Source organism: Streptomyces sp. NPDC088733 (assembly GCF_044751185.1).
Lineage (GTDB): Bacteria > Actinomycetota > Actinomycetes > Streptomycetales > Streptomycetaceae > Actinacidiphila.
On the sequence record NZ_JBIVLH010000011.1, the window covers coordinates 1 to 55846 of the forward strand.

General features: G+C 73.3%; 52 protein-coding genes (1 of these 52 cut by a window edge). 14 read left to right on the plus strand and 38 right to left on the minus strand.

Annotated features, from left to right (window positions below; genetic code table 11):
• The 9 genes from ACIP64_RS21130 to ACIP64_RS21170 all read right to left on the minus strand — a co-directional run.
• A partial coding sequence (locus ACIP64_RS21130; protein WP_401588880.1) for an NAD(P)-binding domain-containing protein occupies positions 1–537 on the minus strand: 537 nt, incomplete at its 3' end.
• Positions 538–539: 2 nt separating this feature from the next.
• Positions 540–1511 carry a glucose-6-phosphate dehydrogenase assembly protein OpcA gene (opcA, locus tag ACIP64_RS21135; protein WP_401588883.1) on the minus strand — a complete coding sequence of 324 codons (972 nt, stop codon included), beginning with the start codon at positions 1509–1511 and terminating at the stop codon, positions 540–542.
• A complete protein-coding gene (gene zwf / locus ACIP64_RS21140) occupies positions 1508–3058 on the minus strand; it encodes a glucose-6-phosphate dehydrogenase (RefSeq protein WP_401588885.1) in 1551 nt (516 codons plus the stop codon). Before zwf ends, opcA begins: the two co-directional genes overlap by 4 nt.
• Positions 3055–4185 (minus strand): transaldolase, encoded by a 1131-nt coding sequence (tal, locus tag ACIP64_RS21145; RefSeq protein ID WP_401588888.1) that lies wholly within the window; start codon positions 4183–4185, stop codon positions 3055–3057. Before tal ends, zwf begins: the two co-directional genes overlap by 4 nt.
• 100 nt (positions 4186–4285) lie before the next feature.
• Entirely contained in the window at positions 4286–5107 is an 822-nt protein-coding gene (locus ACIP64_RS21150; protein ID WP_401588891.1) for a TrmH family RNA methyltransferase, read from the minus strand.
• The gene (gene cobA / locus ACIP64_RS21155; RefSeq protein WP_401588893.1) at positions 5100–6338 is read right to left on the minus strand and encodes a uroporphyrinogen-III C-methyltransferase; all 1239 of its coding nucleotides are present in this window, start codon (positions 6336–6338) and stop codon (positions 5100–5102) included. The genes ACIP64_RS21150 and cobA overlap by 8 nt, the downstream gene beginning before the upstream one ends.
• Before the next feature lie 571 nt (positions 6339–6909).
• The gene (gene cobT, locus ACIP64_RS21160; RefSeq protein WP_401588896.1) at positions 6910–10188 is read right to left on the minus strand and encodes a nicotinate-nucleotide--dimethylbenzimidazole phosphoribosyltransferase; all 3279 of its coding nucleotides are present in this window, start codon (positions 10186–10188) and stop codon (positions 6910–6912) included.
• Between the two features lie 249 nt (positions 10189–10437).
• Complete coding sequence (cbiE, locus tag ACIP64_RS21165; RefSeq protein WP_401588899.1) at positions 10438–11643, minus strand: precorrin-6y C5,15-methyltransferase (decarboxylating) subunit CbiE; 1206 nt, start codon at positions 11641–11643, stop codon at positions 10438–10440.
• A gap of 101 nt (positions 11644–11744) precedes the next feature.
• Positions 11745–12389: a GNAT family N-acetyltransferase gene (locus tag ACIP64_RS21170; protein WP_401588901.1), complete on the minus strand. Its 645-nt coding sequence runs from the start codon at positions 12387–12389 to the stop codon at positions 11745–11747.
• Between the two features lie 212 nt (positions 12390–12601).
• On the opposite strand from ACIP64_RS21170, the gene ACIP64_RS21175 reads away from it, so the two are divergent.
• Complete coding sequence (locus ACIP64_RS21175; protein WP_360906461.1) at positions 12602–13372, plus strand: class I SAM-dependent methyltransferase; 771 nt, start codon at positions 12602–12604, stop codon at positions 13370–13372.
• A gap of 45 nt (positions 13373–13417) precedes the next feature.
• Positions 13418–13807, plus strand: coding sequence for an MmcQ/YjbR family DNA-binding protein (locus tag ACIP64_RS21180; RefSeq protein WP_401588904.1), 390 nt, complete (start codon positions 13418–13420; stop codon positions 13805–13807).
• A 24-nt stretch (positions 13808–13831) separates the two neighbouring features.
• On the opposite strand, the gene ACIP64_RS21185 is transcribed toward ACIP64_RS21180, so the two are convergent.
• Genes ACIP64_RS21185 through ACIP64_RS21195 form a run of 3 tightly spaced genes read right to left on the minus strand, consistent with a single transcriptional unit; the run spans position 13832 to position 16461 of the window.
• Complete coding sequence (locus ACIP64_RS21185; protein ID WP_401588907.1) at positions 13832–14662, minus strand: MetQ/NlpA family ABC transporter substrate-binding protein; 831 nt, start codon at positions 14660–14662, stop codon at positions 13832–13834.
• Between the two features lie 36 nt (positions 14663–14698).
• Positions 14699–15418, minus strand: a complete 720-nt coding sequence (locus ACIP64_RS21190; protein ID WP_401588910.1) for a methionine ABC transporter permease — start codon at positions 15416–15418, stop codon at positions 14699–14701.
• Complete coding sequence (locus ACIP64_RS21195) at positions 15415–16461, minus strand: methionine ABC transporter ATP-binding protein (RefSeq protein WP_401588913.1); 1047 nt, start codon at positions 16459–16461, stop codon at positions 15415–15417. The genes ACIP64_RS21190 and ACIP64_RS21195 overlap by 4 nt, the downstream gene beginning before the upstream one ends.
• A 468-nt stretch (positions 16462–16929) precedes the next feature.
• Here ACIP64_RS21195 and ACIP64_RS21200 point away from each other — a divergent pair, with 468 nt between their 5' ends.
• Together ACIP64_RS21200 and ACIP64_RS21205 are read left to right on the plus strand one after the other, a co-directional pair.
• Positions 16930–17298 (plus strand): hypothetical protein, encoded by a 369-nt coding sequence (locus tag ACIP64_RS21200; protein ID WP_401588916.1) that lies wholly within the window; start codon positions 16930–16932, stop codon positions 17296–17298.
• Positions 17291–17734, plus strand: coding sequence for a hypothetical protein (locus ACIP64_RS21205; protein WP_401588919.1), 444 nt, complete (start codon positions 17291–17293; stop codon positions 17732–17734). The genes ACIP64_RS21200 and ACIP64_RS21205 overlap by 8 nt, the downstream gene beginning before the upstream one ends.
• 7 nt (positions 17735–17741) lie before the next feature.
• On the opposite strand, the gene ACIP64_RS21210 is transcribed toward ACIP64_RS21205, so the two are convergent.
• The 3 genes from ACIP64_RS21210 to ACIP64_RS21220 all read right to left on the minus strand — a co-directional run bounded on the left by ACIP64_RS21210 (position 17742) and on the right by ACIP64_RS21220 (position 20170).
• Positions 17742–18245, minus strand: coding sequence for a GNAT family N-acetyltransferase (locus tag ACIP64_RS21210; RefSeq protein WP_360906447.1), 504 nt, complete (start codon positions 18243–18245; stop codon positions 17742–17744).
• A gap of 121 nt (positions 18246–18366) precedes the next feature.
• Positions 18367–18897: a sigma-70 family RNA polymerase sigma factor gene (locus ACIP64_RS21215; protein WP_401588922.1), complete on the minus strand. Its 531-nt coding sequence runs from the start codon at positions 18895–18897 to the stop codon at positions 18367–18369.
• 73 nt (positions 18898–18970) lie between these two features.
• Positions 18971–20170 carry a glycerophosphodiester phosphodiesterase gene (locus tag ACIP64_RS21220; RefSeq protein ID WP_401588925.1) on the minus strand — a complete coding sequence of 400 codons (1200 nt, stop codon included), beginning with the start codon at positions 20168–20170 and terminating at the stop codon, positions 18971–18973.
• 263 nt (positions 20171–20433) lie between these two features.
• Between ACIP64_RS21220 and ACIP64_RS21225 the strand changes: the two genes are divergently transcribed.
• On the plus strand, positions 20434–21129 hold the full coding sequence (locus tag ACIP64_RS21225; protein WP_401589472.1) for a lysophospholipid acyltransferase family protein: 696 nt from the start codon (positions 20434–20436) through the stop codon (positions 21127–21129).
• Between the two features lie 194 nt (positions 21130–21323).
• Here the strand turns inward: ACIP64_RS21225 and ACIP64_RS21230 are convergent, their stop codons facing one another.
• From ACIP64_RS21230 to ACIP64_RS21245, 4 genes are all read right to left on the minus strand, one after another.
• Entirely contained in the window at positions 21324–22760 is a 1437-nt protein-coding gene (locus ACIP64_RS21230; RefSeq protein ID WP_401588928.1) for an MFS transporter, read from the minus strand.
• Entirely contained in the window at positions 22757–23338 is a 582-nt protein-coding gene (locus ACIP64_RS21235) for a TetR/AcrR family transcriptional regulator (RefSeq protein ID WP_401588931.1), read from the minus strand. The genes ACIP64_RS21230 and ACIP64_RS21235 overlap by 4 nt, the downstream gene beginning before the upstream one ends.
• Before the next feature lie 106 nt (positions 23339–23444).
• Positions 23445–24872: an argininosuccinate lyase gene (gene argH, locus ACIP64_RS21240; protein WP_401588934.1), complete on the minus strand. Its 1428-nt coding sequence runs from the start codon at positions 24870–24872 to the stop codon at positions 23445–23447.
• 92 nt (positions 24873–24964) lie between these two features.
• The gene (locus ACIP64_RS21245; RefSeq protein WP_401588936.1) at positions 24965–26158 is read right to left on the minus strand and encodes an argininosuccinate synthase; all 1194 of its coding nucleotides are present in this window, start codon (positions 26156–26158) and stop codon (positions 24965–24967) included.
• Positions 26159–26545: 387 nt separating this feature from the next.
• On the opposite strand from ACIP64_RS21245, the gene ACIP64_RS21250 reads away from it, so the two are divergent.
• The 4 genes from ACIP64_RS21250 to ACIP64_RS21265 are packed head-to-tail and all read left to right on the plus strand — an operon-like array spanning position 26546 to position 30058.
• Complete coding sequence (locus tag ACIP64_RS21250) at positions 26546–27922, plus strand: ferric reductase-like transmembrane domain-containing protein (protein WP_401588939.1); 1377 nt, start codon at positions 26546–26548, stop codon at positions 27920–27922.
• 7 nt (positions 27923–27929) lie between these two features.
• Positions 27930–28463 carry an FMN-binding protein gene (locus ACIP64_RS21255; RefSeq protein ID WP_401588941.1) on the plus strand — a complete coding sequence of 178 codons (534 nt, stop codon included), beginning with the start codon at positions 27930–27932 and terminating at the stop codon, positions 28461–28463.
• A gap of 44 nt (positions 28464–28507) precedes the next feature.
• The gene (locus ACIP64_RS21260) at positions 28508–29245 is read left to right on the plus strand and encodes an FAD:protein FMN transferase (protein WP_401588944.1); all 738 of its coding nucleotides are present in this window, start codon (positions 28508–28510) and stop codon (positions 29243–29245) included.
• 33 nt (positions 29246–29278) lie between these two features.
• Positions 29279–30058 (plus strand): SDR family oxidoreductase, encoded by a 780-nt coding sequence (locus ACIP64_RS21265; protein ID WP_401588946.1) that lies wholly within the window; start codon positions 29279–29281, stop codon positions 30056–30058.
• Between the two features lie 282 nt (positions 30059–30340).
• Here ACIP64_RS21265 and ACIP64_RS21270 read toward each other — a convergent pair whose 3' ends face one another.
• From ACIP64_RS21270 to argC, 6 genes are read right to left on the minus strand one after another with little or no spacing between them, the layout of a single operon-like run.
• On the minus strand, positions 30341–30883 hold the full coding sequence (locus tag ACIP64_RS21270; protein ID WP_401588948.1) for an arginine repressor: 543 nt from the start codon (positions 30881–30883) through the stop codon (positions 30341–30343).
• Between the two features lie 7 nt (positions 30884–30890).
• Complete coding sequence (locus tag ACIP64_RS21275) at positions 30891–32129, minus strand: acetylornithine transaminase (RefSeq protein WP_401588951.1); 1239 nt, start codon at positions 32127–32129, stop codon at positions 30891–30893.
• Positions 32126–33067 (minus strand): acetylglutamate kinase, encoded by a 942-nt coding sequence (argB, locus tag ACIP64_RS21280; RefSeq protein ID WP_401588954.1) that lies wholly within the window; start codon positions 33065–33067, stop codon positions 32126–32128. Before argB ends, ACIP64_RS21275 begins: the two co-directional genes overlap by 4 nt.
• The gene (gene argJ, locus ACIP64_RS21285) at positions 33064–34215 is read right to left on the minus strand and encodes a bifunctional glutamate N-acetyltransferase/amino-acid acetyltransferase ArgJ (RefSeq protein ID WP_401588957.1); all 1152 of its coding nucleotides are present in this window, start codon (positions 34213–34215) and stop codon (positions 33064–33066) included. The genes argB and argJ overlap by 4 nt, the downstream gene beginning before the upstream one ends.
• A complete protein-coding gene (locus ACIP64_RS21290) occupies positions 34212–34409 on the minus strand; it encodes a hypothetical protein (protein ID WP_401588960.1) in 198 nt (65 codons plus the stop codon). The genes argJ and ACIP64_RS21290 overlap by 4 nt, the downstream gene beginning before the upstream one ends.
• Positions 34406–35434, minus strand: coding sequence for an N-acetyl-gamma-glutamyl-phosphate reductase (gene argC / locus ACIP64_RS21295; protein WP_401588963.1), 1029 nt, complete (start codon positions 35432–35434; stop codon positions 34406–34408). The genes ACIP64_RS21290 and argC overlap by 4 nt, the downstream gene beginning before the upstream one ends.
• A 300-nt stretch (positions 35435–35734) precedes the next feature.
• Here argC and ACIP64_RS21300 point away from each other — a divergent pair, with 300 nt between their 5' ends.
• Both ACIP64_RS21300 and ACIP64_RS21305 read left to right on the plus strand, forming a co-directional pair.
• Positions 35735–37195, plus strand: coding sequence for an aldehyde dehydrogenase family protein (locus ACIP64_RS21300; RefSeq protein ID WP_401588965.1), 1461 nt, complete (start codon positions 35735–35737; stop codon positions 37193–37195).
• Positions 37196–37296: 101 nt separating this feature from the next.
• Entirely contained in the window at positions 37297–37506 is a 210-nt protein-coding gene (locus ACIP64_RS21305; protein WP_401588968.1) for a DUF1918 domain-containing protein, read from the plus strand.
• Between the two features lie 666 nt (positions 37507–38172).
• On the opposite strand, the gene ACIP64_RS21310 is transcribed toward ACIP64_RS21305, so the two are convergent.
• Positions 38173–39411, minus strand: coding sequence for a glycoside hydrolase family 10 protein (locus ACIP64_RS21310; RefSeq protein WP_401588970.1), 1239 nt, complete (start codon positions 39409–39411; stop codon positions 38173–38175).
• Positions 39412–39661: 250 nt separating this feature from the next.
• On the opposite strand from ACIP64_RS21310, the gene ACIP64_RS21315 reads away from it, so the two are divergent.
• On the plus strand, positions 39662–40525 hold the full coding sequence (locus tag ACIP64_RS21315) for a 3-hydroxybutyryl-CoA dehydrogenase (RefSeq protein ID WP_401588973.1): 864 nt from the start codon (positions 39662–39664) through the stop codon (positions 40523–40525).
• Here ACIP64_RS21315 and ACIP64_RS21320 read toward each other — a convergent pair.
• The 10 genes from ACIP64_RS21320 to infC form a co-directional block, all read right to left on the minus strand.
• Positions 40516–43149 carry an AAA family ATPase gene (locus tag ACIP64_RS21320; RefSeq protein WP_401588976.1) on the minus strand — a complete coding sequence of 878 codons (2634 nt, stop codon included), beginning with the start codon at positions 43147–43149 and terminating at the stop codon, positions 40516–40518. The two genes, ACIP64_RS21315 and ACIP64_RS21320, sit on opposite strands and share 10 nt — an antisense overlap.
• Before the next feature lie 68 nt (positions 43150–43217).
• Positions 43218–43511: a hypothetical protein gene (locus ACIP64_RS21325; protein WP_401588979.1), complete on the minus strand. Its 294-nt coding sequence runs from the start codon at positions 43509–43511 to the stop codon at positions 43218–43220.
• 115 nt (positions 43512–43626) lie between these two features.
• Positions 43627–44799, minus strand: a complete 1173-nt coding sequence (locus ACIP64_RS21330; RefSeq protein WP_401588982.1) for a PP2C family protein-serine/threonine phosphatase — start codon at positions 44797–44799, stop codon at positions 43627–43629.
• Positions 44800–45080: 281 nt separating this feature from the next.
• Complete coding sequence (gene pheT / locus ACIP64_RS21335; protein ID WP_401588985.1) at positions 45081–47585, minus strand: phenylalanine--tRNA ligase subunit beta; 2505 nt, start codon at positions 47583–47585, stop codon at positions 45081–45083.
• On the minus strand, positions 47585–48718 hold the full coding sequence (pheS, locus tag ACIP64_RS21340) for a phenylalanine--tRNA ligase subunit alpha (protein ID WP_401588988.1): 1134 nt from the start codon (positions 48716–48718) through the stop codon (positions 47585–47587). Before pheS ends, pheT begins: the two co-directional genes overlap by 1 nt.
• A gap of 134 nt (positions 48719–48852) precedes the next feature.
• The gene (locus ACIP64_RS21345) at positions 48853–49989 is read right to left on the minus strand and encodes an ATP-binding protein (RefSeq protein WP_401588991.1); all 1137 of its coding nucleotides are present in this window, start codon (positions 49987–49989) and stop codon (positions 48853–48855) included.
• A gap of 44 nt (positions 49990–50033) precedes the next feature.
• Complete coding sequence (locus ACIP64_RS21350) at positions 50034–50867, minus strand: TrmH family RNA methyltransferase (RefSeq protein ID WP_401588994.1); 834 nt, start codon at positions 50865–50867, stop codon at positions 50034–50036.
• A 116-nt stretch (positions 50868–50983) separates the two neighbouring features.
• Positions 50984–51367: a 50S ribosomal protein L20 gene (gene rplT, locus ACIP64_RS21355; protein WP_018564305.1), complete on the minus strand. Its 384-nt coding sequence runs from the start codon at positions 51365–51367 to the stop codon at positions 50984–50986.
• Positions 51368–51467: 100 nt separating this feature from the next.
• Complete coding sequence (gene rpmI / locus ACIP64_RS21360; protein WP_319662038.1) at positions 51468–51662, minus strand: 50S ribosomal protein L35; 195 nt, start codon at positions 51660–51662, stop codon at positions 51468–51470.
• Between the two features lie 130 nt (positions 51663–51792).
• On the minus strand, positions 51793–52452 hold the full coding sequence (infC, locus tag ACIP64_RS21365) for a translation initiation factor IF-3 (RefSeq protein ID WP_360906508.1): 660 nt from the start codon (positions 52450–52452) through the stop codon (positions 51793–51795).
• Between the two features lie 404 nt (positions 52453–52856).
• Between infC and ACIP64_RS21370 the strand changes: the two genes are divergently transcribed.
• Positions 52857–53234, plus strand: a complete 378-nt coding sequence (locus ACIP64_RS21370; protein ID WP_319662037.1) for a DUF1844 domain-containing protein — start codon at positions 52857–52859, stop codon at positions 53232–53234.
• Positions 53235–53250: 16 nt separating this feature from the next.
• Here ACIP64_RS21370 and ACIP64_RS21375 read toward each other — a convergent pair whose 3' ends face one another.
• Positions 53251–53982, minus strand: coding sequence for an SseB family protein (locus tag ACIP64_RS21375; RefSeq protein ID WP_401588998.1), 732 nt, complete (start codon positions 53980–53982; stop codon positions 53251–53253).
• 94 nt (positions 53983–54076) lie between these two features.
• Here ACIP64_RS21375 and ACIP64_RS21380 point away from each other — a divergent pair, with 94 nt between their 5' ends.
• Complete coding sequence (locus ACIP64_RS21380) at positions 54077–55093, plus strand: serine hydrolase (RefSeq protein WP_401589001.1); 1017 nt, start codon at positions 54077–54079, stop codon at positions 55091–55093.
• Here the strand turns inward: ACIP64_RS21380 and mycP are convergent.
• A protein-coding gene (gene mycP / locus ACIP64_RS21385) for a type VII secretion-associated serine protease mycosin (protein WP_401589004.1) crosses the window boundary here: on the minus strand, positions 55059–55846 show its 3' portion. It continues 424 nt past the right edge of the window; 788 of the gene's 1212 nt are visible here — the last part of the coding sequence; its start codon lies beyond the right edge, outside the window — the gene reads right to left on this strand; its stop codon occupies positions 55059–55061. The two genes, ACIP64_RS21380 and mycP, sit on opposite strands and share 35 nt — an antisense overlap.

Sequence of the window (55846 nt, forward strand, 5' to 3'; positions counted from 1 at the left end):
GGCGTAGGCCTGCATCATGGCGTACTCGATGCCGTTGTGGACCATCTTCGCGAAGTGGCCGGCGCCGACCTTGCCCGCGTGCACCGACCCGAAGTCGCCCTCCGGCTTGAGGGCGTTGAAGACCGGCTGGACCTTCTCGACGTGCTCGGCGTCGCCGCCGTACATCAGCGCGTAGCCGTTCTGCAGGCCCCACACGCCGCCGGAGACACCGCAGTCGACGAAGCCGATGCCCTTGGCCGCCAGCTCCTCGGCGTGCTTCTCGTCGTCCGTCCAGCGGGAGTTGCCGCCGTCGACCACCACGTCCCCGGGGGACAGCAGCTCGCCCAGCTCGTCGATGGTGGACTGGGTCGCGGCACCGGCCGGCACCATCACCCACACCACACGCGGCGCCGCCAGCTTGTCCACGAGCTCCCGCAGGCTGTGGACGTCGGCGAGGTCCGGGTTGCGGTCGTAGCCGACGACAGTGTGTCCGGCCTGGCGGATGCGGGTGCGCATGTTCCCGCCCATCTTGCCGAGACCGATCAGACCGAGTTCCATGTTCAGGCGTTCCTTCGCTGTTGGTGGGACGTGCGGCTCTTGCGGGCCCCGGCCGCGGGGGGCGTCGTGACCTCGGCACGCAGCGCGGCGGCGTACGCCTCGTCGGGGTCGAGGCGGCGGAGTTCCTCCGCGATCAGTTCCGCCGTGGTGCGGACCTTCAGGGCGAGCACGCGGGTGGGCTGCCCGGGGATGGACAGGGTGGCGACGGCCCCCTCGGGCCGGTCGACAACGATGTCACCGTGCTCGGTACGCAGCCGGACGGCCGTGACGACGGGCCCGGCGGTGGTGACCCGCTCGACGGGCACGCGCAGACGGTCGGCGAACCAGCCGGCCAGCAGCTCGGCGCTGGGGTTGTCGGCCTCGCTCTCGACGACCGCCGAGGTGACCCGGGTACGGGCCTGGTCGAGCGCGGCGGCCAGCATCGAGCGCCAGGGCGTCAGCCGGGTCCAGGCGAGATCGGTGTCGCCGGGCGCGTACGACCCGGCGCGCGCCGCCAGTTCCTCCAGCGGCCGCTCGACGGCGTACGCGTCGGTGATCCGGCGCTGGGCGAGCGCGCCCAGCGGGTCCCGCGCCGGGGCGGCGGGGGCGTCCACGGGCCACCAGACGACGACGGGGGCGTCCGGCAGCAGCAACGGCAGGACCACCGAGTCGGCGTGCTCGGCCACCTCCCCGAACAGGCGAAGCAGCACCGCCTCGCCGGAGCCGGCGTCCGAGCCGACGCGAACCTCCGCGTCGACGCGGGATGCGGTGCGCCGGTGGGTGCGGTCCGGTCGCCTGACGACGACGAGAACGCGGGAGGGGTGCTCCTGCGAGGCCTGCTCCGCGGCCTTCAGGGCGTCGTGCGCGTTCTCCTCGTCGGTCACGACGACCATGGTCAGGACCACGCCCACGGCAGGGGAGCCGATGGCGCGGCGGGCCCGTACCAGGGCCTTGTTGATACGGCTTGCCGTGGTGTCGGTGAGATCGATCCTCATGGCCTGCGCCAGCTCCGTCCGTCTCGTGCGAGCATCGTGTCGGCTTCCGCGGGGCCCCAGCTGCCCGCGGTGTACTGAGCGGGCCGGCCGTGCCGGTCCCAGTACCGTTCGACCGGGTCGAGGATCTTCCAGGACTCCTCGACCTCCTGGTGGCGCGGGAAGAGGTTCGCGTCGCCCAGCAGCACGTCGAGGATGAGGCGTTCGTAGGCCTCCGGGCTGGACTCGGTGAAGGACTCGCCGTAGGCGAAGTCCATCGTCACGTCGCGGATCTCCATCGAGGTGCCCGGCACCTTCGAGCCGAACCGCACGGTCACGCCCTCGTCCGGCTGGACCCGAATGACGATCGCGTTCTGGCCCAGCTCCTGGGTCGCCTTCGGGTCGAACGGGGAGTGCGGGGCGCGCTGGAAGACCACCGCGATCTCCGTGACCCGGCGCCCGAGCCGCTTGCCGGCCCGGAGGTAGAAGGGGACGCCCGCCCAGCGGCGGTTGTCGACCTCCAGCTTGATCGCGGCGTAGGTGTCGGTCTTGGACGCCGGGTCGATGCCGGTCTCCTCCAGGTAGCCGGGCACCTCCTCGCCGCCCTGCCAGCCGTGCGTGTACTGGCCGCGCACCGTGTGCCTGCCGAGGTCGTCCGGGAGCTTGACCGCCCGCAGGACCTTCAGCTTCTCCGTGAGGAGCGACTCGGCGTCGAAGGAGGCGGGCTCCTCCATGGCGGTCAGCGCCATCAGCTGGAGCAGGTGGTTCTGGATGACGTCGCGTGCGGCGCCGATGCCGTCGTAGTAGCCCGCGCGACCGCCGATGCCGATGTCCTCGGCCATGGTGATCTGCACGTGGTCGACGTAACTGCGGTTCCACACGGGCTCGAACATCGTGTTGGCGAAGCGCAGCGCCAGGATGTTCTGGACCGTCTCCTTGCCCAGGTAGTGGTCGATCCGGAACACCTGCTCCGGCGCGAACACCTCGTGGACCAGCTCGTTGAGCTGCTGTGCGCTCTCCAGGTCGCGGCCGAACGGCTTCTCGATGACCGCCCGCCGCCACGAGCCCTCGGGGGCGTCGGTGAGCCCGTGCTTCTTCAACTGCCGTACGACGGTGGGGAAGAACTTGGGCGGCACGGAGAGGTAGAAGGCGTAGTTGCCGCTCGTCCCGCGCGAGGCGTCCAGTTCGTCGACGGTGGTCCGCAGCTGCTTGAACGCGACGTCGTCGTCGAAGTCGCCCGGGATGAAGCGCATGCCCTCCGCGAGCTGCTGCCACACCTCCTCGCGGAACGGGGTACGGGCGTGCTCGCGCACGGAGTCGTGCACGACCTGGGCGAAGTCCTGGTCCTCCCAGTCGCGGCGGGCGAAGCCGAGGAGCGAGAAGCCCGGCGGCAGCAGGCCGCGGTTGGCGAGGTCGTAGACGGCCGGCATCAGCTTCTTGCGGGACAGGTCACCGGTCACGCCGAAGATCACCAGACCGGACGGTCCCGCGATGCGGGGCAGCCGGCGGTCACCGGGCGCCCGCAGGGGGTTGGACCACGGTATCTCGGGTGCGGTCTCGGCCTTGCTCATTCCGCGTCGGCTCCTTCGTTCAGTGCGGTGGCGATCGCTGCCAGCAGGTCGTCCCAGGCAGCCTCGAACTTGGTGACGCCCTCGTCCTCCAGTTGCCGGACGACCTCGTCGTAGGAGATCCCCAGCCGTCCGACCGCCGCGAGGTCCGCGCGGGCCGCGTCGTAGCGGCCGGTCACGGTGTCGCCCTCGATGCGGCCGTGGTCGGCGACGGCGTCCAGCGTGGCCTCCGGCATGGTGTTGACGACGCCGGGGGCGACCAGCTCGTCGACGTACATGGTGTCCGGGTAGGCCGGATCCTTCACACCGGTGGAGGCCCACAGCGGCCGCTGCTTGTGCGCGCCCGCGGCCGCGAGAGCGGCCCAGCGGTCCCCCGCGAAGACCTCCTCGTAGGCCTCGTACGCCAGGCGGGCGTTGGCGATGGCGGCCTTGCCCTTGAGGGCCTTGGCCTCGTCGGTGCCGATCTTCTCCAGGCGCTTGTCGATCTCGGTGTCCACGCGGGACACGAAGAAGGACGCCACGGAACGGATCAGGGACAGGTCCAGGCCCGCGGCCTTCGCCTTCTCCAGACCGGTCAGGTAGGCGTCCATGACCTCGCGGTAGCGCTCCAGCGAGAAGATCAGCGTGACGTTGACGCTGATGCCCTTGCCGATCACCTCGGCGATGGCCGGCAGGCCCGCCTTGGTCGCCGGGATCTTGATCAGGGTGTTCGGGCGGTCCACCAGCCAGGCCAGCTGCTCGGCCTCGGCGATGGTCGCCGCCGTGTTGTGGGCCAGCCGCGGGTCGACCTCGATCGACACCCGGCCGTCCTGGCCGCCCGTCGCGTCGTACACCGGGCGCAGCACATCGGCGGCGTCCCGGACATCGGCGGCGGTCATCATGCGGACGGCCTCGTCGCGGGTGACCCCGCGCACGGCCAGGTCGGCGAGCTGCTCGCGGTAGTCCGCTCCCGAGCCGATGGCGGCCTGGAAGATGGAGGGGTTGGTGGTGACGCCCACCGCCCGCCCGGAGGCGACGAGTCGGGCGAGACCGCCCGAGGTGAGCCGGCCGCGCGAGAGGTCGTCCAGCCAGATCGAGACGCCCGCGTCGGTCAGGCGCCGCAACGGTTCTGCTTCGTTCACTGTGATCATCTTCTTTCTGCGCTCGCATCAACCGCGGGGGCGAGCGAACGATTCCCGGTCCTCCCGGGGCCTCAGAAGACGTTACACTGGTAGTTGAGACTTAAATCAACTAGGTCCCCGGCCGTGTGGCGTAGAAGGCCACAGCCGAGGCCGCGGCCACGTTGAGTGAGTCCACGCCGGCCTCCATCGGGATGCGCACATGCGCGTCCGCGGCGCGCAGCGCCCCGTCCGACAGCCCCTCGCCCTCCGTGCCCAGCATCAGCGCCAGCCGCTCGTGCCGGCGGCCCGCGAGCTCGTCGAGCGTGATGGAACGGTCCGACAGGCTCAGGGCCGCGAGCACGAAACCCTGCTCGCGGAGCAGACCCGCGTCGTCCGGCCACGCAGCGAACCTGGCGTACGGAACGGCGAGCACGGCCGCCATCGACACCTTCACCGCCCGCCGGTAGAGGGGGTCGGCGCAGCGCGGGGTGAGCAGCACCGCGTCCACGCCGAGGGCGGCGGCGTTGCGGAAGGCCGCGCCCATGTTGGCGTGGTCGACGATGTCCTCGAAGACCGCGACACGGCGGGGGCCCGGACGGTCCCCGGCCAGCAGCTCCCGGGGCTCCGGCAGTTCCTTGCGCCGCATCGACGCGAGGGCACCGCGGTGCACGTGGTAACCGGTCACCCGCTCGGCGACGGCGGGGTCCACCACGTACACCGGCGCCGGAGCCGCGTCGATGACGTCCCGCATGACGTCGACCCACTTGGCGGAGAGCATCATCGAGCGCATGCCGTAACCGGCCTGCCAGGCACGGCGGATGACCTTCTCGCCCTCCGCGATGAACAGGCCCTCCGCGGGCTCGCGGCGGCGGCGCAGCTCGACGTCGGTCAGCGAGGTGTAGTCGTGCAGCCGCGGGTCCTCGGGATCGTCGACGGTGACCAGCTCAGCCACGGGAGGCCACCGCGCCCACGGCCACGACGTCGCCGATCACGATCACCGCGGGCGGCCGCACGCCCTCCTCGGCCACCTTCCGCCCCACCGTCGCGAGCGTCGCGTCCACGCGCCGCTGAGACGCCGTCGTGCCCTCCTGGACGACCGCGACAGGCGTGTCGGCGCCCCGGCCGTGCGCCACGAGCGCGTCCGCGATCGCGGCGATCCGCTCGACCCCCATCAACAGCACCAACGTGCCGCGCAACCGGGCCAGCGCCTCCCAGTCCACCAGGGAACGGGGGTCCTCCGGAGCCACATGGCCGCTCACCACGGTGAACTCGTGCGCCACGCCCCGGTGCGTCACCGGGATGCCCGCGGCGGCCGGCACACTGATCGAACTCGAGATGCCCGGCACCACCGTGCACGGAATCCCGGCCTCCGCCAGCGCCTGCGCCTCCTCCATACCCCGGCCGAACACGAACGGGTCGCCGCCCTTGAGCCGCACAACGGCCTTGCCCGCCTTCGCGTGCTCGATCAGCGCGGCATTGATCGCCTCCTGCGCCATCGCGCGGCCGTACGGGATCTTCGCGGCGTCGATCACCTCGACGTGCGGCGGCAGTTCGTCCAGCAGATCGCGCGGTCCCAGACGGTCCGCGATCACCACGTCAGCCTCCGCGAGCAGCCGGCGGCCGCGCACCGTGATCAGGTCCGGGTCCCCCGGCCCACCGCCCACCAGCGCCACCCCCGGGATCCGGCCCCGACGCTGGGGCGCGGCCAGCGAGCCGTTCCGCAGCCCCTCCACGATCGCGTCCCGCACCGCCGCGGAACGCCGCGGATCACGCCCGGTCAGCACGGCGACGGTCACGCCGTCCGTCCGCCCCGTCGCCGGCGTCCACGCGGTCGCCGCGTCGGCGTCGTCACTGCGCACACACCACACGCGGCGCTCCTCCGCCTCCGCGGACGCCGCCTCGTTCACCTCCGCGTCGTCCGTCGCGATCAGCGCGTACCACGCGTCCGCCAGGTCCCCGGGACGGTAGCGGCGCCGCTCCCAGCGCAGTTCGCCGGCGGCGGCCATCGCGTCCACGGACGGCGTCGCCGACGGCGAGACCAGCACCACGTCCGCCCCCGCGGCCACCAGCGTCGGCAGCCGGCGCTGGGCGACCTGGCCGCCGCCCAGCACGACCACGCGCCGACCCGCCAGCCGCAGTCCGACGGGATATGCGGGCACGGCGTCGCTGCGCTCGGCTGTCATGGTGGTGCGGCTCCTCGTCGTCGGCGTGGCGGTTCCCGCGTCAACCCTACGGTGTGCTTGGGCCCTGGGTTTTTTCCCCGCCCTCCCGCCCGATTGCCCGGCGCGGTAAGTGCGGGCCCCGCACGTGTGCTGTGGGGGGTCGGCGCCGCTCCGGCGCCCGTCCTCGGCGCTCGCGGTTTACCCCCGCAATTCGCGTACCGCAGTCACCGCTCGTCGCCTGCGGGCGGACCCCGGCGCACCCCCTCCCGGGCCGGTTGGGGCGACTTACGGCCGGTGGGGGTTCAGACAGCACTCGCGGCAACCCCGGACCGCCCCTTCGCCCACCCACCGGGGATCAGGCGCATGGCGAAACCTGAGGGGGCGGGGTCGGAGGGGTGGCGTTCTGGACACTGGAGCATATTTGGGTGCACAACCCGGAGCGATCAATCCGAGTACCTGAGGCACCTAAATGTGCTGTCCAGAATGGCAGCCCCGGAGGCCCCGAACCCGGCCCCCCAACAACGCGCGTCGGGGCGCCCAGACCTTGCCGGGCACACGGGCGGGAGGGCGGGGAACCCCACGGGGAAGGGCGTCAGCCCTTTTCCGTCACCCCCGCGGAGTCGAACGTCGCCACCTCATGCATCGCCCGCGCAGCACTCTGCACCAGCGGCAGCGCCAGCAACGCCCCCGTCCCCTCCCCCAGCCGCAGGTCGAGGTCGACCAGCGGCCGCAGCCCCAGCTTCGTGAGGGCCGCGCGGTGACCGGGTTCCGCGCTGCGGTGCCCAGCGATGCAGGCCGCGAGGACCTCGGGCGCGATCGCGCGGGCGACCAGGGCAGCCGCGCCGGCGCTGACGCCGTCCAGGATGACCGGGGTCCGCAGGGACGCCGCGCCGAGCAACAGGCCGACCATGGCCGCGTGTTCGAGGCCGCCGATGGCCGCCAGGACCTCGATCGGGTCGGACGGATCGGGCCGGTGGAGCTCCAGCGCCCGCCGTACGACATCGACCTTGCGCGCGTGCATCTCGTCGTTGATGCCCGTGCCGCGCCCGGTGACCTCCGCCGGGTCGACCCCGGTGTAGACGGAGATCAGGGCCGCGGAGACGGTGGTGTTGGCGACGCCCATCTCGCCGGTCAGCAGCGCCTTGTTGCCCGCGGCGACAAGATCGCGCGCGGTCTCGATGCCGACCTCGATGGCCCGCAGGACCTCCTCGCGGGACATCGCGGGGCCGGCGGTGAAGTCACCGGTGCCGGGGCGCACCTTGCGCGGCAGCAGACCGGGCGTGCTGGGGAGTTCGGAGGCGACGCCGACGTCCACGACGCAGACCTCGGCGCCCACCTGGTTGGCGAAGGCGTTGCACACGGCTCCGCCGCCCAGGAAGTTGGCGACCATCTGGCCGGTGACCTCCTGCGGCCACGCGGTGACGCCCTGGGCGTGCACGCCGTGGTCGCCGGCGAAGATGGCGACGGCGGCGGGCTCGGGGATCGGCGGGGGGCACTGCCGGGACAGGCCGCTGAGCTGCGCGGAGATGATCTCCAGCATGCCGAGCGCGCCGGCCGGCTTGGTCATCCGCTTCTGCCGCTCCCACGCCTCGCCGAGCGCCTTGGCGTCGAGCGGGCGGATGCCGCGCAGCGTCTCCTCCAGGAGGTCGTGCGGCTCCTCGCCGGGCAGGGCGCGGTTGCCGTACTCCTCCTCGTGGACGACCCAGGCCAGCGGGCGCCGCTTGGACCAGCCGGACTGCACGAGCTCCGGGTCCTCGGGGAACTCGTCGACGTAGCCGACGCACAGGTAGGCGACGACCTCCAGGTGCTCGGGGAGGCCGAGTTCGCGGACCATCTCGCGCTCGTCGAAGAAGCTGACCCAGCCGACGCCGAGGCCTTCGGCGCGGGCGGCGAGCCAGAGGTTCTCCACCGCCAGTGCCGACGAGTAGGGCGCCATCTGCGGCTGGGTGTAGCGGCCCAGCGTGTGGCGGCCGCCGCGGGTGGGGTCCGCGGTCACGACGATGTTGACCGGGGTGTCGAGGATCGCCTCGATCTTCAGCTCGCGGAACTGCTTGGCCCGCCCCTTGGGAAGGGACTTGGCGAACGCGTCGCGCTGCTGCATGGCGAGTTCGTGCATGCGCTGCCGGGTCTCGGCGGAGCGGATGACGACGAAGTCCCAGGGCTGGGAGTGGCCGACGCTGGGCGCGGTGTGGGCCGCCTCCAGGACGCGGATCAGCACCTCGTGCGGGATGGGGTCGTTCCGGAAGCCGTTGCGGATGTCGCGGCGTTCGCGGATGACGCGGTGCACGGCGTCCCGCACGGCGGGTTCGTAGCCCTCGGCGGCGGGGAGCAGCAGCTCCGGGACGTCCTCGCCCTCGACGGTCTCCACGTCGGGCCCGGCGGACTCCGCCGCCTCGGGAACGGAGGCCCCGGCGTCCTCGGAAACCGCGACGGGCTCGACGACCTCGGCGACCTCGACAAATTCCGGAACAACGACCTCCGGGGCAGCGATCTCCGGGGCAGCGATCTCGGGGACGACGGCCTCCCGGGCCACGGGCTCGGGCTCGGGCTCCGGCTCCGGCTCCATCCCGAACGGCAGCGGCTCGTCCGGGGAGTCCAGCGGCAGCGGCTCGGCCTCCACCACGGCGGGCTCGGGCAGCGCCTCCGCCACCGGCTCCGGCTCGGGAGCGGGGGCCGCAACCTCCTCCGCCTGCGGTGCGATCGGCAGCTCGGCGAGCTCGGGCACAGGCTCGGGCTCGGGCTCGGCGGCGACCTCGGGCTCCTGCTCCGGCGCCGCCCAGGCGGCGCCCGCGGCGGACGGCTCGTCGCGCGGGATGTCCAGGTACTCCGGACCGGTCGTCGGCGGCCCGGCGTGGCGCAGCGGCGTCTCGACGGACGGCGGCACCGGCACGACGGGGGTCGCCGCGGCAGGCGTCTCCGGCACGGATGGCACGGACGGCTCGGTCGGCACCGTCGACATGGACGGAACGGACGGAACGGACGGAATCGACGACGTCGACGGAACGGGCGGCACGGCCGCCACGGGCGGCGGCGTGACCGGCACGGACTGCGGGACGGACGTCGCCGGGCCGCGGTCGGCCAGGGACCGTACGACACCGCCGCCGTTGGACGGGTCGGGGATGGGCGGGCCCATGTGCAGCGGCCGCCGGACGGGCGCCGGCGTGGCCGGGACCTGCTCCTGGAACGCCTGCGGTGCGGCCGCCACGGCCGCGTCGGTCACCACCGGCTCCGGCGTCAGGGTCTCGAGGGCGGGCGCGGGCGCGGGGGCAGGGACGAGCGGTTCCGCGGGAGCGGCCTGCGGCTGCCCGTCCACCGCGGCACCCGGCACCGGGACGCCGGCGGGCGGCGTCGCCGAGGCGCGCACGGCTGAGTAGTCGAGGGAGCCCGAGTCACGGCCGCCGCTCTCGTGGGCGTCGTGCTCGTGCGGGCCGCCGGGCGGGGCGACCGGGGCGGCGAGGGCGCCGGTCAGCTGCTCGTGCACCTGGACGTGCGTCTCGTGCGCCATCGCGGGCGCCACCGGGGCGGGTTCGCCCACGGGCGCGGCCATGGGTGCCGGCGCGACCGGGGCCACCGGAACGGCGGCGGGTGCGGCGGGCTGCGGCGGCACCGGCTGCGGGTCGGCCCACGACCCCTGCAGTCCGGGCATCAGCAGCATCTCCTCGTCCTCGTCGGCGACCGCGGGGCCGACCGGCTGGTCGAGGTAGGCGTATGCGGCGGGCGGGACCGGTGCGTTCAGCGGGTCGGTCTCCCAGGTGGGGACGACCGGCTGCTGAGCACCACTGCCGGGAAGGTCGGCGTGCGGCTGCAGAACCGCTTCTCCGCCTGCGTTCTCCGGCAGTCCCTCACCCGGGACCTGGCCGGTGTCAGTCATGCGTGCCCCTCGCCCATCGGTTCGCTCCTTCCAACGCTGCGCCGCACACACTGCCCACAGCAAGAACGAGCGTGGGCTGCAAGCGGCACGTCGGCGGGGAGTGACCGATACTGATCGATACTGATCAGCCCTCAGTCGACGTCAACGCACGACGACGGCACAGCGGTCCGCAAGCCTACCGTGCGTGTGCCCGCGCGTGCTCAGGGGGGTTCACCTCAAACCGGTCGCAATACGGGCCAACGCATCGCCTCACCTGCGGTGCCCGAGGAGCGCGAACACCACCGTGCGCTCCCGCTCCGACCAGTCCGAGTCCAGCTCCACAGCCTGCAACAACGCGCATTCCACGGCGTATCCGCCGTCTTCGAGGGCGCTTCTGACGGCTTCCGCCTCGTCCCGGTTCGCGGCACTCGCGGCGATCCGTTCCGGGCGGCGTGCGGCGCACGCCTCGACGACCTCCGCGCCGCCACCGCCTATGCGCACGATGTCCGGTTCCGGAAGGTCCTCGAGAACCTCCGGCGCCTCGCCGTGCACGACGCGCACCTGCACCCCGAAGTCCCGTGCGGTGGCCTCGACACGGTCGCAGGCCGCCGCGTCCCGCTCGACCGCGATGACGGCCGCGCCGAAGCGCGCGGCCTCCACGGCGACGGCCCCGCCGCCGGCCCCGATGTCCCAGAGCAGATCGCCGGTACGCGGTCCGAGCCGGGCCAGTTGCAGGGCGCGCAGCTGCGCGGGCCCGTCCACGGGCGCGTACCGCTCGGTGGGAAGGGCCCAGCCGCGCACCCGGTCCGCGGGGGCGGGGTCGCCCCCGGCGAGCCAGCCCGCCTGCCCGGAGGCGGCCGGCGGCGCGCTGGGCGCGGCACCGACGACCAGAACAACGTTGGGGTCGCGCCAGGTGTGGTCGGGGACCTTGTCGGAGGTGAGGACGGTGACCTGCTCCTGCTCGGTGCCGAGCGCCTCGCAGATCACGAACGTGCGCTGCTCGTCGCCGAGCAGCAGGGCGAGTTCGGCCGGCCCGGCGCCGGGTGCGGTCAGCACCGCGACCTTGGGGTGGGCCCGGCAGACGTTGACGGCGCGGCGCAGGGTGCGCGTGTGCGCGACGACGACGCGGGCGTCGTCCCAGGGCATGCCGGCCCGCGCGAAGGCCTGGGCCACCGAGGTCACGCCGGGGACGACCTCGACCTCCAGGCCGTGGTCGGGGGCGCGCAGGGCCCGTACGACGCCGAAGAACCCGGGGTCGCCGTCGGCCAGGACGACCGCGGTGCCGCGGTGCCGGGCGATGCGGCGGGCGGCGAGGTCGATGCTGCCGAGGACGATCCGCTCGGCCTCCTCCGGCACGAAGGGCAGTGCCAGGTGGTGCCGTGTTCCGGCCACCAGGGTCGCCGCCGCCAGCGCGGAACGCGCGGCCTCGCCGGGTGGTGAGCCGTCCCACCCGATCACGGTGACACGGTCGGCCATCGTCGTCCTGCCTTCTGGGCGCGTCGCGGTGTGGTTCCCCGGGACATGTCTTCCCCGGGGTGTGCACAGTACCCCGCCCAGGATCTTGGGCTACGGGGTGCTCACTGCCAGTCGGCGTAGGCCGCGTAGTCCGAGCCGTCGGAGGCGCGTCCGGTGAGGCCGTCGAGGTCCTCGGGGAGCAGGCTCCAGACGATCAGGTCGGTGCGGACCTGCTCCCAGTGGCCGTCGCTGTCCCCGTCGGGCCGGGCCCGCACCAGGCCCGCGTTGCGCAGCACTCCCTCGCTGACGCAGCCGATCCGCTGGGCGACCTGCTGGGAGGCGGCGTTGTCGGCGGCGGTGCGCAGTTCCAGCCGCTCGAACTTCTGGTCGTCGAAGAGCCACTGGGCGGCCGCGAGCACGGCCTCGGCGGCGTAGCCCTCGCCGCGGGCCCAGGGCGCGATGACGTAGCCCGCCTCGGCGCTGCGGATGCGCCAGTCGGCGCGCTGCAGGTGGACGGTGCCGACCAGCCGCTGGGTGAGGAACTCCGTCACGGCGAGGACGACGCCCCGCCCGGAGGCCCGCTCGGCGGGCGCGGTCTCGGTGAGGAAGGTGCGGGAGTCGGCCTCGCTGTAGGGATGCGGCACGGAGGTCCAGGCCACCACGGACTCGTCGTTCATCATCTCCGTGTGCGCGGGGATGTCCGCCTCCTCGTAGGGGCGCAGCACCAGCCGCTCCGTATTGATGGAGATCTCCGGAAAGCTGGTCATTCGACGCTCCGTAGCAAGGACATGTGTGAAGTGCACAGCATGCAGCATCCAACGGGTCACCCGCAGGACCGGGTCGCCGCGGGGGCCGTGCGGCCGTCGGTCAAGGGTACGGGCAACCACCCCCGCGACGAGCGCAGTTGGCGTGCTGTTCTCCGGCTTTTCCGCAGGTCCGCTCCTCCTGCTGTCATACGGTCCTGCTAGCGTCTGCCCGCGTGACGGTGCACCACGCAGCAGGAGTCGGATATCAGCGGGCGGCGGGTGTCTACGAGCGGTCGCGGCCCTCGTACCCCATGGCTGCCCTGGCCGAGTTGGCGGACGTGCTGGCCCTTGAGGCCGGGCGCACCGTGGTCGACCTCGGCGCCGGCACCGGCAAGTTCACCCGGCTGCTGGCGCTGACCGGGGCCGAGGTGGTCGCGGTGGAGCCGGTGGCGGAGATGCGGGAGCGGCTTGCGGAGCTGCGGCTGCCGAAGGTGCGGGTGACGGCCGGCACCGCGGAGGCGACCGGGCTGCCCGGCGGGTCCGCCGACGTGGTGGTGGCGGCGCAGTCGTGGCACTGGTTCCAGGAGGACGAGGCGCTGGCCGAGGTGGAGCGGCTGCTGCGGCCGGGCGGCTGGCTGGCGCTGGTGTGGAACACCTACGACACCTCCGTGCCGTGGGTGCGGGACTACCAGGACATCGTCTTCCGGCTCGCGCCGCGCGACCTGCCGAGCCCGCTGGACGGCGGCTGGCGCAAGGCCTTCGGCGACCGGGAGGGCTGGTCGCAGGTGTACGAGCGGCACTGGCCGAACCCGTACTCGACGACGGTGTCGGACGTGGTGGAGCGCATGACCTCCTCCAGCCACATCGCGGTGATGGACCCCGCGGAGCAGGAGCGCGTGCGCGCGGAGGTCGAGGCGGTGCTCGCCGGGCACGACGCGACGCGCGGCAGGGGCGCCATCGAGATGCCGTACACCACGGACGTCTACTGGGTGCGCCGGCACTGAGGCGGCGCGGCCCGCACTGTCGGTGCCGCCCGGTTGAATGGGCGGATGGACACGGACCGGCTCAGGGACTTCTGCCTCGGCTTCAATGGGGTCAGCGAGGAGAACCCGTTCCCGCGCAACGCGGAGGTGACGGTCTTCAAGGTGGGCGGGAAGATCTTCGCGATCAGCGCGCTGGCCGGTGAGCCGCTCCAGGTCAGCCTGAAGTGCGATCCCGAACTGGCCGTCCGGTTGCGGGCGGAGCACGCGGCGATCGCCCCCGGTTGGCATCTGAACAAGCGGCACTGGAACACGGTCACCCTGGACGGTTCGCTCACCGACCGCCTGGTGCGGGAGATGATCGAGGACTCGTACGACCTGATCGTGTCCCGGCTGCCGCGGACCGAGCAGCTGCGCCTGGACTGGGCGGGGGTCCACGGCGGGGACGGCACGCAGTGACCGCGCACCGCCCCCACGGGAGCGTCAGAAGGAGGGGATGACGGAGCCGGCGTAGGTGTCCTCGATGAACTTCTTCACCTCGGGCGAGGTGAGCAGCTTCTTGAGCTTGAGCACACGCGGGTCCTTCTCGTTGCCCTCCTTGACAGCGAGGAAGTTGCCGTAGGGGTTGTTCGTCGCGGACTCCAGGACCAGGGCGTCCTGGGCGGGCTTGAGTCCCGCGGCGATGGCGTAGTTGCCGTTGATGACGGCGGCGTCGACGTCGTCCAGGGAACGGGGCAGCTGGGCCGCCTCCAGCTCCTTGAACTTCAGGTTCTTCGGATTGCCGGTGACGTCGGCGGGGGTGGCCTCGTTGCCGACGCCGTCCCTGAGGGTGATCAGGCCGTTGGCGGCGAGCAGTTTCAGCCCCCGGGCCTCGTTCACCGCGTCGTTGGCCAGGGCTATCGTCGCGCCGCTCCTGAGCGCGTCGGCGGACTTCAGCTTGCTGGAGTACAGCCCCAGCGGCTCCAGGTGGACGGTGACGACGGGCACGATGTGGGTGCCCTTCTTCTTGTTGAAGTCGTCCAGGTAGGGCTGGTTCTGGAAGTAGTTGGCGTCGACGTCGCCGTCCTCGGTCGCGGTGTTCGGCGTCACGTAGTCGCTGAACTCCTTGACCTCCAGCTTGAGTCCGGCCTTGGCGGCCAGGTTCTTCTTCACGAAGTCCAGGATCTCCGCGTGCGGGACGGGGCTCGCGGCGACGACGAGCGGGTCGCTCGCGCTGTCCTTGGTGGAGCCGGAGTCCGAGCCGCAGGCGGCCAGGACGAGGGCGAGGCCGGTGGCGGCCAGGACGGCGGTGGTGGTCTTGACAGGGGTACGCACGAAAAGTGCCTTTCTGAACGGTGGGTGGTGCGGGTGTCAGGAGGTCTCGGTGGCGGCGGCCGGACGCAGCAGGCGCAGCCGCGGGGCGACGGAGGCCCGGCCGCGGCGCGAGACGCCGCGGGCGGTGAGGTCGCCGAGGAACTGGACCGCGGTGACGATCACGATGAGGACGGCCAGCGTCACGTTCATCAGCCCGGTCTCGAAGCGCTGGTACCCGTAGCGGACGGCGAGGTCGCCGAGGCCGCCGCCGCCGATGAGCCCGGCCATGGCCGAGTAGCCGATCAGGGCGATGACGGTCGTGGTGGCGGCGGAGATCAACGCGGGCAGCGACTCCGGCAGCAGGGCCTTGCGCACGACGGTCCAGGTGCTGCCGCCCATGGACTGCACGGCCTCGACGAAACCGGAGTCCACTTCGCGGACGGCGATCTCCACCAGCCGGGCGAAGAACGGGATCGCGCCGATCGACAGCGGGACGATCATCGCCTGCGGACCGATCGTGGTGCCGACCAGGGACTTGGTGAACGGCATCAGGTAGATCATGAGGATCACGAAGGGCAGCGACCGGATCACGTTGACCACGGCGCCCAGCGCCTTGGAGAACACGCCGTTGGCGAGCAGTCCGCCGCGGCCGGTGAGGACGAGCAGCACGCCGATCGGCAGGCCGCCCGCGACGGATATCAGCGTGGACCAGCCGACCATGACCAGCGTCTCCCCGCAGGCCTGGGACAGCAGCGGCTGCATCTCGGACCAGGTCACTTCGCGGCCCCCTCGATCCGCTCGGCCCGCTCCGCGCCGGCGGCCGGCGCGATGTCGACCTGGAGGCCCTTCTCGCGCAGGAAGCCGATGGGCACCACGTTGTCCTCGAAGGCGCCGGGCAGTTCGATCCGCATGCGGCCGACCTGGCGTCCCGCGATGGTCTCGAGCGCGGCGCCGAGCACGGAGATGTCGATGTTGTAGGTGCGCGAGAGCTGCGAGATGACCGGTTCGGTCGCGGCCTCCCCGTGGAAGGTGAGGTCGACGACGGTGCGGTCCTCGCCGGACGGCTCGCCGCCGACCGGGAAGAGCTCGTGGGCGAGTTCGGAGCCGGGGGTGGCGAGCAGGTCGGTGACCCTGCCGGATTCCACGATCCGGCCTCCCTTCATCAGTGCGGCGGAGTCGCAGACCGCCTTGACGACCTCCATCTCGTGCGTGATCAGCAGCACGGTGAGGCCGAGTTGCCGGTTGAGGTCGCGCAGGAGCTGGAGGATCGAGCGGGTGGTCTCGGGGTCGAGGGCGGAGGTGGCCTCGTCGGAGAGCAGCACCTTCGGGTCGCCGGCCAGGGCCCGGGCGATGCCGACCCGCTGCTTCTGGCCCCCGGAGAGCTGGGCGGGGTAGGCGCGCGCCTTGTCGGCGAGGCCCACGAGGTCGAGCAGTTCGCGGGCCTTGGCCGTGCGCTGCCGGCCGGAGACGCCGAGGATCTCCAGCGGGAGTTCGACGTTGTCCTGGACGGTGCGCGAGGACAGCAGGTTGAAGTGCTGGAAGACCATGCCGATCCGGCCGCGGGCGGCGCGCAGGGCCGAACCGGCGCGCGGCGAGCGGCCGGCGAGCGCGGTCAGGTCCTGCCCGGCGACCTCGACGGTGCCCGAGGTCGGCCGCTCCAGCAGGTTGACGCAGCGGATGAGGGTGCTCTTGCCTGCGCCGCTGCGGCCGACGACGCCGTACACCTCGCCTTCGCGGACATGCAGGTCGACGCCGTCGAGGGCCACCGTGTCCCGGCCGTGGGAACGGTAGACCTTGGTCAGGCCCGTTGTGGTGATCACTGGGATTTCCGTCACTGTCGAGTGCGCGGCAGACAAAAGCCGCACAGGGGGGTGAATGCACGGTCGGCAGGCATGGCTGCGCCCCGGAAGGGGGTGGGAGGAGTCAGCAGCGGGTGCCGGGCGGCTGGGGGTCGTGCGTCAGCCGGCAGCGGCAGAGGGCGCGCTGCGGTTCCGTGTCCGTGTCCATGTGCATGGGGGGTGGTGTGCGCGATCCGTGGCAGGAGGGGCGGGTCTCACTTCGGGGCGCGAGACTCAGATGGCGTGGGCCCTCAGCGTGCACACATTCGACACATACGACGAACACCGGGCGTCATCGCCTCGGTCGCGCGGCAGCGGCGGTTCGTCGTGGTCATGGGCACCAGTAAAGCAGACACCCCGGCGGCGTACCAATATCCGGTCCCGGCGTCCGCGATGCGGACAGGCCGGGGTGTGGGATCCGGCGATTCCCGCCCGTAATAGAGTCACGCCATGCTCGACGTCCTCACGATCGTGGTCTCCGCCACGGCGCTGCTGCTGGCCGCCTGGTGCGGTTTCGCTGCCTTCCGGGACCAGCCGACCAAGGACTGGCACTTCATCGGCATGGCCGTGGTGGCCGTGCTGGCGCTGGCCCAGCTGGTGATCGGCGTGGTCAGGCTCGGCGCGGGCGACAAGCCGGTCGACGGGACGACGATCTTCGTCGCGTACCTGCTCGGCGCGGCCTGCACGGTCCCGGCCGCGGGCTTCATGTCGCTGACCGAGCGCACCCGCTGGGGCTCGGCGATCGTGGCCGCGGGCGGGGTCATCCTGGCCGTGCTGGAAGTACGGCTGTACGACATCTGGGGAGGCGTCAGTGCCTGAGACCGCCGGCAGGACCACCGGGCAGACCGCGCCGGACAAGGGGATCGGCCGCGGCCCGGGACGGCTGCTGCTCTCGCTGTACGGGGTCTTCACCGTCGCCGCGCTGTCCCGCGCGATCGTGCAGATCGCCCTGCAGTTCGACGAGGCGCCGCTGGCGTACCTGCTGTCGCTGCTCGCCGGAATCGTGTACGCGGTGATCACGGTGGCGCTGTGGCGGGGCGGCGAGAGCGCCCGGAAGGTGGCGCTGGTCAGCTGCACGCTGGAGCTGATCGGCGTACTGACCGTGGGCACGCTGACGCTGGTGGACTCCTCGGCCTTCCCCGACCAGACGGTGTGGTCGGACTACGGCATGGGCTACCTGTTCCTGCCCCTGGTCATCCCCGTCAGCGGACTGCTGTGGCTGCGCCGGGCGGCGCAGCCACAGCGGACGTCCTGATCCGCGCTCAGGCGCTGGCGGCGTAGGACTGCGCCGCCGGCTTCTCCATGTGCACCAGGCTCAGCCGGCCGCTGACCGGCTCGGCCGAACCCACCTGCGCGTAGCCGAGCTTGCGGTACAGCCGCAGGTTGAACTCGCTGCGGTGGCCCGTGAAGAGGCGGTAGCGCTTGGCCTGGAGGTCGGCCGCCAGCCGTTCCTCGATGGCCCGCAGCAGCCGGCCGCCGAGGCCGTGCCGCTGCATGCGGGGGTGGACGATCAGTTTGGCGATGCGGGCGGTGCCGTCGTCGTCGACCGCGCCGCGGACCGAGCCGACCACCTCCTCGCCGAGCCTGGCCACCAGGACCGTGCCCTGCGTGAGCTCCTCGCGCAGCGCGTCGAGGGTCTGCGTCAACGGTTCGATGCCGTAGTCGCCGTAAAGCTCCGCCTCGCTCTGGTAGCACAGGTATTGCAGTTTGAGGATCTTCTCGGCGTCGTCGCCCATCGCGGTAGAGATGGTCACGCTCATGCCCATGTGCGCTGGCCTCCCCTTCGAGTCGCCCGGGCGCCTGAGGGGTGAGGGGGCGCCCAGGACGTTGCCCTGACTGGTACCGGAACACGGCGCGGCCGCGCACAAGCGCCCTGTCGCCGACTGTTTACGGTGCATTACCCCGTCGTACGGGAGATGCAACCCCGGTTGCGAGGATCGTACGCAGACAACTCAGGCAGCGGGAACGCAGCGGGCCCAGACTGCCCTGTGAGATTCCCAACTCCCGGGAGATTTCCCGGTAAGTGAGGTCGGAACGGGAGATCAGGGCCGATACCAGCTCAGGGCAGCGCCCCGGCAGCCGGCCCGCGGCGGCCAGCAGGGCGCGGCGCCGCTCGGCGGCGAGCACCTGCTGTTCCGCGGTGGGCGCCTGCGCGGCCGCGTGCCCGCCCAGTGCGGCGGGAGCCAGCGGGGTCTCGTGGCGGGCGTGCCGCCCGGCGAGCCGCGCCTCGGCGCGCACCGCACGGCGCAGCCACCCCGCGGGGTCGTCGGGCGGTTCCGGCAGCTCCAGCAGCCGCAGCCACACGGACTGTTCGAGGTCGGCGGCCTCGACGGCGCCGGGTACGGACTCCGCCGCCGCCTCGGCGGCGAGCAGTGGCCGGATGCGGGTCAGTTCGTCGTGGCGTGCGGATGCGCTCATGCCCCGCGGGACACCCGTGCCGCGCCGGGCGGTTGCCCCCTGGCGGGGGAACCACCCGTGCGCGGCAGTGGCGTCACGCCTTGTTGACGAAGGCCGCGCGGGCGAGCAGCGCGGTGTCGCAGTTGTCGGAGAAGATGCCGTCGATGCCCTGCTCGAAGTAGAGCTGGAAGGCGCCGAAGGCGTCGCCGTAGGCGTTCGGGTCGGTGCCGACGCGGTAGGCGGCCGGCAGGAAGGCGTTCTCGTTGCGCATCGTGTAGGGGTGCAGGATCAGCCCGGCCTTGTGGGCGTCGCGCACCAGCGTGGTCGGCGTGCCGAGGTTGCCGGCCGCGTCACGCGGGATGATCAGGTTGACGGTGGGGCCGATGCCCTGCGCGAAGCCGGCGATCCACTTGAGGCCGGCCGGGGTGACCAGGTCGGCGACGGTACGCGGGTCGCCCGCCGCCACGAGGTCGTAGGGGCGGGTGGTGGCGGCGTCCAGCAGGAAGACCTTGGGGTTGCGCAGGCCGAGCGCGCCGAGCCGCTGGAGGCTGGTGGGCTCGAAGGACTGCAGGAACAGCGGGGAGTTGCGCTGGTCGCGGCCGTAGCGGCGGAGCAGCTTGGCCACCCGCTCCTCCAGGCCGAGGCCGATGCCGCGGAAGTAGGTGGGGTGCTTGGTCTCGACGTGCAGCCACACCGCCTTGTCGCGCTTGCGGCCCTGGTCGTCGGCCCAGCGCAGCACCTCTTCGAAGGTGGGGATCTCCCAGTGGCCGTCGTAGAGGGTGTTGTGCTGCCGCTGTGCGGGCAGCCGCTCGACGGCGCGCAGCGTCTTCAGCTCGGCGAGGGTGAAGTCCTCGGTGAACCAGCCGGTGGTGGCGACGCCGTCGATGGTCTTGGTGGTCCTGCGGGAGGCGAACTCCGGGTGCTTGGCGACGTCGGTGGTGCCGCCGATCTCCGGCTCGTGACGGCAGACCAGGTGGCCGTCCTTGGTGGGGACGAGGTCCTGCTCGATCACGTCGGCGCCGAGGTCCAGCGCGAGCTGGTACGAGCCGAAGGTGTGCTCGGGGCGGTAGCCGCTGGCGCCGCGGTGACCGACGACGGTCGGCACGGGAAGGGCTCTCACCGGTCCGTGCGCGGAGTCGTGCGACGAACCGTGCGAGGACTCGCGCCCGTTCGCCGCCGCGCCCCCCGCCGTGCCGAGGACGGAGGCGCCGGCCCCGAACGCGGCCGCCGCTCCGATCAGTGCCCGGCGGCCGGGACCCCGGCCCTGGTCCTGGCCCTGCTGCTCGTGCGTCATGTGCGCTCCCTCGAATCGGCCGAACATCTGTCCGGACCCTGTCAAGCGACGCGCGCATCGTAGGCGGCCGGCCGTTTCAGCCGGGCGGCCACCGTCGGAACACGGCGGTAACGCGGATCAACAATGCGTGCCAGTCGTGTGAACCCGGTGTGCGTGTCGTGGCGCCGCGGAAGTATCGTCCTCGACGGGGGAGGCGCACACTGGTGAGCGAGACCCTGCGCAGAGTCCCGCCGGACCTCTGCCGACCACGACCGGAGGACCCGTTGTTCCGCATCATCCTCAAGGCGCTGCTCGGAGTACTGATGCGTGTACTGTTCCGCCCGAGGGTCGAGGGCATGGAGCACATCCCGGGTGAGGGCCCGGTCATCCTCGCCGGCAACCACGTCACCTTCATCGACTCGATGTTCCTGTCCCTGGTCGTCAAGCGGCAGGTCTTCTTCATCGGCAAGGACGAATACGTCACCACCCCCGGCCTCAAGGGCCGCCTCATGGCGGCCTTCTTCACCTCCGTGGGCATGATCCCGGTCGACCGCGACGGAGGCCACGGCGGTGTCGCCGCCCTGATGACCGGGCATCGCATCCTCACCGAGGGCAAGGTCTTCGGCATCTACCCGGAGGGCACCCGCTCCCCCGACGGCCGCCTCTACCGCGGCCGCACCGGCGTGTCCCGGCTGGCCCTGATGACCGGGGCCCCCGTTGTCCCGTTCGCCATGGTCGGCACCGACCGCATCCAGCCCGGCGGCGCCGGCATGCCCCGCGTGCACCGCTTCACGGTCCGCTTCGGCAAGGCCCTGGAGTTCTCCCGCTACGAGGGCATGGACCGCGACCGCTACGTGCTGCGCGCCGTCACCGACGAGGTGATGAGCCACGTCATGCGGCTCGGCGGCCAGGAGTACGTCGACGTCTACGCCACCAAGGCCAAGGCGGCCAAGGCCGCCGACCACGCGACCGCGGCGTAACGCCCCGTAGGGACGCGAGAACCCGCACGCACCACCCCCCTCAAGGGGCGCGGGGAACTGCGCGACCAACCCCGACGCACCCGCACAGGCAAACACACCGAACCCACCCGAACCGCACGGGCGACTCAGCCACGCGCAGCACCCCCCACCCGCACGGGCGAACACACCGAACCCACCCGAATGCCACGCGCGGCTCAGCGGCGCACCGCTCCCGCGAGCCGCTGCCCCCGCAGCAACCCCCAGGCGGCCGCCGCCGCGACCAGCAGGACGCCGCCGCCCACGGCGGATGCCGTCCGCAGGCCGTCGGTGAACGCGGCGGGCGCCGCCGAGGCCGGGCCGCCGGAGATGCCGGTGACGATCGAGCCGAGCAGGGCGATGCCGAGGGCCGCACCGAGTTCGTAGGCCGTCTCCGAGACGCCGGAGGCCGCACCGGCCTGCGCCGGCGGGACGCTGGAGAGGATGACGTCGGCGGTCACGGTGTACGAGAGTCCCGCCCCGGCCCCGGTGACGAGCAGGACGCCGCCGAGGTAGAGGAAGCCCGAGCCGGGCCGCAGGGCCAGCAGGGCGACCAGGGCGAGCCCGGTGGCGCCCAGGCCGCCGGTGACGGCGGCCCGCACCGACCAGCGCCGGGCGACGGCCCCCGCGACGAGGCCGGTGCCCGCGGCACCCAGCGTGGCGGGCAGCTCGAACAGGCCCGCCTGGAGCGGGGAGCGGCCCTGGACCTCCTGGAGGAACTGGGAGAGGAAGAAGACGATCCCGGCGAGCCCGAGCACGGTGAGCAGGTCGGCCAGCACCGCCCCGGAGAAGCCGCGGTGCCGGAACAGCCGCATGTCCAGCAGTGGTACGGGCAGGGCGAGTTGGCGGCGTACGAAGCCGTGGAGGCCCGCCGCGCCGAGCAGTCCGGCCCCGAGGGCAGTCGGTCCCGGCCCGTGGACGGCGAGCTGCTTGACGGCGTACACGACCCCGAACATGCCGAGCAGCGACAGGAGCACGCTCGCCGGGTCCCACGGTCCGCGGCCCGGATCGCGGGACTCGGGCAGCAGACGCGCGCCGACGACCAGCAGGACGGCCATCACCGGCAGGTTGATGAGGAACACCGAGCCCCACCAGAAGTGCTCCAGCAGGACACCGCCGACGACCGGCCCGAGCGCCGCACCGGCGGTCGAGACCGCACCCCAGACGCCGATGGCGAAGCTGCGTTCGCGCGCGTCGGGGAAGAGGGTGCGGATCAGGGCCAGGGTGGACGGCATGAGGGTGGCGCCGGCGACGCCCATGAGCGCGCGGGCGGTGATGAGCGTCCCGGGCGTGGTGGCGTACGCGGCGAGGACCGACAGCGCGCCGAAGGCGGCGGTGCCGGTGAGCAGCAGCCGCTTGCGGCCGACGCGGTCGCCGAGGCTGCCCATCGAGACCAGCAGGCCGGCGATGACGAAGGAGTAGCTGTCGCCGATCCACAGCAGCTGGGTGGAGGTGGGCCGCAGGTCCTCGGTGAGGAAGGGGATGGCGAGGCCCAGGACGGTGGCGTCGACGGCGACGAGCAGCAGGGCGAGGGTGAGCACGCCGAGCGCGAGCCAGCGGCCGGGGTGGCCGCGGTCGTCCCGGCGGAGGGTGCCGGCGGGGGCGGTGGTGGTCATGACGCGCTCCCTGTCCGGCGGCCCTCCTCCGTGCCGGGCACGCGCAGCATGCCCCCCAGCAGCAGGTCGGTGACCATGCGGGCGGAGTCGCGCCGGGCCATGCGGCCGTCCAGGACGGACCAGGCGGAGGCGGCGATGAGCGCGTACAGCGCCTCGACGAGCCAGGCGGGGGTCAGGTCGTAGCGGAAGGCGCCGGTCTCCTGGCCGCGGCGGAAGAGCGCGGCGACGCGGCCGTCGATGCGGGCCCAGCCGTCGTTGATCTCGTCGAGGTCGTAGAGCTGGTTCTCGCCGTAGAGGAAGGCGAGGAAGCCGGAGACGGGCATGGCCTCGGTGATGAGCCGGCGGACGGCCTCGACGGGGTCGCCCTCCTCGATGCGGGCAGCGTCCAGGCACTCCTCGGTCTGCTCGATGCCGAGCGTGCCGAGGGCGCGTACGAGCGCGTCCCGGCCGGGGAAGTGCCGGTGCAGGGTGGCCCGGCTGATGCCCGCCGCCTTGGCGATCTCGTCCATGGAGGCGGTGGCGCGGCGCGAGAGCAGCTCGGCCGTGTCGCGCAGGACCTGCTCACGCTGGAAGCTCATGAGACAAGGGTAGCCGAAATGAGACACGAACGTCTCATTCAAGAGTCCGATGAAGCCCGGCCGGAGTATCAGCTCCGGCCGGGCCGCATCGGGAAAGAGGAGCGTGTCAGCTCTTGGCCTGCGCCCAGGCCAGCTGCACGGCCAGGTCCCGCTTGATCTCGGCGAGCTGGACGACGACCGCGGAGGGCGCCGTGCCGCCCCGGCCGTTCCTGGCGGCCAGCGCGCCGGGCACGTCGAGCACCGTCCGCACCTCGGGGGTGAGGTGGGGGGAGATCTTGGCGAACTGCTCGTCGGTCAGCTGGTCCAGCTCGATGCCCTCGGCCTCGCAGACCTTGACGCACTCACCGGCGATCTCATGCGCCACCCGGAACGGGACGCCCTGCTTGACCAGCCACTCCGCGATGTCGGTGGCGAGCGAGAAGCCCGCCGGGGCCAGCTCCTCCATGCGCTTGCGGTTGACGGTGAGGGTGGCCATCATCCCGGTGAACGCCGGGAGCAGGACCTCGAGGGTGTCGCAGGAGTCGAAGACCGGCTCCTTGTCCTCCTGGAGGTCGCGGTTGTACGCGAGCGGGAGCGCCTTGAGCGTGGCCAGCAGGCCGGTCAGGTTCCCGATGAGGCGGCCGGACTTGCCGCGCGCCAGCTCGGCGATGTCGGGGTTCTTCTTCTGCGGCATGATCGACGAGCCGGTCGAGAAGGCGTCGTGGAGGGTGACGAAGGAGAACTCCTTCGTGTTCCAGATGATGACCTCCTCGGCGATCCGCGACAGGTCGACGCCGATCATCGCCGTGATGAAGGCGAACTCGGCGACGAAGTCCCGCGAGGCGGTGCCGTCGATGGAGTTGGCCGCCGAGCCGTGCTCGAACCCGAGGTCCCGCGCGACGGCCTCCGGGTCCAGGCCGAGCGAGGACCCGGCCAGCGCGCCGGAGCCGTACGGAGAGACGGCCGTCCGCTCGTCCCACTGCCGCAGCCGCTCGGCGTCCCGGGACAGCGCCTGGACGTGGGCGAGGACGTGGTGGGCGAAGAGCACCGGCTGCGCGTGCTGGAGGTGCGTGCGGCCCGGCATGGCGACGTCGATGTGCGCCTCGGCGAGCGCGACCAGGGCGTGCTGGAGCTCGGCGACCAGGCCGCCGATCACACGGGCGTGGTCGCGCAGGTACATCCGGAAGAGCGTGGCGACCTGGTCGTTGCGGGACCGGCCGGCGCGCAGCTTGCCGCCGAGGTCGGGGCCGAGCCGCTCCAGCAGGCCGCGTTCCAGGGCGGTGTGGACGTCCTCGTCGGCGATGGTGCCGGTGAAGCTGCCGTCGGCGACATCGGCCTCCAGCTGGTCGAGGCCGGCCAGCATGCGCGTCAGCTCGTCCCCGGTCAGCAGGCCCGCCGCGGTGAGCACGCGGGCGTGGGCGCGGGAGCCCGCGATGTCGTACGGCGCGAGCCGCCAGTCGAAGTGCACGGACGCCGACAACTTGGCCAGCGCCTCCGCCGGGCCGTCGGCGAAACGGCCGCCCCAGAGCCGGACGTCACCGGTGTTGCTGCTCAACTCTTCGCTCGCTTCCGTCGGTGGTGCGATGTGCGGCCGCCTCCCCGCCGTGGAACGGGCGGGGAGGCGGGCTGCTGTACCGAGGCTACTGACTACGCCAGGTCGCGCTTGGCGGCGATCTTCGACGACATGCCGAAGATCTCGATGAAGCCCTTGGAGAGGGACTGGTCGAACGTGTCGCCGGTGTCGTACGTCGCCAGGTTGAAGTCGTACAGCGACTCGGCGGACTTGCGGCCGGTGACGACGGCGCGGCCGCCGTGCAGGGTCATCCGGATGTCACCGGAGACGTGCTGGTTGGCCTCCTCGATGAAGCCGTCCAGCGCCCGCTTGAGCGGGGAGAACCACAGGCCGTCGTAGACCAGCTCGCCCCAGCGCTGCTCGACCTGCCGCTTGTAGCGGGCGAGTTCGCGCTCGACGGTGACGTTCTCCAGCTCCTGGTGGGCGGTGATCAGTGCGATCGCGCCCGGCGCCTCGTACACCTCGCGGGACTTGATGCCGACCAGCCGGTCCTCGACCATGTCGATCCGGCCGATGCCCTGGGCGCCCGCGCGCTCGTTGAGCTGCTGGATCGCCTGCAGGACGGTGACGGGCTTGCCGTCGATCGCGACCGGGACGCCCTGCTTGAAGGTGATGACCAGCTCGTCGGCCTCGCGGGGCGTGGCCGGGTTCTGGGTGTACTCGTAGACGTCCTCGATCGGGGCGTTCCAGATGTCCTCCAGGAAGCCGGTCTCGACGGCGCGCCCGAAGACGTTCTGGTCGATCGAGTACGGGGACTTCTTGGTGGTGGCGATCGGGAGGTTCTTCTCCTCGCAGAAGGCGATGGCCTTGTCGCGGGTCATCGCGTAGTCGCGGACCGGCGCGATGCACGTGAGGTCGGGCGCGAGGGAGGAGATGCCGGCCTCGAAGCGGACCTGGTCGTTGCCCTTGCCGGTGCAGCCGTGGGCGACGACGGAGGCGCCGTGCTTCTTCGCGGCGGCCACCAGGTGCTTGACGATGGTGGGCCGCGAGAGGGCGGAGACCAGCGGGTAGCGGTCCATGTAGAGGGCGTTGGCCTTGATCGCCGGGAGGCAGTACTCGTCGGCGAACTCGTCCTTGGCGTCGGCGACCTCGGCCTCGACCGCGCCGCAGGCCAGGGCCCGCTTGCGGATCACGTCCAGGTCCTCGCCTCCCTGGCCGACGTCCACGGCCACGGCGATGACCTCGGCGCCGGTCTCCTCGGCGATCCAGCCGATGGCGACGGAGGTGTCCAGTCCGCCCGAGTAGGCGAGTACGACGCGCTCGGTCACGGGTCTCTCCTTTGGTGCGCGAGGTCGAGAGCGTATGGCGGGGCGTGATGATGCATACGCTGATGGGTATAAGTATGCACTCTCTCGTATGTTTCGTCAATCACCCGCATCACCGCAGGTCAGCGCCCCGAAGGGGCGCGGGGAACCGCGCGGGCAACCGCCCACGAACCCGCAACCGACCACGCAGGGCCGCCCGTGGCCGCGGGTCCCGGGAACCGCGGCCCGGGATCGCGCCCGAAGGGGCGCGGGGAACCGCGCGGGCAACCACCCACGAACCCGCACCCGACCACGCAGGCCCGCGCTTAGCACACGCCTCCCCCGACCGTCAGCCGAAGCCCCGCATTGAGTCACGTCGAACTGCCGCCCGTATGCCCTCGCATGGCGGCCATGAGCACGATGATCCACAACAGCAGGGCGGGCAGACGGCAGGCCATGCGCCGGATCCGTCCCCGCCGCTCCCCCGCGGTCCCCCTGCTCCTGCTGGCCTGGGCGGGCGCTGCCGGGGTCGTCTGGCTGTGGTGGGGCAACACCCCCTACGTCCGGCCGGTGGCGGCGGACCGGCTGATCGCGGCCGGCCGGATCACCGGCCTGCTCGGCGGCTACGCGATCTCCCTGGTCGTCCTGCAGATGGCCCGGGTCCCGGCCCTGGAACGGCGGGTCGGCTCCGACCGGGTCGCCCGCTGGCACGCGATGACCGGACGCTACGCGATCTCCCTGGTCGTGGCGCACGTCGTGCTCATCCTGTGGGGCTACTCCGCGCAGTCCGGGCAGCCGATCACCCGGCAGACGGCGAGCGTGGTCCTGGACTACCCCGAGATGGTCAAGGCGACCGCCGGGACCGTGCTGCTCCTGGTCATCGGCTTCGTCTCGGCCGGTGCCCTGCGCCGCAGGATGCGCTACGAGACCTGGTACTACATCCATCTGCTCACCTATGCCGCCGTCTACCTGACGTTCTGGCACCAGCTCGCCACCGGCGCGGAGTTCGCGGGCGACGCGACGGCCCGCGCCGTCTGGTACGCCCTCTACGGCACCGTCACCGCCCTGGTGCTGTGGTACCGGGTGCTGGTGCCCGTACGGCTCAACCTCAAGCACCGCATGCGGGTCGAGGAGACCGTGGAGGAGGCGCCAGGCGTGGTGTCGGTGCTGATCAAGGGGCGGCGGCTGCACCGGCTGGGGGCGGAGCCCGGCCAGTTCTTCCGCTGGCGGTTCCTCGCCGAGGGGCTGCGGTGGAGCTCCAACCCGTACTCGCTGTCCGCGCCGCCCCGGCCCGACCTGCTGCGCATCACCGTCAAGGCGGCCGGCGGGCACAGCTCGGCACTGGCCGGGCTGCGGCCCGGCACCCGTGTGTGGGCGGAGGGGCCGTACGGCGCGATGACGGCCTCGCGGCGCCGCGGCGGCAAGGTGCTGCTGCTGGCGGGCGGCGCGGGCATCACCCCGCTGCGGGCGCTGTTCGAGACGCTGCCGGCCGCGCCCGGCGACCTCACGCTGCTCTACCGCGCGCGCAGGAAGCAGGACCTGGCGCTGTGGGCCGAGTTGCAGGAGATCGCCGCCGATCGCGGCGCCCGTCTGGTCTACGCGGTCAACGGCCCCGGCGGGGCCCGCCCGGAGATCACCGCGGAGGCGCTGCGCCGGATGCTGCCCGACATCGAGGAGCACGACGTCTTCTTGTGCGGGCCGCCGGGGCTCGCCGAGGAGTCCTATGCGGCGCTGCGGGAGGCCGGGGTGCCCGAACGCCGCATCCACCACGAGTCCTTCAAGCTGTGAGGTGCCCGTGAAGAAGAAGCATCCGCTGCGCCGGATCGTCCTGACCGGTGCCACGACCGTCTCCGCCATTGTGCTGCTGCTGGCACTGAAGCCGACGACCGCGCCCTTCGCCGCCCAGGCGGGGGCCCGGCCGCCGCAGCAGCAGCCGCCGGTGTCGGCGGAGCCCTCGGCGGCCGGCGGCGACCCGTCGGTGCCGGTGCCGTCCGCGCCGGCGGGCCGGTCGCCCGACAGGTCCGCGGCGCCCGCACGGCCCGCCGCGCCCGCCGCGCGGACCGTCACCGGGGACGTGGCGCAGACCAGCTACGGGCCGGTGCAGGTCAGCATCACCGTGGCGGGCGGGCGGATCACCGCCGCGAGCGCCGTGCAGGCCCCGAGCGGCACCCCGATGAGCGAGCAGCTGACCGCCTCCGCGATCCCGCGGCTCAACCAGGCGGCCGTCACCGCGCAGAGCGCCGCCATCGACACCGTCTCCGGCGCCTCCTTCACCAGCCAGGGCTACCAGCAGTCCCTGCAGAGTGCGCTGGACAAGGCCGGTGTCTGACCGTGTCCGACAACCCTCCTCGACTGCGCCACGTCGAACACTGCATGGGGACAGTGTTCTCCTTCGACGTCCGCGGTGCCCGTGACCCGCGGGTGCGGGCGGCCCTGGGGGCCGCGGTCGCCGGGCTCCACGAGGCCGACGCACTGTTCTCCACCTACCGCCCCGACAGCGAGATCAGCCGGCTCGGCCGCGGCGAACTCGGCCCCGAGGACTGCTCCCCCGAGGTGCGCGAGGTGCTGCGGCGGTGCGCGGAGGCCGAACGCACCACCGGCGGCTGGTTCACGCTCCGCTACGCCGGGCCGGACGCCGCGCCGGACCCCACCGGCCTGGTGAAGGGCTGGGCGGTGGAACGCGCCGCGCGCGCCGTCGCCGCCGCCGGCGCGGAGTCGGTGTGCGTCAACGGCGGCGGGGACGTGCAGCTCACCGGCGGCCCGTGGCGGGTCGGCATCGCGGACCCGCTGCGGCCGGGCGGCCTCGCGACCGTCGTGGAGAGCGCGGACGGCGAACTCGCCGTGGCCACCTCCGGTCCCGCGGAACGCGGCTGCCACATCCTCGACCCGCGCACCGGCGAGCCGCCCGCGGACGGGCTCGCCTCGCTCACCGTGGTCCGCCGCGGGCTCACCGAGGCGGACGTGCTGGCCACCGCCGGCTACGCCATGGGCCCGGCCGCGCGCGAGTGGCTGGAAGAGCTCCCCGACACGGAGGCGTTCGCCGTGGAGACCGACGGCACCACCTGGCAGACCCGGGGATTCGGCGGTCTCACCGCGCAGTTGAGCGCTTGACGATCAGCGGTTCCCGGTGGCAAGAATGCGTCCATGGATCTGCATCTGAGCGACAGGGTCGTGCTGGTCACCGGAGGGTCCGACGGACTCGGCGCGGCCCTCGTCCGGCGGCTGGCCGCCGAGGGCGCCAGGGTGGCGCTGTGCGGCCGCGACGCCGAGCGCATCGAGCACCTGGTCAAGGACCTGGGCGCCGCCGGGGCGGACGTCCTCGGCGTGCCCGCCGACGTGACCCGCGCGGAGGACCTGGAGCGCTTCGTCTCCGCCGCGGACGGCCGCTGGGGGCGCATCGACGCCGTCGTCAACAACGCCGGCCGCAGCGCGGCGGGATTCTTCGAGCGCCAGGACGACTCGGTGTGGGAGGAGGACCTGGACCTCAAGCTGCACGCCGCGGTCCGGCTGACCCGGCTGGCGCTGCCGCACCTGCGCGCCGCGGGCGGCGGCAGCGTGGTCAACACCCTGGCCGTCTCGGCCAAGGCACCGGGCGCGGGCAGCACTCCCACCTCGGTGTCCCGGGCCGCGGGCCTGGCGCTCACCAAGGCGCTGTCGAAGGAGCTCGGCCCCGACAACATCCGCGTCAACGCCGTGCTCGTCGGCCTCGTCGAGAGCGGGCAGTGGGACCGCCAGGCCGCCGAGCGCGGCATCACCGTGGAGGAGCTCTACGCCACGATGGGCCGCGAGTCGGGCATCCCGCTCGGCCGCGTGGGGCGCGCCGCGGAGTTCGCGGATCTGGTGGCATTCCTGCTGTCGGACCGCGCCGGCTATGTGACGGGGACCGGCATCAACCTCGATGGCGGCCTCAGCCCGGTCGTCTGACTCGTCGACAGGCTGTCGTGCGGCGCCGGGCTCAGCGCTCGGCGCCGCCCCCGGCCAGGCGGAGCAGGTGGTCGGCGACCGCCAGGCCGCCGAGCGCGGCATCACCGCGGCGGAGCTCTACGCAACGATGGGCCGCGAGTCGGGCATCCCCCTCGGCCGCGTAGGACGCGCCGCGGAGTTCATTCCTGCTGTCGGACCGCGCCGGCTACGTGACGGGGACCGGCATCAACAGCCCCGTCGTCTGACACACCGCCAGCTGCCGCACCCGGAGGGGCTCCGGGCTCAGCGCTCGGCGCCGCCCCCGGCCAGGCGGAGCAGGTGGTCGGCGACCGCCTGCCCGCCGGACGGGTCGCGGCTGATCAGCATCACGGTGTCGTCGCCCGCGATGGTGCCGAGGATGTCCCACACCTCGGCCTGGTCGATCGCCGAGGCGAAGAACTGCGCCGCGCCCGGGGGCGTGCGCACGACGACGAGATTGGCCGAGGCCTCGGCGGAGATGAGCAGTTCGCCCGCGAGGCGGCGCATGCGCTCCTCCTTCACCGACTCTCCCAGCGGGGCCTGCGGCGTGCGGAAACCGCCCTCGCTCGGCACCGCGTAGATCAACTCGCCGTTGTTGGTGCGGATCTTGACGGCGCCGAGCTCGTCGAGGTCCCGGGAGAGCGTCGCCTGGGTGACGGTCAGCCCGTCGTCGGCGAGCAGCTTGGCGAGCTGGCTCTGCGACCGCACCGGCTGCCGGTTGAGGATGTCCACGATCCGCCGGTGGCGTGCCATCCGGGTCTGCGGTACGGCCGCGGCTGCGCCGGCCTGCTGCTGCGCCTCGCTCATCGTCGTGTCATTCTCCGGCTCGCGTTCCCTCGTGTTGGGCCTGGACGGCGTCCAGGACCCCCGGCAGCGCCCGGAGGAAGGCCGCCACCTCCGCGTCACCGAGGATGAGCGGCGGGGCGAGCCGCACCGTGTCGGGTACGGCGGCGTTCACCAGGAGTCCGGCGTCCTGAGCCGCCTTCTGCACCTGGGCGGCGAGCGGCTCGGTGAGCACGATACCCAGCAGCAGGCCCGCACCGCGCACCTGAGCGACCAGCGGGTGCCCCAGCGCCTCGATCCCCTGCCGCAGCTTCTCGCCCTGCCGCTTGGTGTTCTCCAGGATGCCGTCCGCGGCGATGGTGTCGAGGACGGCCAGTGCGGCGGCGCAGGCCACCGGGTTGCCGCCGAAGGTGGTGCCGTGCTGACCGGGTGTCAGCAGGTCCGCGGCGGGCCCGAAGGCGAGGACCGCGCCGATGGGCAGCCCGCCGCCGAGTCCCTTGGCGAGGGTGACGACATCGGGCTCGACGCCCTGCGCCTGGTGCTCGAACCAGTGGCCGGTGCGGCCGATACCGGTCTGCACCTCGTCCAGGACGAGCAGGGCCCCGGCGGCGCGGGTGATCTCGCGGGCGGCGGCAAGGTAGCCGGCCGGGGGCACGACGACGCCGTTCTCGCCCTGGATCGGCTCCAGCACCACCAGCGCGGTGTCCTGCGTGACGGCGGCGCGCAGCGCCTCGGTGTCCCCGAACGGCACGTGCGTGACGTCGCCCGGCAGCGGGTGGAACGCCTCCTGCTTCTTGGGCTGCCCGGTGAGCGCGAGGGCGCCCATGGTGCGCCCGTGGAAGCCGCCCTCGGTCGCCACCATGTGCGTACGGCCCGTCATCCGGCCGATCTTGAAGGCGGCCTCGACGGCCTCGGTGCCGGAGTTGCAGAACAGCACCCGCCCGGGCCGGCCGGACAGCTGCAGCAGCCGCTCGGCGAGGGCGACGGTGGGTTCGGCGACGAAGAAGTTCGAGACGTGGCCGAGGGTGGCGATCTGCTCGGACACGGCGCGCACGACGGCGGGGTGCGCGGTGCCGAGCGCGTTGACGGCGATGCCGCCGAGGAAGTCCAGGTACGTGTTGCCGTCGGCGTCCCAGAAGGTGGCGCCCTCGCCGCGGACCAGCGGCAGCCGCGGTGTGCCGTAGTTGTCCATCAGGGAGCCCTGCCAGCGCTCGGTGAGCGCAGCGTTGCCCTGGTTGCCCTGCTTGCTCGCGTCTCCGGTCCCGGTCATGCCCGTCCCCCTTGGTTCACAGTTCCGTTGGCAGTGCGGTGCGCGGCGTCGGGCACCACCATGGTGCCGATGCCCTCGTCGGTGAAGATCTCCAGCAGGATCGAGTGCTGGACGCGCCCGTCGATGACCCGGGCGGTGTTCACGCCGTTGCGTACGGCGTGCAGGCAGCCCTCCATCTTGGGGACCATGCCGCTGGACAGCTCGGGCAGCAGCTTCTCCAGCTCGCTCGCGGTGAGCCGGCTGATGACCTCGTCGCTGTTCGGCCAGTCCTCGTACAGCCCCTCGACGTCGGTGAGGACCATCAGGGTCTCCGCGCCGAGCGCGGCCGCGAGGGCCGCGGCGGCGGTGTCGGCGTTGACGTTGTAGACCCCGGCCCCGTCGCCGGAGTCGGCGCTGCGGGCGATGGAGGAGACGACCGGGATGCGGCCGTCGTCGAGCAGGGCCTCGATGGCGCCGGTGTCGATCGCGGTGATCTGGCCGACCCGCCCGATGTCGACGGCCTCGCCGTCGACGACCGGACGGTGCCGGGTGGCGCTGATGGTGTGCGCGTCCTCGCCGGTCATGCCGACCGCGAGGGGGCCGTGCTGGTTGAGGAGGTTGACCAGCTCGCGCTGCACCTGCCCCGCCAGCACCATGCGCACGACGTCCATGGCCTCGGGTGTGGTGACCCGCAGCCCCGCCTTGAACTCGCTGACCAGGCCCTGCTTGTCGAGCTGCGCGCTGATCTGCGGGCCGCCGCCGTGCACGACCACGGGCTTGAGCCCGGCGTGCCGCAGGAAGACGACGTCCTGCGCGAACGCGGCCTTCAGCTCCTCGTCGACCATGGCGTTGCCGCCGAACTTGACGACGACCGTCTTGCCGTGGTGCCGGGTCAGCCAGGGCAGTGCCTCGACGAGGATCTGCGCCTTGGGCAGGGCGGTGTGCTTGCGGGCGCTCATGAGCTGTAGGCGCTGTTCTCGTGGACGTACTCGGCGGTGAGGTCGTTGGTCCAGATCGTCGCGGTCTGGTCGCCCGCGGCGAGGTCCGCCGTGATCTGCACCTCGCGGTAGCGCATGTCGACCAGGTCGCGGTCCTCGCCGACGGAGCCGGCCTTGCAGACCCAAACCCCGTTGATGGCCACGTTCAGGCGGTCGGGCTCGAAGGCGGCGGAGGTCGTCCCGATCGCCGAGAGCACCCGGCCCCAGTTGGGGTCCTCGCCGTGGATGGCGCACTTGAGGAGGTTGTTGCGGGCGATGGAACGGCCCACCTCCACCGCGTCGTCCTCGGTCGCGGCGTTCACGACGTCGATCCTGATGTCCTTGGAGGCGCCCTCGGCGTCGCGGATGAGCTGGCGGGCCAGGTCGGCGCAGACCCGCTCGACGCCGGTGGCGAAGTCCTCGTACCCGGGGACGACGCCCGAGGCGCCGGAGGCCAGCAGCAGCACGGTGTCGTTGGTGGACATGCAGCCGTCGGAGTCGGCGCGGTCGAAGGTGGTGCGGGTGGCGGCGCGCAGTGCCTTGTCCAGCGTGGCGGAGTCCAGGTCGGCGTCGGTGGTGATCACGACGAGGATGGTGGCGAGGCCGGGGGCGAGCATGCCCGCGCCCTTCGCCATGCCGCCGACGCTCCAGCCGTCGCCGTCGTGGACGGCGGTCTTGTGGACGGTGTCGGTGGTCTTGATGGCGATGGCGGCCTTCTCGCCGCCGTGCGGGGACAGGGCCGCGGCGGCCTCGTCCACGCCCGGCAGCAGCCGGTCCATGGGCAGCCGCACACCGATGAGCCCCGTGGAGCAGACCGCGACCTCGCCCGCGCTGTGGCCGAGGGCGGCCGCGGCGCGTTCGGCGGTGGCGTGGGTGTCCTGGAAGCCCAGCGGGCCCGTGCAGGCGTTGGCGCCACCGGAGTTGAGGACGACGGCGGAGACCTGGCCGCCGCGCAGGACCTGCTCGGACCACAGGACGGGGGCGGCCTTGACGCGGTTGGAGGTGAAGACGCCGGCCGCGGCGAGGCGCGGACCGCGGTTGACCACCAGGGCCAGGTCCGGGTTGCCGTTCTCCTTTATCCCGGCGGCGATGCCCGCCGCCGTGAATCCCTGCGCTGCCGTGACGCTCACGCTGTGGTCTCCTTCTTCGCTTCCGCGGTGGCCCACCCGGTGGGGGCGGACTTCGTGATGGTGGCTTCGTGCGGCTCGGCGGCCGGGCGGGCCGGGCCGGCGCCGGGACCCGCGCCGCAGGGCGCGGCCCGGGTCAGCAGCACGGCGACGGCGCGGCGCGCGCGGGTGGCGGGACTGAGCGTCGTCGGGGTCACGGGGCGACTCCGGCGGTGCTCAGGCCCGTCCCCTCGGGCAGGCCGAGGGCGATGTTCATGCTCTGCACGGCGCCGCCCGCGGTGCCCTTGGTGAGGTTGTCGATGGCGCTGATCGCGATGATCCGGCCGGCCGCCTCGTCGAGGGCGACCTGCAGCAGCGCGGCGTTGGAGCCGAAGACCGACGCGGTGGCGGGCCACTGGCCCTCGGGCAGCAGGTGCACGAAGGGCTCGTCCGCGAACGCCTTCTCGTACGCGGCGCGCACGGCGGAGGCGGTGACCCCGGGCCGGGCCGCGGCCGTGCACGTGGCGAGGATGCCGCGCGGCATGGGTGCGAGGGTCGGGGTGAAGGAGACGGAGACGCGCTCACCGGCGGCCGCGGTCAGGTTCTGCACGATCTCCGGGGTGTGCCGGTGGCCGCCGCCGACGCCGTACGGGGTCATGCTGCCCATGACCTCGCTGCCGAGCAGGTGCGGCTTGGCCGCCTTGCCCGCGCCCGAGGTGCCGGAGGCGGCGACGACCACGGCCTCCGGCTCGGCCAGGCCGGCCGCGTACGCCGGGAAGAGCGCGAGGGAGACGGCGGTCGGGTAGCAGCCGGGCACCGCGATGCGGCGGGTCCCGGAGAGGGCGGTGCGCGCGCCGGGCAGCTCGGGCAGGCCGTACGGCCAGGTCCCGGCGTGCGGGGTGCCGTAGAAGCGCTCCCAGTCGGCGGGGTCGGCGAGCCGGAAGTCGGCGCCGCAGTCCACGATCAGCGCGGTGTCGCCGAGCCGCTCCGCGACGGCGGCCGACTGGCCGTGCGGCAGGGCGAGGAAGACCACGTCGTGCCCGGCGAGCGCCTCGGGCGCGGTGGGCTCCAGGACGCGGTCCGCGAGCGGCAGCAGGTGCGGCTGCAGGCCGCCGAGGCGCTGCCCTGCGCTGGAGTTCGCGGTGAGCGTGCCGATCTCGATCTCGGGGTGGTTGAGTAGCAGGCGCAGGATCTCCCCGCCCGCGTAGCCGCTCGCACCCGCCACCGCTGCCCGGTACACCATGGACCCTCCTCATCGATGGCATGACTATACGGCCGCCGGAACTTTTATGCAAAGCCCCCTGCGATCCCGCCGGGCATGCCGCCCGTTCCGCGCACCGTGCCGGGAGTCCGCTGCGGACAGGCGGCATCGACCCGACCTCCATGGAAACGCGACGTGATGATGAGGGGCGGCCCCCGCGCGGTGACCGCGTCCCGGTCCATTGACAGACCGCTTGCCGCGCCGGAAACTCGGTGGCCAAAAGTTCAATGAACGATGGTTCACTGGGCGAACAACGCAGTTCGCCGCGGACAAGGGGCTGCCATGACCATCACCCGCGAACTGCTGATCGGCGGCAAGGACGTCCCGGCCGCCTCCGGACGTACGGCCGAGGACATCAACCCGTACACCGGCGAGGTCTGGGCGACCGTCGCGGCCGGGGGCCCCGAGGACATCCGGCGGGCGGTGGACGCGGCGCACGGCGCGTTCCCCGAATGGGCGGCACTGAGCCCCGTGGAGCGGCGCAGGATCTTCCTCACCGCCGCCGACCTGCTGGACGGCCGCGCCGAGCAGGCCGCCGAGATCATGGCCCACGAGGCGGGCGCGACCCGCCCCTGGGCGTACTTCAACGTGGGACTCGCCGCCGGGATCCTGCGCGAGGCCGCCGCCGCGACCACCGCCCCGCGCGGCGAGGTGCTCAGCGCGCAAGAAGAGGGCGTGCTCGGCCTGGCGGTGCGCGAGCCGCTCGGCGTCGTCGCCGCCTTCGCGCCCTGGAACGCGCCGCTCATCCTCGGTGTGCGCGCGGTCGCGGCACCCCTCGCGGCGGGCAACACCGTCGTCGTCAAGCCCAGCGAGGACGCGCCCGTGGCCTGCGGGCTGTTCGTCGCGGACCTGCTGCGCGAGGCGGGACTGCCCGACGGGGTGCTCAACGTCGTCACCAACGCCCGCGAGGACGCGGCCGGAGTCGCCGAGGCCCTCGTCGCCGACCCGCGGGTCCGCGCCGTCAACTTCACCGGCTCCACCGAGGTCGGCCGGATCGTCGGCACCCTCGCCGCCCGCCACCTCAAGCCCGTGCTCCTGGAGCTCGGCGGCAAGAACTCCGTGGTCGTCCTGGAGGACGCGGACGTGGACCACGCCGTCGACGCCGCCGTCTTCGGGGTCTTCCTGAACGCCGGGCAGATCTGCATGTCCGCCGACCGCCTGCTGGTCCACGACAGCCTCGTCGAGGAGTTCACGGCCAAGTTCACCGCGAAGGTCGCCTCGCTGCCCGCGGGCGACCCCACCCACCCGCACACCGTCGTCGGCCCGCTGGTCAGCGAGGCCTCGGCGCGGCGGGTGGCCGCCCTGGTCGCGGACGCCGTCGGCAAGGGCGCCACGCTGCTCACCGGCGGCGGCGAGCCGGACGGCGCGCTCCACCCCGCGACGGTGCTCTCCGGCGTCCCCAAGGAGGCGGAGCTCTACCACGCCGAGGCCTTCGGGCCGCTCGTCACCATCGCCTCCTTCCCGGACGACGACACCGCCGTGGCCCTGGCGAACGACACCGAGCACGGGCTGACCGCGGGCATCATCACCGAGAACGCCACCCACGGCCTGGCCGTCGCCCGCCGCCTGCGCACGGGCATCGTGCACGTCAACGACCAGACGGTCGCCGACGAGCCGCAGGCGCCCTTCGGCGGCGTCCAGGCCAGCGGCCACGGCCGGTTCGGCGGACGCTGGGGCATCGAGGCGTTCTCCCAGACCCGCTGGCTGACCGTCGCCACCCAGCAGGCCCGCTACCCCTTCTGAGGCGTCCGGGGCACCCCGCGCGCAGCGGGTGCGGACCCGGCCGCCGACCCTAGACTGGAGAGGCCAAGCCGTGGACCGCCGAGTTCCCAGGAGGTCGACCGATGCACGCGAACAAGGGTGACCACGTCAGGCAGCACGGCCGCGTCGTCGGCCAGCACGACAAGGTGGCCGAGATCGTCGAGGTCATGGGCAAGAGCGGGGAGCCGCCGTACCGGGTGCGGTACGAGGACGGGCACGAGTGCATCCTGTCGCCCGGACCGGACTCGACGGTGGAGCACGAACACGGCGTGACCCGCACCCCCCAGCCGTAGCGCTGCGCTCCGCCGCCCGAATCCGACCTCCCGCGCCCGGTACCGCGGCCGCCCGCCGGCGGCCGCGGTAGCCGGTGCTGCTTCGCATGGGTGGGCGAGGACGGCGGGCTGGGCCTGCGCGCCGCCGTCCCGGTCTCCCCCCGCGATCCCGAGGCCGACGGGGAATGCCCCGGCCGGCGGGGCTGGTGGTGGACGTCGACACCCGCGACGGTCCGCCACCCGGAACGGCTGAGCGGGCTCCAGGACGAGATCGCCACGGACGTGCGGAACAGCACCGCGCAGCTCGCCCTGCGCTCGTCGCCGGCCGTGCTGACCGGCGCCACCGCCCTGGGCCTGGCCGTCTGCCGCACGCCCCGCAGAGCCCTGGCCGGACCCACGGTTCTCCCGGCCACCGCGCGGGTGCCCGCAGGTTCGGTGCGTCGCCGGGGAACTTCCCGCGCGGCTGGGGGATCCGCGGGTGGGGGCGCATCGCGGCCGCAGGTCCTGGGGTGTGCTTCGACAACCGCGCCGGGTGCCCGGCGACCGGGTCCCGCGGCACGGCGTCGGCACGGCCGACGGCCCCCGCCCCCCGCTGCGCACCGCCCTGTCGCGCGGCCATGAGCGGGTCTCCCCGACCCGGCGTGGAGGCACCCCGGCCGTGGGCCGGCTGCCGGGCGGAGCCGTACCTCAGCGGGCCGGGGCCCGGGTCGGGTAGTGGTCGCGGACGACGCGGCTCATCGCGCCGATGGGGTCGGCGACGACCTCCTTGCCGGAGAAGAAGATGTTGCCGCGTACCTCGGGGTGGCGGGCGTCCAGGGTGAGATGCCGCGACAGCTCCGCCGGGTCCTGCCAGGCCTTGGCCTCGCCGGCGCCGCCGGCCCGGTACAGGGCCTCGCCGATGTAGAGCTGCGTGCCGGTGCCGGCGACGACGTCGGACCACCAGGACACCAGGGTCGCGTAGTCGGCGATCTCGAAGCCGATGTTCCAGTACACCTGGGGGGCGATGTAGTCGATCCAGCCCTTGCGCACCCAGCCCCGGGTGTCGGCGTACAGGTCGTCGTAGGTCTGCACGCCGCCTCGGGTGTCCGAGCCGCGCGGGTCGGTGGCGGCGTTGCGCCAGACCGCGAAGGGGCTGATGCCGAAGCGGGCCGAGGGCCGTAGGCGTTTGATGCGCGCGGCGGTCCCGCTCACCAGGAGGTCGGTGTTGTGCCGCCGCCAGGCGGCCCTGTCGGCGAAGCCGCCGCCGTACCGCTCGAAGGCGTCGTCGTCGGCGAACGCCTTGCCCGCCACGGGGTACGGGTAGAAGTAGTCGTCCCAGTGGACGCCGTCGACGGGGTAGCGGCGCACCGCGTCCAGCATCGCGTCCTGGACGAAGTCGCGGACCTCGGGCAGACCGGGGTTGTAGTACAGCTTCCCTGCGTACGGGACCGCCCAGCCGGGGTTGCGCACGGCGGGGTGGTCGCGCGACAGCCGCTTCGGGTCGGCGTGGTTGGCGACCCGGTAGGGGTTGAACCAGGCGTGCAGTTCCAGCCCGCGTGCGTGCGCCTCCTCCACGGCGGTGCCCAGCGGGTCCCATCCGGGGTCGCCGCCCTGAACGCCGGTCAGGTACTCCGACCAGGGTTCGTACGGGGACGGCCAGAACGCGTCGGCCGTGGGGCGGACCTGCATGACCACGGCGTTCAGCCGGCGGTCCACGGCCGTGTCGAGGTAGTCGAGCAGTTCGCGGCGCTGCTCGCGGGGCGTGCCGCCGCGGGCCGACGGCCAGTCGCGGCCCCCGACCGTGGCGAGCCACATGCCCCGGAACTGCGGCAGCGCGGTGCCGCCGCCCGCCGGGGTCGCGGCACCGGACGCGTCCGCCGTCGTCAGCGCGGCGGAGAGGGCCCCGGCCGCACCGGCGGCGAAGGCCCTGCGTGAGAGGTGAGCCATCGGTTCCCCCTGATGATCCGTCACTTCTGGCCGATCATGCGGCGAACCGGCGGTCCCGGGCAACCCGTGCCGGGCCCCGGCGTGTCCCCTGACGGCCCTGTGCACACCGCAGGCACGGCCCGGGGTGCGGCCCCGCGGGCGCGTCGCACCGGCGGCCTGCGATGGTCCACCCGGGTGTAATGTCGATCGGGCTGGTCCGGCCCGCACAACGGTCCGGGTCTCCGTCTCGCGATCAGGGAGAGGCTGGGCGTTGAACGACGACATCCGTTTTGTCGGTGTGGTGGGCTGTGGCCAGATGGGTGCGGGCATCGCCGAGGTGTGCGCCCGGGCCGGGCTGTACGTCCGGGTCGCGGAGACCACCGGCGAGGCCCTGGAACTGGGCCGCACGCGCCTGACGACGTCGCTCGCCAAGGCCGCCGAGCGCGGCAAGATCACCGAGGAGGAGCGCGACGCGGCGCTGGAGCGCCTCAGCTTCACCACCGACCTCGGGGACTTCGCGGACCGCGACCTCGTCATCGAGGCCGTCGTGGAGAACGAGCAGGTCAAGACCGAGATCTTCCAGGTCCTCGACCAGGTGGTGACCCGCCGGGACGCCATCTTGGCCTCGAACACCTCCTCCATTCCGCTGGTGAAGCTCGCCGTCGCCACCTCGCGCCCCGAGCAGGTGCTCGGCATCCACTTCTTCAACCCCGCCCCGGTGCAGGCGCTCGTCGAGCTGATCCCGGCGCTGACCACCGACGGCCAGACGCTGGTGCGCGCGGAGAAGCTGGTCACCGACGTGCTGGGCAAGCACCCGATCCGCGCTCAGGACCGCGCGGGCTTCGTGGTGAACGCCCTGCTCATCCCGTACCTGCTGTCGTCGATCCGGATGTTCGAGTCCGGTATCGCCAGCCGTGAGGACATCGACAACGGCATGGAGATGGGCTGCGCCCACCCGATGGGCCCGCTCAAGCTCTCCGACCTGATCGGCCTGGACACCGTGGCCTCGGTCGCCGACTCGATGTACCACGAGTTCAAGGAGCCGCTGTACGCCGCTCCCCCGCTGCTCCAGCGCATGGTCGACGCGGGCCGGCTGGGCCGCAAGAGCGGCCACGGCTTCTACGACTACGCGTAGTCGGAGGCTCGCGTCGCGGCCTGACGGCCCTCGCCGGTCCGGGCCAGCTCGGCGCGGGCCCTGGCCGCCATCGGGGCGGCGCCGACGGCCGTACTGATCTCCAGGGCCTCCGTCAGCGCCGCGCGCGCGGCGGCGGCCCGGCGCGGGCGGCGGTCGGCGGCGCCCAGCACGATCAGGGAGCGGGCGAGGTCGAGCGGCAGTGACCGCCCGCGCAGCCGGGTGACGGCGGACTGGATACGGGCGATGCCGCGCTTGTGGTGGCCCAGCGCCGTCTCCCGCAGCCCTTCGGCCCGTTCCAGGGCGGCGGCCACGCTCACGGGCGGGCGGGGCCCGGCGCGGCGGCGGGCGGCGCGCAGCACCTCGGCGGCGGCGTCGGTGTCGCCGAGGATGGCGCTCGCCTCGGCGAGGTCCCCGTACCAGCGCAGCAGCACCGGGTCGCCGAGGCCCATCGTCTCCCCGAGCCGCCGTACCTGCCGCAGGGTGTCGACGGCCGCCGCGGTGTTCTCCCGTCCCCCGGCGAGCAGTTGGGCCCGGCCGCGCACGCCCAGGGCCCGCAGCAGGAACAGCTGGTCGCCGTCGGTCGTGCAGGCGCGCACGGTGCGGTCGGCGAGTTCCAGGGCGCGCTCCAGCCGGCCGCCCGCGGTCTCCGCGAGCGTGGCGGCGTAGAGCACCGGCGGGGAGTCGCTGCCTGCGCGGACCGGGAGGACGCCGCAGCGGGCGACGTTGTCCATGGCCTCGCGGCAGCGGCCGGACCTGACCTGGATGCGGACCAGGGCGACGAGGGTGGCGGCGGTCTCCTCCACGGAGGCGTACTCGCCGGTCCGGCCGAGGAGCCCGGCCATCGCGGCTTCCGCCTCGTCGATGCGGTCGGCGTCGGCGGCCAGCAGCGCCCGGGTCCGTACGAGTTCCCGGGCGCCCGGCTCGTCGGCGGGGCCCAGCAGGGCCGTCGCCTCGTCGAGCGCGGACTCGGCGGCGTCGGCCTCGCCGTGCAGCGCGTGCAGCCGGGCGAGCAGGGCCAGGGCGGCCACCCGGGTGTCGGCGGTGACGGCGTCCGCGCCCGCGGAGGGCCCGGTCCCGGGCGCCGGGTGGGCGGCGCGCCGCGCGTGCGCGGCGGCCTGGGCGGGACGGCCGCCGATGAGGTGCCGCACCGCGGCCCAGTGGTGCAGGCGGGCCTCCAGTTCCGGGTGCCCCTCGGCCTCGACCAGGCCGTCCGTGATGAGCCGGCCGGTGCCGCCGAGGGCCTGTCCGGCGTTGCCGAGCATGATCAGCCGGGCCCGGACGCGCTGCGGGGCGGAGGCCGCCTCGGCCAGGACGGTCTCCGCGAAGCGGTCGGCGTCGGCGCGCAGGCCCGCGTCGCTGGCGTACTCGGCGGCCGCCAGCAGCCGTTCGGCGCGCTCGGCGGGGCGGTCGGCGGGGGTGCGGCGGGCGGCCAGCGCGGCCAGTTCGGCGGCGGTGGCGGGGGCTCCGCGGCGGCGTGCGGACCCGGCGGCGGAGGTGAGGGTGGCCGCGGTGGTCTCGTCGGCGTGCGGATGGGCCAGGGCCAGGTGGCGGGCGTGCTCGACGGGCTCGGGCACGGCGCGGGCGAGCAGCTTGTGGACGGCGCGGCGGCCGTGTTCGGGGGCGTCGGCGTAGACCGCCGCGCGGATCAGCGGATGGTGGAAGCGGATCGTCTCCTCGGCGTCGGCGACGGCGACCCCGAGCGCTTCGGCGGTGGCCAGGTCGGCCGCCGGGTCCGGGATGCCGGCGGCGGTCAGCAGCGGCAGCGTGGGGCGGGCGGCGGCGGAGGCGACCAGCAGCGTCTGCCGGGCGGAGGCGGGCAGCAGCCGTACCCGGTCCAGCAGCAGGTCGCGCAGCCGCGGCGGCACGGACAGGGTGTCGCCGGCCTCGGCGGGCATGCCGTCGCGCAGCGCCGCGACGCCGAGTTCGATCGCGTAGAGCGGATTGCCCGCGGCGGTCTCCTGGATCGCGCGCAGCGCGTGCTCGGGGAGCTGCCGGCCGGTGCGTTCCCGCAGCAGGTCGGCCACTTCGCCGTCGGCGAGCGGGGGCACGGGCACGGTGGCGGTGCCCGGCGGGCAGCAGCGCAGGCCGAGCGGCTCCTCGCCGTCCATGACGCGCTCGGCGGCCAGGAAGCGCACGGGGGCGTTGTCGTACAGGCGCCGCAGGGCGACCGAGAGCACCTCGGCGCTGGGCATGTCGACCCACTGGAGGTCGTCGACCACGACGAGGACCGGGCCGGCGGCGGACAGCGCCCGCAGGAGGTCGACGGCCGCGTCGCGCACGGCCAGCCGGCTCTGCGGGGAGACCGGCTCACGGCCGCGCAGCAGGGCGGCGCGCAGCGCGGCGCGGGGGCCTTCGGCCAGCCCGTCCACATAGGAGTCCGGGACGCGGGCGAAGAGGTCCATCAGCGCCACGAAGGGGAGCTTGGCGTCCTCCTCGACGGGGGCGCAGCGCAGGACGAAGCCGTCGGCGGCGGCCTGCCCGGCCTGCCCGGTCGGCGCGCTCAACGCGGTGAGCAGCGCGGACTTGCCGATGCCCGCGGACCCGTGGAACAGGACGCCCGGACCGGCGCTCAGCTGTGTCCGGGCATGGTCGAGGATCTCCCGACGCCCGATCAGGGACGGCATATGCACATGACAACGTTTGTGCAACTACCTTGTCAATGGCGGGAGTCCGCCCGGGGCGGAGGGATCGGTCACGCCACCCCGTCGGGATCGGGGAGCAGCACGACCCGGTGGGCATGGGCCTCGGCGGCGACGGTGGCGTCGCACGCGGCGACCACGGTGATGCCCGCGGCGGCGACCCGGCGCAGTTCGTGCCACGCGCCGTCGCTGATGACGGTGGTCGTCACGGCCGGACCCCGGTGCCAGGGCGCGTCGTTGAGCGCGTGCTGGAGCGCTGAGCGCTGCGGGCCGGGCGGGCCGACGACGGCGATGAGTTCGCCCGCGGGCGCGGACAGCGCGATGTCGGTGGCGGTCGGTGGTGCCATGTCTGCCCCTCTGCTCGGTTCTCCTCCGGTGACACCCCTCGTGCGGCGCGCGCACAAGGCAGACAATGAGCGTTTTGCTCACGGATCGACCAAGGTGTACCAAGGATGAGCACGATCAGACGCGCGGCACTCCGGGATGCCGGGTCACGGTCCGGGGGACGGACGCCTGTTCGGGCACGCGCGGGGCGTCCCGGTGCAGCACGAGCAGCGCCATGTCGTCGGTGAGACGGCCGCGGGTGTGCCGCATGTAGGCGGCGCGCACGGCGTCCACCAGGGCCCGGGCGCACAGCGTGTGGCCGCCCGCGGCACGCGCGGCGCCTTCCAGGGCCGCCGCCAGCGGGAAGAACGTGCCGTCCGCGTCCCGGGCGTCCGCCACGCCGTCGGTGTGCAGGAACAGCGCCTGCCCGGGCAGCAGCCGCCCGCAGCGCACCGCCTTCGCCCCGGCGGCCGCGTCCACCAGCCCCAGGGGCGGAAGAGGTTCCCCCGCGTCCAGTGGCAGCGCCAGGACGCTGCCGGGCCGGTCCGCGGACAGCCGGTAGGGGCCGGGATGACCGCAGTTGAGGACGTCGACCTGGCCGTCCTCGTCGAGCTGGAGCAGCATCAGGGTGACGAACTCCTCGGCGGCGAAAGGGCGTTCCTGGATGTGCCGGGCGAGCGCCCGGTCCAGCCGCGCCAGCAGCCCGCCGAGTTCCGGCTCGTCGTACGCGGCCTCCCGGAAGGTGCCGAGCAGCGCCGCGACGGTGCCGATGGCCTCCAGTCCGTGGCCGCGCACGTCGCCGATGACGGCGCGCACGCCGTGCGGCGTGGCCAAGACCTCGTACAGATCGCCGCCGACATGCGCGCCCCGGCTGGCGGACACATGGTCGGCGGCGACCGTCAGATCGTTCACCCGCTGCGGGAGCGGGCGCAGCAGCACCCGCTGGGCGGCGAGCGCGACCTCCCGGGTGCGGGTCAGTTCGGCGGCGAGCCGTCTCCTGCGGTCGGCCAGCCAGAAGCAGGCCGCCAGCACCGCGACGACCGCCACCGCGGCACCGGCCCGCGGTCTGCCCGGCCCCGGTACGAAGAGCGCGGCCACCGCCAGCCCGCCGCTCAGCGCGACGCAGCGCCGCCGTCCGGTGCCCGCGCAGGCGAGCGCGGGCGCCGCCGCGACACCGGGCAGCCACTCCTCCCCGCCGGGCACCCCGCAGGCCAGCCCCAGTACGGCGGCCACCCACGCACCCGGCCACATGAGGAGCAGCCACCCCCGCACCCGGCCCGTCACCGCCATGGCCACCCTGGGTCCGATCATGCCGCCGGGCTCCCCCTCGCAGCCGTCGCTCCCGCGTCGAGCGGGGCTGGTTCGCCCCCGATTCTGTCGACCGACCGGCCGGGAACCGGCCTCTCCCCTGCCGGTTCACCCGATCGTGCGACGTGACCCTTATGTGGCCCGGCCGGGGGTATTGGGGTGATCGTCCCCGCCCCTCGTGCCCCCCGTGCACCGCATCGCCCGGACACGCGCGCGGGGCGCACCCGGTGATCCGAGTGCGCCCCGCGCCGAGCCGGCGCCGGTTCCCCGGCACCCTTGCCGTCCTACGCGCCGCGCAGGGAGGCGCCGGTGCGCTCGGCCGCGACGGCGACCGCGGCGTCACGGGCCGCGGAGGCCTCCTCCGCGGTCAGCGTGCGGTCGGCGGCACGGAACCGCAGCGAGTACGCCAGTGACTTCTTCCCGGCACCGATCTGGTCGCCGGTGAAGACGTCGAACAGGCGCAGCGCCTCCAGCAGCCCGCCGGCCCCGGACCGCAGGGCCGACTCGACGTCGGCGGCCGGGACGGAGGCGTCCACGACGAGCGCGACGTCCTGGGTGGCGACCGGGAAGGCGGACACCGTGGGGGCCGCCACCACGCCGGCCGAGGCGCGCTCCAGGCGGTCCAGGTCCAGTTCCATGGCGGCGGTGCCCTCGGGCAGGTGCATCGCCTTGATGACCCGCGGGTGCAGCTCGCCCGCGTTGCCGACGAGGACCTCCTCGCCGTCCGCGACGGCCAGCAGCGCCGCGCAGCGGCCCGGGTGGAACGGGGCGTGCCGGTCCTGGCGGACGATCAGCTCGACCCCCGCCTCGCGGGCGACGATCCGTCCGGCCTCGACGGCGTCGGCCCAGGCCGCGGCGCGGCCCTCGCCCCACCAGCCGGCCTGCTCGCGTGCGCCCGACAGGACCACGGCGACCCGGCGGGGCTGCCGCGGGAGGGCGGCGTCGAGCGCGGCGATCTCGGCGTCGGTGGGACGCCGGTCGACCGGCAGCCGCGGCGGCGCGGGCTCCTCGCCGCTGGGGCGGAAGACCAGGCCGGTCTCGAAGAGCGCGAGGTCGTGCGCGCCGCGTCCCACGTTGCGGCGCAGGGCGCCGAGCAGGCCGGGGAGCATGGTGGTGCGGAGCGCGGGCTCCTCGTCCGACAGCGGGTTGGCGAGCCGGACGGTGATGCGGCGGGGGTCGTCCGCGTCCAGGCCGAGCTGGTCGAAGACGCCCTCACCCAGGAATGGGTAGTTCTGCACCTCGACGTAGCCCGCCCCGGCGAGCGCCCGGCCGACCCGGCGGCGCAGCTTCTGCGACTCGGTCAGCCCGCGGCCGGAGGGCAGGTTCGGCAGCGTGGAGGGCAGGTTCTCGTAGCCCTCCAGCCGGATGACCTCCTCGGCGAGGTCGTTGGGGTCGCGCAGGTCGGGGCGCCAGGACGGCACGGTGACGATCAGCTCGTCGGCCCCGTACACGTCGCAGCCGACCTGCTGGAGCCGGCGCACGACGGTCTCGCGGCCGTACTCCCGGCCCGCCACCTTGTCCGGGTGGTCGGCGGGGATCGTGAGGGTGTGCGGCGCGGAGGGCGCGGTGATCTCGGTGACGCCGGCCTCGGCGGTACCGCCCGCGAGCAGCACCAGCAGGTCCACGGTGCGCTGCGCGGCGGCGGACGCGGCCAGCGGGTCCACGCCGCGCTCGAAGCGCTTGGACGCCTCGGAGGACAGCTTGTGGCGGCGCGCGGTGCGGGCGATGGCGACCGGGTCGAAGTGCGCGGCCTCGATGACGACGTCGGTCGTGGTGGCGCCCGTCTCGTCGATCTCGGTGTTGGCCCCGCCCATGACGCCCGCCAGGCCGATCGGCCCGCGGTTGTCGGTGATGACCAGGTCCTCGGGGTCCAGGACCCGGACCTGTCCGTCGAGCGTCGTCAGCTTCTCGCCGGGCTGCGCGCGGCGCACGCCGATCGCGCCCTCGACGCGCTGCCGGTCGTACGCGTGCAGCGGCTGGCCGAGCTCCAGCATCACGTAGTTGGTGACGTCGACCGCGAGCGAGATCGGCCGCATGCCGGCCTTCTGCAGGCGGCGCTGCAGCCACACCGGCGAACCCGCCTCCGGGTCCAGCCCGGTGACGGTCCGTGCGGTGAAGCGGTCGCAGCCGACCGGGTCGGAGACCTTGACCTCGTAGCCGTAGGAGTTCGGGCCGGGCACGTCGAGCAGCGCCGGGTCGCGCAGCGGCAGGCCGTAGGCGATCGCCGCCTCGCGGGCGACGCCGCGCATCGACAGGCAGTAGCCGCGGTCGGGGGTGACCGCGATGTCCAGCACCTCGTCGACGAGCTCCAGCAGCTCGATGGCGTCGGTACCCGCCTCGTGCTCCGGCGGCAGGACGATGATGCCGTGCGACCCGTCGTCCCCCATACCCAGCTCGGCGCCCGAGCAGATCATGCCGTGCGAGGTGCGGCCGTAGGTCTTGCGCGCGGCGATCTCGAAGTTCCCGGGCAGCACACCGCCGGGGAGGACGACCACGACCTTGTCGCCGACGGCGAAGTTGTTCGCGCCGCAGACGATCTCCTGGGGCTCGCCGGTGCCGTTGGCGATGCCGACGTCGACGGTGCAGAAGCGGATCGGCTTCTTGAAGCCCGTCAGCTCCTCGATGGTGAGCACCTTGCCGACCACCAGCGGGCCCTTGAGGCCGGCGCCGAGCTGCTCGACGGTCTCGACCTCGAGGCCGGCGGAAATGAGCTTGGCCTGGACGTCGCGGCCGGACTCGCCGGCGGGCAGGTCGACGTACTCCCGCAGCCAAGAAAGCGGGACCCGCATCAGATCTCCATCCCGAACGGAAGGGTGAAGCGCACGTCACCCTCGACGATGTCTCGCATGTCCTCGACGTTGTGACGGAACATCAGCATGCGCTCGATGCCGAAGCCGAAGGCGAAGCCGCTGTACTTCTGCGGGTCGACGCCGCAGGCGGTGAGCACCCGCGGGTTGACCATGCCGCAGCCGCCGAGCTCGATCCAGCCCTCGCTGCCGCAGGTGCGGCAGGGCCGGTCCGGGTTGCCGACGGACTCGCCGCGGCAGACGTAGCAGACCATGTCCATCTCGGCGGACGGTTCGGTGAACGGGAAGTAGTTCGGGCGGAGCCGGGTCGTGATGTCCGCGCCGAACAGCGACTGGACCATGTGGTCGAGGGTGCCCTTGAGGTCGGCCATGGTCAGGCCCTCGTCGACGGCGAGCAGCTCGACCTGGTTGAAGACCGGGGTGTGCGTCGCATCGAGCTCGTCGGAGCGGTACACCCGGCCGGGGCAGATCACGTAGACCGGGGCGTCGCGGCCGAGCAGCGAGCGGATCTGCACCGGGGAGGTGTGCGTGCGCAGCACGACACCGCTCTCCTGCGGGTCGGACCCGGCGGGCTTGTCGCCCTCGACGAAGAAGGTGTCCTGCATGGTCCGGGCCGGGTGGTCCGCCCAGATGTTGAGGGCGTCGAAGTTGAACCACTCGGTCTCGACCTCGGGGCCCTCGGCCACCTCGTAGCCCATGGCCACGAAGATGTCCTCGATCCGCTCGGACAGCGTGGTCAGCGGGTGCCGGGCGCCGCGCGGGGTGCGGTCGTAGGGCAGCGTGACGTCCACTGCCTCCTCGACCAGCACGCGTTCGTCGCGCTCGTTCTCCAGCACCTCCTGGCGGGCCTTGAGCGCCTGGTTGACCGCGCCGCGGGCCTGGCCGACGCGCTTGCCGGCCTCCGCCTTGGCGTGCGGCGGCAGCGCGCCGATCTCACGGTTGGCCAGGGCGAGCGGCGAGCGGTCCCCGGTGTGGGCCACCTTGGCCTCGCGCAGCGCGTCGAGGTCGGCGGCTTCGGCGATCGCGGCGAGCGCCTCGTCGCGCCGGCGCTCGATCTGTTCCGGTTTCAGTGCCTCGACCTCGACAGGGTCGTACGACTTGTTCGGTGCCGACATTTCTTCCCGTTCCGATGTGGGTGATGGCGTGGCCGACCTGCCTGCCCGACCGCTGAATGCCAAGGGTCGAGTCTATCGGGGCCACGGGGAAAGGCTGGTCACGCCCGTCGGGGCCGGTGGAGGACCACGCGCGCTCAGGCCAGGAAGGCCGGCGCCCCGACGGGCAGGATAAATCGGAACTGGGCGCCCTTGCCGGGCGCGCGGCCCACGATGATGGTGCCGCCGTGGGCCTCGACGATGCCCTTGACGATGTACAGCCCCAGGCCCGTTCCGCCGCGCTTGCTGCCCCGCCAGAAGCGGGTGAAGACGCGGTTCATGGACTCCTCCGGGATGCCTGGTCCCTCGTCGCTGACGGTCACCGCCGTGCCGGCCTGGTCCCGCTCGCGCGGGGTGTCGGCCGGGCGGGGTGCCGCGGATACGTCAATGGTGACAGTTCCCTCGCCGTGGCGCACGGCGTTTTCCAGCAGGTTCCCGAGGATCTGGTCGACCTTGTCGGGGTCGGCCCACAGTTCCGGGAGCGGTTCCGCCACCCGGACGAGGAAGCGGTCCGGCGAGTCCCCCGCGGCGACGAGCGCGCCCACGTGGCGCCGGATCGCGGCGACCATGTCGACCCGCTGGCGCCGCACCTCCAGCCGGCCGGAGTCGATCCGGGAGATGTCGAGCAGTTCGGCGATCAGCCGCGTGACGCGGTTGGCGTCGGCGTCGACGGTCTCCAGCATGAGCTTCTTCTGGTCCTCGGTGAAGCGTTCCCACTTCGCCAGCAGGGTGGCGGTGAACCCTTTGACCGAGGTGAGCGGCGAGCGCAGTTCGTGCGCGACGGTGGCGATCAGCTCGGCGTGGCTGCGCTCGGTGCGCCGCCGGGCCTCGGTGCCGCGCAGCGCGACGACCAGCCGGCGCACCGGGCCGGTGGGGTGGTCGCGGACGTAGCGGGCGGAGACCAGCACCTCGCGTCCGCCGGGCAGCAGCAGGTTGCGCTCGGGCTGCCCGGTGCGGGTGGACAGCCCCTCGTACGGCTGGGTGAGCTGCCACCAGCGGCGGCCGTCCAGGTCCTCCAGCGGCAGTGCCCGGTCGATGGGCAGGCCGATGACCCGGGCGGGTTCGAGCGCGGTGATGCGGGCGGCGGCGGCGTTGAAGCAGACGACCAGTCCCCGCTCGTCGGCGACGACGAGGCCGTCGGGCAGTTCGTCGGTCGTGATGCCGAACTCGGTCAGGACGGCGGTCCAGGCCGGCAGCTCGCGTGGCGCCGTACCGTCGGTCGTCCTGACGTCCATTGGCGCAACCCCCTCTCCAGGGCGGTCCCCGGGGCGCCACCCTACTAGCTCAGGGTTACCGTGCGGCACCCTCCGGGAGCACGCTGCGCCCGGGCGGAGGCGTAGAGGCACACGGCGGCGGCCGTGGCGAGGTTGAGGCTCTCGGCGCGACCGTGGATGGGGACGCGCACCACCTCGTCCGCCAGTGCGCGGGTCTCCTCCGGCAGGCCCCAGGCCTCGTTGCCGAAGATCCAGGCCGTCGGGCCGCCGATCGTGCCCTCGTCCAGCTCGGCGTCGAGGTCGCGCTCCCCCGCGCCGTCGGCGGCCAGCAGCCGCACGCCGGCCCCGCGCAGGCCTTCGACCACGGTCTCCATGGGGACGCCGACCGCCACGGGCAGATGGAACAGGCTACCGACGGAGGCGCGCACGGCCTTGGGGTTGTACAGGTCCACCGAGGCGTCGGTCAGCACGACCGCGTCGGCGCCGGCCGCGTCGGCGCAGCGCAGCACCGTGCCCGCGTTGCCGGGGTCGCGCACATGGGCGAGGACGGCGACCAGCCGCGGCCGGGCCCGGAGGATCTCCTCGAACGGGGTGTCCAGGAAGCGGCAGAGGCCGACGACACCCTGGGGGGTGACGGTGTCCGACATCTCGGCGACGACCTCGTCGGTCGCGGTGAGCACCGGCACGCCGGCGGCCCTGGCGGCGGCGACGATCCCGGCGTGGCGCTCCGCGGCCTCGGGGGTGACGTAGACCTCGACGAGATGGGCCATCGCCTCGCGCACGGCCTGCGGCCCCTCGGCCAGGAAGCGGCGCTCCTTGCCGCGGAAGCTGCGCTTGGCGAGGCGGCGTGCCGCGACGACGCGCGGGGACCGCAGGGATGTCAGCTCGGGGCCGGCCATGGGGGTGCACTCGATTCGGTCGGGTCTGGCGGGCTTGCGGGGGCGCACGGCGACGGCGCCCCGGACATACCTCGGACCCGCAGGCACGCGGCCTGCGGGTCCGGAAGGAGCGTGGGTCAGGCCGCCTTCGGGGCGTTGACGTCGCTCGGAAGGGCCTTCTGGGCCACCTCGACCAGCGCGGCGAACGCGTTGGCGTCGTTCACGGCCAGCTCCGCGAGGATCTTGCGGTCCACCTCGACGTTGGCGGCCTTCAGACCCTGGATGAAGCGGTTGTAGGTGATGCCGTTGGCGCGGGCAGCGGCGTTGATGCGCTGGATCCACAGCTGACGGAAGTCGCCCTTGCGCTTCTTGCGGTCGTTGTAGTTGTAGACGAGGGAGTGGGTGACCTGCTCCTTCGCCTTGCGGTACAGGCGGGAACGCTGACCGCGGTAACCGCTGGCCTGCTCGAGGATCGCCCGGCGCTTCTTCTGGGCGTTGACTGCCCGCTTGACGCGTGCCACTTGATAACTCCTTTTGAGGGACCGCGGAAGTCGTCACACGGTCCGAAAGCGAATGGGTCCCGGTCCAGCGGCGCGCCCCCTGGTCGAAGGGGGCGTGCCGTCACTTGCCGAGAAGCTTCTTGATCTTCTTGGCGTCGGGCTTGGCCAGGACAACCGTGCCGGTCAGGGCGCGGGTCTTCGATGACGGCTTGTGCTCAAGCAGGTGGCGCTTGCCGGCGCGCTCGCGGATCACCTTGCCGGAGCCGGTGATCTTGAATCGCTTGCTCGCACCGCTGTGGGTCTTGTTCTTCGGCATGCGCCGTAGTCTCCTCGTCGCTGGCCCTCCCGTCCGCCCGGGGGCGGACGGAGAGCGTCAGTCCTTCGTTTCCTGGCTCGGAGCGGTGCTCCGGGCCCTGGCGTAGCCGCCGGACACCGGTCCGGTGGCGTCAGCCGGCGTCGGCGGGAGCGTCCTGCTGCTGCTCCTGCTCCTCACCGTGCTCGTCGGCGGGGTCGAACTCGTCGTCCGGGCTGCCCGGCAGGCGACCGGCCTTGCGGGCGGCCTGCGCCTCGCGGGCCTCGGCCATCGCCTCGGTCTTCTTCTTGTGCGGACCGAGGACCATGATCATGTTGCGGCCGTCCTGCTTCGGCGAGGACTCCACGAAGCCCAGGTCCTGGACGTCGTCCGCGAGCCGCTGCAGCAGCCGGAAGCCCAGTTCCGGGCGCGACTGCTCACGACCGCGGAACATGATCGTGATCTTGACCTTGTCGCCCTGCTTGAGGAACCGGACGACGTGACCCTTTTTGGTGTCGTAGTCGTGCGGATCGATCTTCGGCCGGAGCTTCATCTCCTTGATGACCGTGTGCGCCTGGTTCTTGCGCGCCTCACGGGCCTTCATGGCCGACTCGTATTTGAACTTGCCGTAGTCCATGAGCTTGCAGACCGGCGGGCGTGCGTTCGCCGCCACCTCGACGAGGTCGAGGTCGTACTCCTGCGCAAGCTCCAGTGCCTTGGCAAGCGGCACGATGCCGACCTGCTCGCCACTGGGACCGACGAGTCGCACCTCGGGGACGCGAATCCGGTCGTTGATGCGGGGCTCGGCGCTGATGGGGCCTCCTCGGTAGCACCACGCGGCTGACTGGCCGACAGCCGCGTAACATCTGTGTCGTTGGTTGCCGCCCGCGAGAAGACGCAAAAAACGCCCCTAACGGGTCACAGGCGGGCTCCTCACAACCGGGAGCACCGCCGCGGTATTCCCCGCGGGGCGCGTCGGGCACCGCGCCCTCGTCGAGGACACGTCGCCTGACCGGTGACCCGTCGGCCTCCGGGGCCGGCAAGGTGGGAGATCGGAGCTCCACTTGTGGGCTGGTCCCCACCGCGTCCATGGGCTCCACCGGATACTGCTTCGGTGTGCCGCGCGTCCGCGGAGAGTTGTCCAGCCGGTCGATCGTCAAGCATACCAGCCATCGACCGCAGACCGTAATCGGACGGCGTGGGCCTATCGTGTGAGGCATGAGCGACGCCACCTCCCAGCACGAGTCCCCCTCCGCGGACCGCCCCGACTTCGACACGATGACCCGCGACATCGCGGACGTTCCCGCGGTCGAGGTGATCACGACGGTCGCGGTGCACCTGATGAGCGCGGCGGCGGTGAACCTCGGCCTCGCGGAGGAGGGCGACCAGCACAAGGACCTCGACGAGGCGCGCAAGCTGATCACGGCGCTGGCCGGGCTGATCACCGCGGGCGCGCCCGAGATCGGCTCCTACCACGCCGCCCCGCTGCGGGACGGCCTGAAGTCGCTGCAGCTCGCGTTCCGCGAGGCGTCCACCGTCCCGGACGCCCCGGGCGAGGGCCCCGGCGAGAAGTTCACCGGTCCCGTCCACGGGTAGAGCCGGGGCAGCGCCGTCAGCGCGTGAAGAGGGGCTCGCCCGGCAGCGTCGCGCCGTCGGGCAGCAGGGCCAGTTCGATACCGCGCACGAGGGCGCCCCGCAGCACCTCGTCGCCCGCCAGCGCGGCGGAGACGCGCTGCGCGACGGCACGTACGTCCGCGGCGGGCCCCAGCACGATGCCCAGGGTGCCGTCCGAGCCGGCGGAGGGCACCAGGTGGGCGCGCAGTACGTCCGGCTCTCCGGCGACGGCCGTGCGCAGGGCCGCGCGGACGGCAGGGTCGGCCAGCGGGTCGCCGCTGCCGCGGCCGGCGGCGACGGCCCGCAGCGCGGCCCCGGTCAGGGCGTAGGGAACCGGGCCGGCGATGTCGACCAGCAGCGTGTCGGCCTTCTCGTGGACCAGCGCCTGCAGGGCCTGGCCCAGGGGCACGGCCACGGGACGGGCGTCCGCGCGCCAGCGGGCCAGCGACGCGGTCGAGGTGAACGCGGGCAGGGCGCGGCGGCCGTCGGCCTCGATGGTGGGCACGGCCATGTCGCTGGTCTTCTCCCGGCGCAGCCCCCCGGGCCCCTCCTCGGTCTCGCCCAGCAGCGCGACGACCGGCACCAGCAGGCGCGCGCCCGGGAGCGCGGCCAGCACCTCGTCCTCCGCCGACGGGTCGGCGCCGAAGGCGGTGAGTGCCGCCGCCAGCCGGGGGTCGGCGGAGCCGTCGTCGTCGGGGAACCCGGAGTCCGGGATGTTCTTGGGAGGCACCCCCCGAGGGTAGCCGCAGGACTCGGGGCGATTGTTACCGGTCCTTAATGGCTCTCTCATGGGACCCGCAGGTTCGGTCCCTAGCTTCACGGACATGGCACCCGACTCGTCCGCCCCGTGGCGACGCCGGTTCGCCGGCCGCCGTCGTGACCGCTCCCGTGAACGCTCCGGCCCGGAGGGCGCGCGCCCGCACGGGGCGGTGCGCGACGTGGCGGCCGTCGCGGTCGTGACGACCGCGGCGCTGACCGCCGTGCTGTCCGTGTCCGCGACCCACCGGCATGTGCCGGCCGCGCCGGTCCCGGCGGTGCCCGGGACGACGACGCCGGAGGTGCCGGCGGACGTGGTCTCGGGCGAGGCCGAACGACACGTGGAGGTGGACTTCGACGACGTCGTCGGCACGGCGCTCGCGGGCGTGACCGGCGGCGGCCGCGCGGAGTACTCGGTCGCGATCACGGACACCGCGTCGGGGGACAGCGCGGTGTACGGACAGGGGGCGTACGACACCGCGAGCATCGTCAAGGTGGACATCCTCGCCGCGCTGCTGCTCCAGGCGCAGGACGCCGGGCGGGCCCTGACCGCGCACGAGCGGGCCCGGGCCGAGGTCATGATCGAGGACAGCGACAACGCGGCGGCCCTGGAACTGTGGCAGCGCATAGGGCGCGCCGCCGGTCTCGACGCGGCGAACAAGCGCCTGGGCCTGACGGGGACGACCGGCGGCGGCGGACTGCTGTGGGGGCTGACGCAGACCACCGCGGCGGACCAACTGACACTGCTGCGGGGGGTGTTCGGATCACACGGAGTGCTGGACACGGCCTCGCGCACCTACATACGCCAGTTGATGGGCCGGGTCGACGCGGGCCAGAACTGGGGGGTGACGAGCGCGGCCGACGGCGACTTCGAGGTCAAGAACGGCTGGCTGCAACGGAGTACGACCTCGCTGTGGGACATCAACAGCATCGGCCGGATCACCTCGGGCGGTCACACCTACCTGGTCGCCGTCGTCTCGCGCGGCAGCGCGACACAGGCCGAAGGCATCGCGCTGGTCGAGGACGCGGCCGAGGCGGCGGTGGCGGCGTTCACCAGGGCTGCGGGCGGTTCCGCCGCGTCGTGAACCGGGGCCGCAGCCACAGTGCGGCCGCGACACCGACCAGGACGGCGCCGGCGGCGGCGAACGCGGCGGCGATCCCGTCGCCGAAGGTGTCCCCGTGCACGGCGGCCGCCGCGCGCGCGGCGCCGGGACCGGGGCCGAAGTACCTGCGCGGGTAGCGGGCGGGGCTCGGGGCCGGGCTCTGCGGCCGCAGGTGGTCCGCCGCCGCGAGGGCCGCTGCCGGGTCCACCAGTCCGTAGCCGACGGAGTCGCTGCGCCCGCCGGGCGGGGCGTCCCGCGCGGTGTCCTCCAGCAGCCGCTTGACCTGGGCCGGGCTCAGCTTCGGATGCGCGGAGCGGATGAGCGCGACGGTGCCGGAGACGTAGGCCGAGGCCGTACTGGTGCCCCACCCCTCGTAGTAGCGGCGGTTGGGGTCGGCGATGACCACGTCGACGCCGGGCGCGGAGACGGCCGCGTACCAGCGCCGGGTGGAGAAGGCGGCGCGGGTGCCGTAGCGGTCGACGGCCGCGACGGCGATGACGCCCGGGTACGCGGCCGGGTACGAGGCCCGATTGCCCTGCTCGCCGCCGTTGCCCGCGGAGGCCACCACGACCACGCCCTTGCTCAGGGCGTACTGGATGGCGTCGTCCTCCTGCGCCTCGGGGTGGGCGGTGCGGCTGTCGTCGCCGAGGGAGAGGTTGATGACGTCCGCGCCGTGGTCGGCGGCCCACCGGATGCCCTCGGACAGCGCGCCGCCGCGGGTGGTGCGGGCCTTCT

Excerpts from the sequence above, each read along its gene's own strand:
- opcA (WP_401588883.1), bottom strand. The coding sequence starts at position 1,511 with ATGAGGATCGATCTCACCGACACCACGGCAAGCCGTATCAACAAGGCC.
- zwf (WP_401588885.1), bottom strand. The coding sequence starts at position 3,058 with ATGAGCAAGGCCGAGACCGCACCCGAGATACCGTGGTCCAACCCCCTG.
- tal (WP_401588888.1), bottom strand. The coding sequence starts at position 4,185 with ATGATCACAGTGAACGAAGCAGAACCGTTGCGGCGCCTGACCGACGCG.
- cobA (WP_401588893.1), bottom strand. The coding sequence starts at position 6,338 with ATGACAGCCGAGCGCAGCGACGCCGTGCCCGCATATCCCGTCGGACTG.
- cobT (WP_401588896.1), bottom strand. The coding sequence starts at position 10,188 with ATGACTGACACCGGCCAGGTCCCGGGTGAGGGACTGCCGGAGAACGCA.
- cbiE (WP_401588899.1), bottom strand. The coding sequence starts at position 11,643 with ATGGCCGACCGTGTCACCGTGATCGGGTGGGACGGCTCACCACCCGGC.
- ACIP64_RS21170 (WP_401588901.1), bottom strand. The coding sequence starts at position 12,389 with ATGACCAGCTTTCCGGAGATCTCCATCAATACGGAGCGGCTGGTGCTG.
- ACIP64_RS21180 (WP_401588904.1), top strand. The coding sequence starts at position 13,418 with ATGGACACGGACCGGCTCAGGGACTTCTGCCTCGGCTTCAATGGGGTC.
- ACIP64_RS21200 (WP_401588916.1), top strand. The coding sequence starts at position 16,930 with ATGCTCGACGTCCTCACGATCGTGGTCTCCGCCACGGCGCTGCTGCTG.
- ACIP64_RS21210 (WP_360906447.1), bottom strand. The coding sequence starts at position 18,245 with ATGGGCATGAGCGTGACCATCTCTACCGCGATGGGCGACGACGCCGAG.
- ACIP64_RS21215 (WP_401588922.1), bottom strand. The coding sequence starts at position 18,897 with ATGAGCGCATCCGCACGCCACGACGAACTGACCCGCATCCGGCCACTG.
- ACIP64_RS21220 (WP_401588925.1), bottom strand. The coding sequence starts at position 20,170 with ATGACGCACGAGCAGCAGGGCCAGGACCAGGGCCGGGGTCCCGGCCGC.
- ACIP64_RS21230 (WP_401588928.1), bottom strand. The coding sequence starts at position 22,760 with ATGACCACCACCGCCCCCGCCGGCACCCTCCGCCGGGACGACCGCGGC.
- ACIP64_RS21235 (WP_401588931.1), bottom strand. The coding sequence starts at position 23,338 with ATGAGCTTCCAGCGTGAGCAGGTCCTGCGCGACACGGCCGAGCTGCTC.
- ACIP64_RS21250 (WP_401588939.1), top strand. The coding sequence starts at position 26,546 with ATGAGCACGATGATCCACAACAGCAGGGCGGGCAGACGGCAGGCCATG.
- ACIP64_RS21260 (WP_401588944.1), top strand. The coding sequence starts at position 28,508 with ATGGGGACAGTGTTCTCCTTCGACGTCCGCGGTGCCCGTGACCCGCGG.
- ACIP64_RS21265 (WP_401588946.1), top strand. The coding sequence starts at position 29,279 with ATGGATCTGCATCTGAGCGACAGGGTCGTGCTGGTCACCGGAGGGTCC.
- ACIP64_RS21270 (WP_401588948.1), bottom strand. The coding sequence starts at position 30,883 with ATGAGCGAGGCGCAGCAGCAGGCCGGCGCAGCCGCGGCCGTACCGCAG.
- ACIP64_RS21275 (WP_401588951.1), bottom strand. The coding sequence starts at position 32,129 with ATGACCGGGACCGGAGACGCGAGCAAGCAGGGCAACCAGGGCAACGCT.
- argB (WP_401588954.1), bottom strand. The coding sequence starts at position 33,067 with ATGAGCGCCCGCAAGCACACCGCCCTGCCCAAGGCGCAGATCCTCGTC.
- argC (WP_401588963.1), bottom strand. The coding sequence starts at position 35,434 with ATGGTGTACCGGGCAGCGGTGGCGGGTGCGAGCGGCTACGCGGGCGGG.
- ACIP64_RS21300 (WP_401588965.1), top strand. The coding sequence starts at position 35,735 with ATGACCATCACCCGCGAACTGCTGATCGGCGGCAAGGACGTCCCGGCC.
- ACIP64_RS21305 (WP_401588968.1), top strand. The coding sequence starts at position 37,297 with ATGCACGCGAACAAGGGTGACCACGTCAGGCAGCACGGCCGCGTCGTC.
- ACIP64_RS21310 (WP_401588970.1), bottom strand. The coding sequence starts at position 39,411 with ATGGCTCACCTCTCACGCAGGGCCTTCGCCGCCGGTGCGGCCGGGGCC.
- ACIP64_RS21320 (WP_401588976.1), bottom strand. The coding sequence starts at position 43,149 with ATGCCGTCCCTGATCGGGCGTCGGGAGATCCTCGACCATGCCCGGACA.
- ACIP64_RS21325 (WP_401588979.1), bottom strand. The coding sequence starts at position 43,511 with ATGGCACCACCGACCGCCACCGACATCGCGCTGTCCGCGCCCGCGGGC.
- ACIP64_RS21330 (WP_401588982.1), bottom strand. The coding sequence starts at position 44,799 with ATGATCGGACCCAGGGTGGCCATGGCGGTGACGGGCCGGGTGCGGGGG.
- pheT (WP_401588985.1), bottom strand. The coding sequence starts at position 47,585 with ATGCGGGTCCCGCTTTCTTGGCTGCGGGAGTACGTCGACCTGCCCGCC.
- pheS (WP_401588988.1), bottom strand. The coding sequence starts at position 48,718 with ATGTCGGCACCGAACAAGTCGTACGACCCTGTCGAGGTCGAGGCACTG.
- ACIP64_RS21345 (WP_401588991.1), bottom strand. The coding sequence starts at position 49,989 with ATGGACGTCAGGACGACCGACGGTACGGCGCCACGCGAGCTGCCGGCC.
- ACIP64_RS21350 (WP_401588994.1), bottom strand. The coding sequence starts at position 50,867 with ATGGCCGGCCCCGAGCTGACATCCCTGCGGTCCCCGCGCGTCGTCGCG.
- rpmI (WP_319662038.1), bottom strand. The coding sequence starts at position 51,662 with ATGCCGAAGAACAAGACCCACAGCGGTGCGAGCAAGCGATTCAAGATC.
- ACIP64_RS21370 (WP_319662037.1), top strand. The coding sequence starts at position 52,857 with ATGAGCGACGCCACCTCCCAGCACGAGTCCCCCTCCGCGGACCGCCCC.
- ACIP64_RS21380 (WP_401589001.1), top strand. The coding sequence starts at position 54,077 with ATGGCACCCGACTCGTCCGCCCCGTGGCGACGCCGGTTCGCCGGCCGC.